Below are 57,671 nucleotides of genomic sequence, written 5' to 3' on the forward strand. Positions count from 1 at the left end.
TTTGCGTACATGGGCTAGCGTCCGGTTTTGGCCCACTCGTTTCCTGGGCCGTTCTCTGGGGCTTGGCCCCGCTATCTGGCTATTTTAGGGCGGTTTTCGTAAAAACAGGCCAAAAACGCTTACATTTAATTCAGGTTTACAATTCATAGAACCAATGCCTTCTACTCCCCGCCCCTGGCGATTACTACGCTCTAACATTGCCTTCAAACACAAATGGTACACCCTTCGGCGCGACGAGGTGGAACTCTCCAACGGCCATGTGGTAGATGACTTCTTTGTGAGCGAGCGGCCAGACGGGGCCATGGTGTTTCCGGTAACGGAACAGAACGAGGTGCTGTTTGTGCGCCAGTACAAGCACGCCGCCGGCAAGGTGTTTTTAGAGGTACCGGCCGGCTCTTTCTTCCCGGACCAGGAAGACGCCAAAGAGGCCGCCACCCGCGAGCTGCTGGAGGAAACCGGCGCCGTACTCACCCAGGAGCTTATCCCCTTGGGCGTGCTGCATGACAACCCCGCCAAAGACACCAACCGCCTGCATCTGTTCCTGGCCAGGAACGTACGCATAGAACAGGCCCAGGTACTGGACACCACCGAAGACATTGAAGTGGTAAAGGTGCCCCTGGACCAGGTGCTTGGCAAAGTGCTGAACGGTGAGATCTGCGTGTCTGGCTCGGTGGCGCTGTGCTTTCTGGCCCTCAGGCACCTGCAGGTTTCTTAGTGCCGGTCATCATTCCCGCAGAAAGAAATCCGCGGACTGGCTTAACCCCAACGCCAAAACCAAGTATAGAACAGGTAACGCTTTCTGCTATCTTTGGTAAGCTGGTGGCCCTTATCATCTACTTCAAGCAATTACAGCGCAATGGCTGACATAAACGAGGGCCCAGGCCCCGAAGGAAAAAACAAGAAAGACAAGTCTGAGAAACCCCGCCGGGGCATAGACACCATGTTCCGGATTACGGCGGCCAACCAGATGCGCCTCAGTGACATGGCCGATAACAAGGCTCATATCCTGCTTACCATTAACTCCATCATTGTCTCCATTCTGCTTTCGGTCCTGTTCAGGAAACTGGACACGGAGCCTGAACTGATTGTGCCCGGCATCCTGTTTCTGCTTACCTCGCTCATCACCATGGTGCTGGCTATACTGGTGACCATGCCCAGAATCAAGAAAAGCTCCAAAAACCAGCCCTCCCCCAATGATGGCGACAAGATCAACCTCATGTTCTTTGGCGACTTCCACAGCATGAGCCTGCTGGAGTATGAGAATGGCATCCAGGACCTCATGGCTAAAAACAAGACCCTGTACGGTAGCATGATCAAAGACAACTATTTCCTGGGCAAGGTGCTGCAAAAGAAGTACACCAGCCTGCGGTTTGCCTACATGTTCTTTATGGTGGGCTTTATTACCGCGGTTTTCTCTTTTGTGCTCATGCAGATCATGTTCATGGACAGCGACAGCCCCTTCATGCGCTTCATAGGTCAATTCATAGGATAACCCTTTCCAGGCCGGCATTTCCCATAAACGGCTAAAGCCGATACTTTAACAAAGACCAGTAGCCATTCTCCGTTTCTGACCCTTACCTTTGCGTTTTAGGTTCTCCAGGTGGCTGGTCGCTTTGCGGTCATGGCTATCTGTTTTTACCAGAGCCTTCGCGTGGTTATGCTTTCCCCTTTCTCTTCTGCTTCACTTCCCTGGGTACAAGTGGCCCCAGACGCACCCTATTTCATCACCGAAGACGGCCTGCCCTGGACGCCGGTAGGCCAGAATGACGCCATTACCTGGCCAGAGCTGGAAGGCCTATTCCGGCGCAAGAACCTGGCGGCGGTAGAAGAGTACCTGGTGTACCTTACCCAGCACGGTGTTACCTGCCTGCGGCTCATGCTGGAGTACGCACAGGGCGAAAACCGCTATTTTGAGAAGCCCGTGGGCCGGTTCCAACCCAACATGGTCCGCCTCTGGGATGACCTCTTCGCCCTCTGTGCCAAACACGGCCTGCGTATTCTGCTTACCCCCTTTGACACCTTCTGGATGTGGCTGCGCTGGAAATACCACCCCTACAACAAGCACCTGGGCGGCCCCTGCGCCGGGCGCCGAAAACTGCTGCTCTGCCCCCAGACCATTGCCGCCATTAAAACCCGGCTTACGTTTGTGGTGGAGCGCTGGGGCGGCAGTGGCGTCCTCTTTGCCTGGGACCTCTGGAACGAGATGCACCCCGCCCACATGGGCAACAGCGCCGACCGCTTTGCAGCAGTGGCCACAGAGTTGAGCCAGCACGTGCGGGACCTGGAACTGCGGCTGTACGGCCGGTCCCACCCCCAGACCATCTCCCTCTTCGGGCCGGCGCTGCACACGCACCCTACCCTCGCCGACACTATTTTCCGGCACCCGCTGCTAGACTTTTCCAGCACCCATTTCTATGACCCCGCCACCCTGGACCACCCCAGAAACACCATTGACCCCGCCATAAAAGTGGGTGAGTTGGTGCGCGAAGCCCTGGAACACACCTCAGTAAACCGGCCTTTCTTTGACAGCGAGCACGGCCCCATTCACCTGTTCAAGAACCGGCGCTACACCCTGGCCACGACTTTTGATGATGAGTATTTCCGGCACATGCAGTGGGCGCACCTGGCCTCCGGCGGGGCTGGCGGCGGGCTGCGCTGGCCGTACCGGCACCCGCATACGCTTACCCCCGGCATGCGCCAGGCCCAGAAGAACATGGTGGGTTTCCTGCATCTGATTGATTGGAGCACGTTCCGGCGTAAAAACCTGAACCATGAGATCACTATCTCAGAGCCGGCCTTCGCGGTGTTCGGCTGCGCCGATGACACGCAGGCAATAGTATGGCTGCTGCGCCAGAACGCCCGCTACCAGCGTAAACGCCTCGTAGACCCGGCCGCCCCGCCCCTGGCGGTGCAAGTGCAGGTGCCTTTTCTGAAAGATGGCACCTACCTGGTTCAGGTCTGGGATACCCAGGAGGGCACCATGCAAAACCAACTGAGGGCAGAATCTAGGGACGGGAGTTGCACATTTACCGTTCCTGCGGTACGTACAGACATGGCCCTGGCCCTTACCAGAACCGCCTAAGCCTTGCAATTGCGTATTCCCGTTTTAGGGCCGATTTCCGAAAAACGGCCCAAAACAAAGAGCCGGCCCAGAATCTCTTCTAGGCCGGCTCTTTGTTACTTGATTTTGGTAGTGTCTGGCGGCAGGTCCAGGGAGTCCAGGCCTCCATCTGCGCCTTCCACCATATCTTCTGAAGCTGTATTACCGGTAGTTTCAGCGGGTCCTTCGCCGCAGGCGGTAAAGGCCAGGGAGGCAACCGCAAACGCGGCCAGCGTCATCTTTGCTATATTCTTGCTGATCGTTTTCATAGGGGGTAGGGATTAGGTACAAGTTAAGCCTCAGGAAAAGAAGCCGTTCTCCCTATACGCAGCTACCGCTGGCACTGTTAAGCAAGACAGTCCTTCGGCCACACAATTACCGCGATCGCCCTTCCTGTTTTAAGCCTGTTTTCCAAAAAACGCGCTTAAAACAGCAACTGAGGCTCTGTTCTGCAAGGGAGGGTTAAGCGTTATTTTAAACCAGTTCCGGTTGACGCTGCCCCTTCGTTCCCGTCCTGAAACCAGCTGGCGTACATCACATAGTTGTCGGCGGTTTTGGCCATGCCGGCAATCTGGTCCTGGCTCAGGGCTTTTACCTTTTTGGCGGGCACCCCGGCATAGATATGGCCGCTCTCACAGATGGTATTCTCCAGCACCACGGCGCCGGCCGCCACAATGCAGTGCTCCTCCACCACAGCGTTGTCCATGACAATGGCGCCCATGCCAATGAGCACATTGTCCTGCACCGTGCAGCCGTGCACCAGGGCGTTATGGCCAATGCTCACGTTGTTGCCAATGGTGGTGGGCGCTTTCTGGTAGGTGCAATGGATCACGGCCCCGTCCTGGATGTTGGTCTTGTTGCCTATTCTTATGCGGTGCACGTCTCCCCTGATCACGGCGTTAAACCACACCGTACACTGGTCGCCCAGCACCACATCCCCTACAATAGTGGCATTGGGGGCAATGAAACAATTTTCCCCTATGGTGGGGTGAATACCTTTCACGGGAAGTAGCAACGGCATGGCTTTATAATTAAGAATTAGGAATAGCAGTACCAAAGGTAACTATTGGCCCGCACCCGTCAGTAATACGAACGCCGTTTTGTGGCCGTTTTCCAAAAAACGGCTACAAAACGGCGACATACCTTCTTTCTGCTATTTTTCGGCCTCCGGGAAGCCCCTTCTTAAAAGGTGGGCACAATAGTAAATAGCTGGCGCTGAGAGCCAACCAGCCCTTTAGGGTGATAGGCTTCTACCTCTACCTCAAAATCACCTATGTCATCTGAGGTATAGAAAACCACCGTGGCTGTACCGTTGGCGTTGCTTTGGACAGTTGGCGCCCAATGCAGCAGGCTCCTGAAATCTGGCGCCGGCCGGGGAACCGTGTACTCATAAGAAGGTGTCTTGAACGCGAAAGGCTTGGCCAGCCCGGCCCAGGTAAAGGAGTTTTTGTCCTGCATCTCACGGGGCGAAGGATGCGGCGGATTGGTGGTGATGGACAATACCCCATATCTGCCTATCAGCCCAATGTTGCTCAGCTTGCGCTCCGCATAGAAGAGGTCTATTTGCTTGATGGCAGCGCCGGGCATATTCAGAAGCCATTCATTATTGGAGACGGGGGTACCGTTCACCAGATACAGCGGACGTTCCGGGAACCGGGCCCCGGCTTTTTCAGGGGAGAAAATGCGCACCTCTTTGTCTGGCCCTGTACCCACCACGCTGGCCAACGGAACGGTTTCCCGTAACACATCTTCCAGGTTTTTGAAGGGATTGTACTTGCTCAGATCATAGGACTGGTTCGGCTTGCCAAGTTCGCCCAATAAAACAGCTTCTGACGTGTCTGTGGCCTCCGCCACCGCCATGGGTTTCTTTCCATTGAAAAGCGTTTGGGTCTGCGCCCGAACGGCGGCTTGCCGCAGGTACTGCGCCTCCTGCTCTGTTACCCGTAGCGGCAGCGCCGCTGTTGGAGAAAAGGCCGGCCCATCGGCCCATTCGATAGTGGCATTCTTCACCCGGCTGCCGCCGCTCAGCACCTCGGTCACGTAATGGCCTGGGTTATTGAAATCCAAAGACAGAAACGAAAAACGTCCCTCAGGGTCTGTTACCTGAACCATGGGTTCTGAACTGGCGCGGCTGAACAAAAGCACCATGGCAGAAGGCAGCGCATTTCCTTTGGCATCCAAAAGCCTTCCGGCTAATCGCAGGCCCTCGGCAGATTGGGAGGTTGTTGCCGCCAGGGGTTCAGGGGTTTTCACCGTTGGAAGTAAAGACGGGGCGCCTTCTACCAGCAGAGACCATTCCAGGGCAGACTGCGGCGCCAGACCGGCAGCGGATGCAGACAGCAAATAGGCAGGCACTACTCCTTTGATGAATTCCTCTTCCAGAGACTTGCCCTGGGTGCTTTGCGCTTGCGCGCGGGACCGTACCACAAAAGACAAGGACGCCTCTACGGGTACTCCGGAGGCATCGGTTACCTGGGCCGTCACGCGTACCGGTTCGCGGCGGCCGTAGCTCATCCGGTCGGTTTTGACCTTAAGCCGTAATTGCTGGGGGTGCCGCACAAACATATATCGTTCGGCCTCTACCTGGCCGTTGGCATTGGTCACCGTTAGCTTCAAGGGGCCATCTGGCAGGGTCTGCTGGTTTATTCTCATAACAGACTCTTCGCCCTTGGCCAGGGTGGTTTCCCCAGTAAAGAAAGGCTTCCCGCCGGCGGCGAAGGTTACCTGCACTTTTTTACCGGCGGCATTTTTCAACCAGGCCGGGCTGGGCAATAACCTGATCTGAAGGAGGCTGTCAGAAGAAGAAGTTACCCGCAAGGCTACTCCCTGGGCCTGCACCGGAGGAAGCTTTAACAGCCCCTGGGCTTTCTGGTTTTCCAGCGCAAGCTGGTAAGACACCCCTTCGCGCGGGGTGAACAGCATAAACCCCTGCCCGTGGTGATCAGTTTGAAACTTGGTGGCGGTCCCGTCTGGGGCGGTGATCTTTCCTGTGGCGGCCGTTCCGGTGCCATTCTGGTCCGTGGTTTTGAGCGCCAGTTTATTCTCTACGCCGGCAATGAGTTTCCCGCCCTCGGGGAACGCGTCCAGCGTGACAGAGGTAACCGCCAGGGGCTGGTCTGCCCTGGCTCTCTCGTTGGCCGGGCCCAGCACCCGTATCCGTTGCCTGAAAACACCTTCTTTCTCACCAGCCTGCGAGGAAGTGGACGCGGTAACCTCATACAAGCCGCGGGCAAGCGAATCTGCCAGCACAATATTCCCGATGGCCATGCCCTGGACAATGGGGAACCGCAGGTGCTGGGTGGTGGCCGCAGAAGACGTTTTAAAGGCCACTTCCAAGACGCTACTGCCGGCAGAGGCTTGCAGTGACCCGGTTTTCACCACAAAGGCCTTGAACTTTATTGTATCGCCGCTGGCGTAAAAGGGCTGCGAGAACCGCACATGCACTTGCTCCCCGGTGGCCGTCTGCGACATGCCTTTCTCTGGCCTTGGCATTGCCTGCCCGGCGGCGGCCAGAAAAGGAGATAACAGTAAAAGGAACAGGATCTGGGGGAAGTTCTTCTTCATTCGGGTATTTAATGCTTCAAAAGGGCTCATGCGCTTACCAGAAAGAAGGACGTATCTCTGAACTGAATTTGATGGTGCGGCAATCATCTGGGTACTTGAGCAGACCAGGCACCTGGGGCACTTCCTCGCGCTTCACGAACACTGCCTTTCTGGTGACCGCCGAGGCCCCAAAATAGCCGAACACCGGCTCCTCTGGGTTGGCAAGGTTTCTGACGTTGCCTTTGGCATTGGCTGGGGGCGGGTCCAGCACCGAACCTACGCTGCGGGACTGGGCAATAAAATCTTCCCAGAAGTCATACCCCGTTTCTGAAAGCGAGTATTGCACCGCCTCTACCCGTAAGCGCACATTAATGGTTTCACCGGTAAGCGGCACAATGCCTACTGGTTTTCTAAAGGTGTTGCCGTTGAAAAGCCGGTCCTCCCCCACTACCATCAGGTTGGTGGTGTCATAGACCCAGCAGGTTTGACAGCACTTCTTGGGTTTGGGGATGGGGAAACTTCCCCGGGGCGGTACCTCTTCATAGTCCCAGGGCTGGGTGGACACCTCATAGATGGCCTTCCATTCCCACCGGTAGAAGTTTTTGGCGTTGCCAGGGTCTTTGGTGCGCACAAAGGCCTCAAAACGCTGGTTGGCAATAGGCTCAGGGCCCTGGTCAAAGACAGGCTTCCTCTGGAAATCCAGCTCCAGTTCTTCAATGGGGGCCACGGGGGCCAGCACCTCGGCCGTAGACTGGTAATTACGGCCATCTTTTAATGTTACGGAAAGGGTATACACCCCGCCCACGCGGCCACGCATGCCAGTAGGGCTGGTTTTGAAAATACCCAGGCCGTGTTCTCTCAAGACCTCGTGCGCGCCCCGTTCATCTGTGATCACTACCTGCGCGCCTCTCAGGCCTTCTTCCTTTATGCCGGTGGGCCTGCCGTAGGGCACGGTCATTCTCACGTTCACGGTGTAAGGCCCGGGTTCATCTGTAATGAGGCCCTGCACCGCCAGGTATTTCACGGTCTGGGTGGGTTTGAGGTCTACGGGGTCTACACACCCCCAAAGCAGAAAGCACAGGAGCCCCAAAAAGAAATTTACCGGACCAATGGATTGCTGATACATAGGGGGTTAAAATTTAAAGTCATAGGTGATGGAAGGCAGCGGCACCCCTACCACAGAAAGCCGGTATGCTTGCGGCACGGCGTAGGCATCATCTCTGAAGAAAACCGAGTACGCGTTGCGCCGGGCATACACATTATAGATGGATATGTTCCAGCGGCCTTCCCACTTCTTGTCTTTCTTGTGGTTGGTTTCAATGGTCATGGAAAGGTCTAAGCGGTGGTAAGCCGGAATGCGGGCCTGGTTTCTATCCCCGTAAACAGGCACGGTATTGCCCTCCATTTCATATAACCCAATAGGCATAGTGGTAGGCCGGCCAGAGCTGAACGTGAAATTAGAGGCAAAGCCCAGCCTTCTGGTCAATTGGTAATTTGCAACCAGGGCCAGGTTGTGCGGCTTGTCATAATTGGTGGGGTAAAAGGCGCCGTTATTGATCTTCTCCTGCTTGAAAAACCCGTTCACCTGTATCTCTGACCGGGAATAGGTATAGCTTATCCATCCGGTCAGGTTGCCTTCTCTTTTGGAGAGCTGCATTTCCAGACCGTAGCCACGCCCTTTGCCAGGCAACAGTTCCGCCTCTACGGCAGGGTTCAGCCACAACTCGGCGCCTTCTTTGTAGTCCAGTTGGTTCTGTATTTTCTTGTAATAGGTCTCAACGGAGAATTCTATTTTGTTGCCGCCAAAGTTATGGAAGTAGCCTATGGACCATTGGTCAGCGAGCTGGGGCTTGAGGTAGGTATTGCTGGACTGCCAGAAGTCTAGGGGGGCCACCGCCATAGCCCCGGAGATGAGATGGGTATATTGCCGCATACGCTGGTACCCCGCTTTCACCGAGTTGGCTTCTGTGAAACTGTATTTAAGCGAGGCGCGGGGCTCCAGCCCATGGTACGTGGCGATGGCGCTGCCCGCCCCATAACGCAAGGTGTCTGTGATGGTGCGCTGCTGCCGGTGCTGGGTGGGGTCATACACGTACACCTCGCCCGCCCCCCGGTTCTGGTACAGGGAATACCGCATGCCCAGCATGACCGTCCACTGCTGGGTAATGGTGAATTCATCGCTCAGGTAGGCGGCTGCTTCTATGGCCTGGTCATTGGGCAGGATCAGTTCATTAATGGCAGATCCCGCTTCGGTAGGCTTAAATTGACCAGGTTTAAAGCCAAAACGGGTGGCTTCGGCCCCGAAGTTAAACTGATGTCTTTTAGCATCATAGACAAACGCCGCCTTCAGACTCCCCGACCAGATGCCGTTGCTGAACTCAGAGGCATTGCCCAGGCTTTTGTCTGTGATGGCAAACCGGTACTTGCTGAACACCCCGCTCAGGGAACCCTGCAGGTTGTCACTGAACGTGTGCGTGTGCTTAAGCGCGACCCCGGTATTCTCCCAGGAGTAAATGCTGTCTTGGGTAAACCCGAAGGCGTCATGGCTGAAATAGCCGTTTAACGTAAGGTTATCTTTGGGGCTGAAGGTGTGCTTGACACTGGCGTTGCCGTCATAAAAAGTGGCATGGCCTTCCTTTAGCCGCTTGTCTTTTAGGGCGTGAAGTAACCAGTTAGGATACGCGGCCCGACCGGCCACCAGAAAAGTAGTTTTCTCAGAAAGCAGCGGACCTTCCAGGGCCAGGCGGCTGGTGATAGGGCCTATGCCTCCGGTTCCCGTAAGTTTGCCTCCCTTTCCTTCGCGCTGCTGCACCTCCAGCACCGAGGACAACCTACCGCCGTACCGCGCCGGAATACCGCCCCGGTAAAAGGTAAGGTCCTTGACCACATCTGGATTAAAGACCGAAAAGAAGCCAAACAAGTGGGAAGGATTATAGATAGGGATCTGGCCCATTAGCACCAGGTTCTGGTCGGCGCCCCCGCCCCGCACGTTAAAGCCCGAAGAGCCTTCGCCCACAGAACTCACGCCCGGCAGCAGCAGCACGCTTTTCACCACGTCCACCTCCCCCAGAAAAGCGGGCATTTTCCGGATCACGCCAATGTTGAGTTTGTTGGCCCCTACCTGCACGCTGTTCACGTTGCTGTCGCCGGGCCGGTCTCCCCTGATCTCTACTTCATTCAAGACAACCACACTCTGGTGCAAGGGTAGGTTCAGGGTGCCGGCGGCGTACAGGCCAATCTGTCTTTCCTCGGGCAGCAGCCCTACATATTTAAAGGTTACCAGGTGCTCGCCTGTAGGCAGGAGCAGGCGGTAATTGCCGTTGGCATCGGTTTGGTCACCCACCGCCAGGGCGGGCACAGAGACCGTGGCGCCTACCAGAGGTTCATTGGTTTTGGCGTTGGTAAGTCTTCCGCGTAGCTCTACCTTTTTAGTGTCACTTACGTTTTTAGGCAACCCGAAGAGCAGGCGGGGCAAGGCTTTGCCCTGTTTGTCTTTGTACACCACGGCCGGGTGCGAGGCCCTGGAAGGAAAGATCACTACCGCGTAGGTATGGTACCAGGCCGCCTCCAGCTCTGTTTCTGATAGCAGCACCGCCACCACCTGGGCTACGTTTTCTTGCGCAAACTCCCCGCTCACCGTAATGTCTTTCAACCAGTCTGGCTCAAAATAGAAACGCACCGGGGTCTTGGTCTGAATTTCCTGGAGCGCCTGCTGAAGCGGCGTCTTGTCAAATTTTCCGCTGAAAAAAGAGCTGTCTGAGACCTGCGAAAACCCGGCCAGCGAAACCAAAAGAAAAAAAGCACACAACCAGAAACGGAGTGAGAAACAAAGCATACCTTATTGAATGAGGGAACCTAAAAAGCCTGCTTACAGACAACCCAAAGCAAATAAAAATATATAGAATATACCATTCCGGAGGACGGTATATTTTAATAATATTTATAAATGATTGGTTTTAACCGGAATTCAGGAAAGATCTCTTTTAAGAAAGCATCTTCCTCCAGGTGCCTTTTCTAAGGTTATATTTGAGGGTGCTGGGCAGCGCTTTCCACCAGTAGCTGTTCAGCTCCACCGCAAAGCTGGGTTGCATGTAACAGTTGATGGTGCAGCCCTCGCAGGCCGGCAGGCGGCCTTCTAAAGCGATCAGTTCTTTTACCTCTTTGGACTTGTAAAGGTCATAGAGTTTACCCTTAATGGGAAACGTCTGCGCGCCCAAATGGTAGCACGGCAAGACCAATTCATTCTCCGGGGAGATGACCAGCGTGGTGCTGGCAGCCTTGCACACCGGCTTATCTACATGGTTACCCCCATCCTTACGCAGCTTCACGAAGGCCTCGTTCATGTATACCCACTTTTGCTTACTAAAGGTGACCAGGTAATCCAGTTCGGCTTCAGACAATTGCGCGCCGGTCTCTACCTGGTTGTACTCAAAGGCCGGATTCAAAAGCAGCATGAGGTTATTGGGCAGGCAGATCTCGTTATACACCCGTTCTATCTGGTCCAGATTGTGCTTGAACACGGTGAACAGGATATCGGGGCGCTCGCCCAGGCTTTTGGCTACTTCAATGGATTGCAATACAAAGTCAAAGCAGGCCACACCGCGGCCGGTGTCATGCTCCGTTTTATCTGCGGAGTCCAGCGAGAAGTGAAGCATGTCCACCTTTCCTTTCAGGCGCTCGGCCCACTTGGGGTAGAGCAGTCCGTTTGTGGTAAGAGTGGTTATGAACCCCAGTTCCTGGGCTACTTCCAGAAACTGGTCAATCTGCCGGTGCAGCAAAGGCTCGCCCCCCGTAAAATCAATGACGTTCACCCCCAGTTTGCGCAAATCGGTGAGGTTCTGCCGCACGTCTTCCAGCTGAATGTACGGCGACGGCTTCTCCCAAATGTCACAGAAGGAGCACTTGGCATTGCACCGGTACGTCACGTAGTAATTGGCCAGAACTGGGTGGTGGATTAAGCGCATGTGGGTTTGGTCATCGGAATGGCAAGGTACGCATTGCATACGGAATTTAGGTCAATGGCGGTGATTCCGCGGATTTCCTCTGTTTATTGTTTTGGGGGTGTTTTGAGGAAAATGGGCTTGAAACGGTTTTTCTTTATTGCTGATTGTTTATAGCAGATAGCTTTAATAGTTAATCTCGCCGTTGTTGGTGTTCTCACCAGCGACTGAAACTGCCTTTCCATTTACCAATAAGCCGTTGCTTTCTATCTCTTCCTACTAAGCCTCCAGGCTGTAGTTGCGCCCTGCCGGCGTCTGTCACTTTTCTCCTTGATGAGAAAAGTAACCAAAAGAATCAAGAAGCCCCGAACTCGCTGCCGCTCAGACAGGCGGGGCTTCAAGAAGGTACCACCGGGCAAAGGCTATCTGTTCCATAGTGAGCTTACGTCCTTGCGGCTGGAATTGCCGCTGCTTGCCCCTGCCCATGCTTCGGGCTACGCGTGGCGGCCCTCCGCCAGGTGCGGGGCAGGATATGGGTTGCTGCTTTGTCCGCTGCAATGCCTGCATCGCCCGGCGGGCGGAGGGAAAGGTCGGGACAGGGCTTGACCTGTCCGCTGCGGTTCAAATGGTAACCCTGTTTCTTGGTGGTTGCCCGTTTCCAACCTTGAGTGTTTTGGGCCTGTTTTCTGGAAAACGGGCCCAAAATACTTTCCTTAAAACTCGAACACAAACCCGAAGCTGGGCAGGAAGGTCACGTCATCCTCGTCCAGGATAAGCGGGATGGCGTTGGAGCCATTGGGTTGCAGGGGTTGGCCGTCTGTGGTGGCGAAGCCGGTGTTGTCTGCGTTGCGCTGGAAGGTGTACTGGGGCAGGGATGGGCCTTTGAACCGGAAGAGGTTCTGAATGTCCAGGTACACGTCCAGGGTGGTGCGTTTGTAGTTCCACTTCTTGTCCAGGCGCACGTCCAGTTGCTGGAACGAGCGCAGGCGTTGGGTGTTCAGGCGGTCATAGTCCAGCAGGCCCGTGCCCAGCGAGGCATAGTTCTGTTGCGAGGCTTCCAGGTCAAACGGGGTGTAGGGAGAGCCGCCGGCGAACCGGTATTTGCCGCCCAACTCCCAGTTCTTGCCAAACTGCCAGCCCACCAACGCAGAAACTAAATGCCGGTTATCCCACGCTGAGGCGATATACTTGTCCTGGTTCAGGCCCGTAAATTCGCTGCGCACCAGGGTGTAGGAGAACAGCCCGTACAAACCGCGGGTGAGTTTCTGCTGGAAAAAGAATTCGGCACCGTACGCCCGGCCTTTGCCCACGGGGGCCACGGCCTCATTGCCTATCGCCCCGAACTCAATGCCCTGGTTAGCCAGGGAAACGCCGTCGCGCACTGAGACCGGGTAGTTGGCGTAGCGCTTGTAGAAACCTTCCACGGTGAGGCGGTTGGCAATGGTGGGCAGAAACTCCACGCCCGCCACGTAATGGGTGGCTTTCAGGTAGTCGCTGTTCTGATTGGCGTAATTTCCCGCGGCGTCTTTGTAGCCTAATACCGTGTAAATGGGCAGGCGGTAATACGTACCAATGGAGCCGTTCAGTTTCCAGCGTTCGGCCAGAGAATAAGAAGCAGATAGTCTGGGCGACAGCGTCTCCAGCGGGTTGTTGCCGTTAGTGGTGAACGAGTTCATATCCGTGCGCACGCCTAAAGAAAGGCTTAGTTTGTCTTGCCAGAAGCTTCTGGAGGTTTGCCCGTACAGGCCATATCGGAAGAAAGTGAGATCGGTATCAAAATCCAGCACCACGCGGGGCTGCACCACATTGCCGTTTTGGTCGCGCACCTCCTGCCGTATCTGGCTGAAGAAGTTGTTGCTGTAGCCCACGTACTGGCCAATGGCCCCGTAAGAGAACTTCCAGCCGCCTACAAACTTGTTCACGTCCAGGCGCAGCTTGTTTTCCTTTTCCTGCGACCGCGCCTTGAGCACCCGCCGGGTTTCATCGACGTACTGCGCGTCTTCAAAGCGGTCCAGGCGGTTCTCAAACACGTTTCTACTCAAAGACACCTGCACAAACCCGTTCTCCAGAGAGCGTTTCAGGCTGGCCCCTACCGTGTAGTTCCACTGGTTAATGAGCGGGTTAGACCGCAGCGCGTATTCTTTCTCCGGCGAGGTTTCCTTGGGCACGGCAAAACTGAATTCATCAATGGCGCCAATGCCCAGCGCGGTGATAGTGGTTTTAGCGTCCAGCTGGTGCGTGACCTTGTATTGGAAATCCCAGTAGTTGGGCCTGATGGGCAAGTCAATGGCTTTGAAGAGCAACTGCAGATAAGACCTTCTAGCCGAGGCCAGGAAAGTAGTCTTGGGCGCGAGCGGACCTTCCAGGGTACCTGCCAGTTCGGTGGCGCTCAGGCGCACGTTGCCCTGCAGGCGGTCGGGGTTGCCGTCGCGCTGCTTGAACTGGAACACGCTGGAGAGGGCGTTGTCATAGCGGGCATCAAAGGCGCTGGTGCTCAGGGTCACGTCCTCAATAAAAGACACGTTCAAGATGCCCTGCGGACCGCCACTGCTGCCCTGCGTGGAAAAGTGGTTGATGACGGGTATCTCTATGCCATCCAGGAAAAAGACGTTCTCGCCGGGCCCGCCGCCCCTGATCACAATATCGTTCCGGAAGCCAGCGCCAGTGCTTCCCGCCCCGGCCACACCGGGCAGCGTCTGGATCACCCTGGAAATATCAAAGTTGCCCCCTGGGTTGCTCTTGATCTCCTCACTGCTCAAACTCTGGATAGACAAGGGGGTTTCAATGGAGGCCGCCCTGATCGAGCGGTCCAGGGTAATGTTCACTTCCTGCAGGCGGGTTTGGCTGGGGGTAAGCTCCAGGTTAAGCGTGAGGGCGTTGCCTGAGGTCACCGGCACATTGTACCGGAGCACGGGTTCAAACCCCAGGTAGGTGGCCTTGATATTATAACTGCCCGTGGGCACGTTTTCCAGGCGGTAGCGGCCCTGCACGTCGGTGGCCACGGCAATGGTGGTTTCCTCCAGGCTCACGGTGGCGCCAATAATAGGTTCCTGGGTATTTTTATCTCGCACCAGGCCTGTGATCCGGCCGGTGCTCTGGGCGGTGGCTACTAGGCAAGAAAGGGCGAAAAGAAAGCCTAAAAGAAAGAAGATGCGGTTCATGTGAGGCAAAAGGAGGAAGTTCATACTAGGCAGATAACCTGCCAGCGAGGGCATTGTTTCGCATAGTTCGGACTTTTCCCTGACAAGACAGCTACCCCGCCGGCGGCCAAGCGTTTTAGGGCTGTTTTCCGGAAAACGGGCCTAAAACGGAAACCGCTATTGGTCAATCCCTTTCAGGCGCACGTCTGCGTAGTAATTGCAGAGGTTCTGCAGCACGCACACCTCGCATTTGGGTTGGCTCCAGGTACAGATCTTCTGGCCGTGCTTGAGCATGTGGCGGTGCAGGTTGTACAGGACCAGCGCGTCTTTGGGCAGCATGTCTAAGATGATCTGGTGGGCCTTGTCATGGGTCACGGTGGCCCCAATAATGCCTACCCGCTGACTGATGCGGTGCACGTGCGTGTCTACCGGGAACACCGGCTTATGGAAGTTGAAGAGCAATACCAGCGTGGCGGTTTTAAGGCCCACACCGGGCAGCGCTATCAGCCAGGCCATGGCCTCGGGCACGTCCAGGTCCTGCAGAAAGTCCAGGGAAAAATCGGGGTGGCCCTGCTGAATGATCCGGAGCGCTTTCTGGATATTGGCCGCCTTGGCCCCGGGAAACTTGGCCGGCGATAAGGCATCTGCCAGCTCTTCTACGGGGGCCTCTATGACCTCTTGCCAGGTAGGGAACCGCTCCAGCATCTGAAAATACGCCATCTCCTCCTTGGCGTGGGTGGTGCGGTGCGAAAGCATGGTGGAGATAAGCTCGCGCATGGGGTCGCGGCGCGGATGCCCCGAAAGGTGGCCAAACACATCGTTCAGCCTGAGATGAATCTGCCAGAGCTTTTCAGCGGGGGTAAGTTCCTTGCTTTCGGAGTGCATAGAATTTTTTTTACTCTAAACGAGCCGCCGGGTCCAAAGTTTACGTACTACTATTTTTGATTTAAATCAGAAAATATAGAACATATACTACACCAATATGAAACTTACGTTCTTAGGAACAGGTGGGGCTTTTGATGTGGCTTACGGAAACTCGGCTGCCCTGGTAGAACTCAGGGGCCATACCATTCTGTTGGATTGTGGTTTTACCGTCTACCCCACCTTGCGGCAATATAGCCTTACAGATCAGATTGAATATATCCTGCTCACGCACCTGCACAATGACCACATTGGCAGCCTGGCCACGCTGCTGCTGCACCGCCGTTATTTCAACCCGGACAATCGGCCCACTATCCTATACCCAGATGACGACTTCCGGGATGAGGTGTATGAGTTTTTGCGGTTCCAGCTCCAGAAGCCAGATAAGTACGTAGACTTCACGCCCGTGTCTGAGTTCCCGGGCATTACCGCCCTGGACACTTTTGGGCTGCACGCCGACCAGCTGCAAACCTATGCCTACCTGTTTGAGGACACCACCCAGCGCCTGGTTTTTTCGGGGGATCTGGCCAAGCCCGAAACCCTCTTCGCCCTGCTGCGGGGCATGCCGCCCAAGGCCACCACGGTGTTCCATGACATTAGTTTCTCAGAGGAGAACGTGACCCATACCTATTACAAGCGTTTAATTCCCCTGTCAAGGGACTACAAGATTTACGGCTACCACTGCAACCCCGAGGAGGCCCCCCAGGACAATCCCTTCCCGCTGGCCTATCACCAGCCGGAGCTTATGCTGGCGGCCCACATGCAGGTGAGTGCCCCATGAGGCTGGCCCCTTAGCATTAATTCTTTTTCTCCCGAACAAAGGCCCATAGGCAGACTTTGCCCACCTTCTGCTATCTTGCGTAGCATTCAACCCTAGACTTTGCATGGCCTTTACCTTTGCTACAGACCCTGAGCACACCCATTTCCGTAAAAACCGTTTACTTATTGCCTACGCCATCATCTTTGGACTGTTCTGGGCCTATACTGGTTTTCATACCCCAGACCTGAAAAACTGGTGGCTGGAAAACACGCTTACCTTCACGGCCATTATCTTATTGGTGGTCTTCTATAAATATTTCAGGTTCTCAGATTTCAGCTATACCTGCATTTTCCTGTTCATGATGCTGCACGTGTATGGCAGCCAGTACACCTACGCCGAAAACCCCTTCGGTTTCTGGGTGAAGGAACAGCTTAGCCTGGAAAGAAACCACTATGACCGCCTGGTCCACTTCTCGTTTGGTTTTCTGCTGGCCTACCCCATGCATGAACTCTTCTGGCGGAAATCCAGGATGCGCCCCTTGTACACTTACCTGCTGCCCATAGATTTAACCATTAGCCTAGGGGCCTTTTATGAACTCATAGAATGGATGGTGGCCGATATCTTCTTCCCGGCCCAGGGCATGGCCTACCTGGGCACGCAAGGCGATATCTGGGATGCCCAGAAAGACATTGCCATTGCCATGGTGGGGGCCATCATCACCATGGGCGTGGTGGCCACGGCCTTTCATGAAAAACGGAAATAGCCATCCCGTTTCAGGCCCGTTTTTAGGAAAACAGGCTTAAAACAGGAAGGCTATCCTATAAATGGGTTAGGCTTCGCCTAGATTACTCTGGCTTGACTTTTATGTCATTGCCTTCAATTTTCACTTTCCCCTGGGCAGTCTCAATCTTGGTCTCTTCCGGCGAGATCTTTATTTTGGTAGGGCCTGACACGAATTTCACTTCTTTAGAGGCCCTGCGGTAATAGTGCTGGCGGGTCATCCAATAGTTTTTCAACCGCGTCAATGGCATTCTGGAAGACAGGCGCGCGTCTCTGGCCAAGGCTTTCTGCAGCTGTATGGCAGTAGGGCGCACGTACTTTTTCCGGACAGGGGTGGCCTTGGTGGTAGTGGAGCCTTTGCTAGCAGAAGCTTTCTCTGTGGTAGTAGTGGTAGTGGTGGTTACCCTTGAAGCAGCGGATGAACCGTCATTTTGGTTACTGATGCTTACCCCTGCGTTACTGGCCGTCCCGTTTCTTGCGGTGCCATCCTCTCCGTCAACAGCGCCTTCAACGGGCTCCCAGGAGTTGTCTTCATATTCGCCGTAGGGCGAGGTTTCGCCTTCTGCAAAGGTGGTGTCAATCTCCACGGAGTCTGGCTCCAGCACCAGCGTATCCCCAACCGAAGTCTCCGGCAAGGCGGCAATCTGTTTGTCTTTCACTTTCTCGCAGGCGCCCAGGGCCACCAGCACCAGCAGCAAGGATAACGTTCTATGTAATTTCTTCATCTTCCATTTTGTTGGTATCCGGTTGTAAACGGGAGATAAGGCAGGAAGTTGGACAAGGCAAAGATGGCCCCTTGGGTTTGCCCTGGAAAAAGGGCACAAAAAAAAGGCTAACCTTTCGGTTAGCCTTTCCTGTGAAGCACTAAAACTAGTATTTGATCTCACCGCGCTCAGCGGCTTTTTTCAGTTCTTCGCTGGCGAAGATGGCCACCTCTACGCGGCGGTTCTGCTGACGACCAGCGGCAGTAGTGTTATCAGCCACCGGCTGGGTTGAACCATAACCGCGGGTCTGGAAACGGCTACGCTCTACGCCTAAAGATGCGGCATAATCGGCTACTGCTTGCGCTCTGCGCTCAGACAATGGTTGGTTGATGGCGTCTGTACCGGTGTTATCGGCGTGGCCTTCTACCAGCACGTTAGTACCTGGGTATTTCTTCAGGGTCTCGGCCAGTTTGGCGATGTCGGTTTTAGAGGAAGCCTGAAGGGTTGAAGAGTTGGTTGGGAAAAGCAGACCGGCATCAAAGGTTACTTTAATACCTTCTCCTACACGCTCAACCTGGGCATTTTTCATTTCACGCTCCAGTTCCTCGGCTTGCTTGTCCATTCTACGTCCGATCACGGCCCCGGTGGCACCCCCAACGGCGGCTCCAATGATGGCTCCACGGGCAGTGTTACCAGTGGCTTTACCAATGATACCACCTAGTACGGCTCCAGAACCGGCACCAATGATACCACCCTTGGCAGTTTTGCTCATGCCTTTCTTCTCTTGGGTAGTGGTAGTGCTGGCTTGTTCACTTGATTTACATGAAGAGAAAAACAAGCTGCCCACTAATAACGCTGTAAATGATCCTTTTAATAATCTCATAGTCTTGGTTTTAGGTTTAAAAAAGTAGAATACTAGGGTTTAGTTTCAGGGTTACATACTCATTTCCGGCTGAAATGGTTAGATATAACCCTTAATCTATATTCACTATGTATAATAATCATGCCAAAAAAATAGCCTGTCACCTTTTACTGGACAGGCTATTCACATGCTTTAACGGGGATGATGGTTCTTTATTTTGCCGCTGTTTTTCTGGCAGATGCTTTAGGCTGATTCTCAGCCTGTAACATGGTAATTAAATTTGTGAGGCGCTCTTTAAGCTCTTTGCGATGCACTATAAAGTCAAGGAAACCGTGCTCTAACACAAATTCTGCGCTCTGGAAGCCTTTAGGAAGGTCTTTGCCAATGGTTTCTTTGATCACCCTCGGGCCGGCAAAGCCGATGAGGGCACCCGGCTCAGAAATATTAAAGTCGCCTAGCATGGCAAACGAGGCCGTCACGCCACCGGTGGTAGGGTCTGTAAGCAAGGAAATGTACGGGATAGCTTCTTCTGACAAAAGGGCCAGTTTGGCAGAGGTCTTGGCCATCTGCATAAGAGAATAGCCGGCTTCCATCATACGCGCCCCGCCAGACTTAGAGATCATCAGAAACGGAATTCTGTGGGTACGGGCATAATCTATGGCCCGGGAAATCTTCTCCCCTACCACAGAGCCCATGGAACCGCCTATGAAATTGAAGTCCATACAGGCCACCACCAGGTCTAACCCGTTGATCTTGCCATGGGCCGTGCGTACCGCGTCTTTCAGGTGGGTCTTGCGCTGAGTGGCCACGATACGGTCTGGGTACGCTTTGGTATCTACGAAGTTAAGCGGGTCTGACGAGCTCAGGTTTTCATCCAGCTCTTCAAATTCATTCCCGTCAAACAGCACCTCAAAGTACTCCTGGGAGTTGATGCGGTCATGATGGTTGCACTTGGCGCAGGTGAAAAGCTGCTGCCGGTGCTCGGCAGTGCTGATCACAGTCTTGCACTCCGGGCACTTGTGCCAAAGGCCGTCCGGGGTTTCTTTTTTATGCTCCGTAGGGGTGACAATCCCTTTTTCTACTCTTTTAAACCAAGCCATATATTGCTTTTAAGGTCTTTTTCAACAATGAAGCCTCCAGTTTGAAACCGCAAGCGGCGTTACTGATAAACATGCAAAGATAAAAAAGAAACGTAAGCTCCCTACTCTCCCTTTTCAGAAAGCCAGAACTGCCCGGAGAATACCTTTCCAAGAGCAAAGGTACCGGCTAAACCTGCCCCGCTTGCCCTGTTTACGAAACCCTGCGGCTCCTTTTCTATCTTACGCCCAATGCCTGCCTCTCTTTTAGACTTTCTGAGATTTGCAAAAAGGAAGGATTCCTCCCTCTTTGCCGGCAAGAGATTTTCCTGCTTACCATCCGGCTTAACCTAGCACTGGCGGCCTTCTTTAAACGCTTTCTCAGCTCTTTAAATAAACCTGGTTTAGGCAGGTAATTACCTATATATCTGGCCTAATCATGGTTTATAATCAAAGAAATTAAGGCACCCAAAACCACATGACCTACAGACAGTTAGCCTTGCGCAGAAAGATATCCTAAAGAAATTGGGCAATTATTCCTTATTTGCAGCCGTTTCAAGCACAGGGCTTCTATGCCAGTAGCCTATTGTCTAAAACGAATTTATCACCCATTTCATTGCCACTTTTATTACTATATAATTTCTTATCACTATGAAGAAAACACGTTTCGCCTCTTCCGCCTCTGCCTTGATCTTAGGAGTAGCTTTACTTGGTTCTTGTGTCTCATCTAAGAAATACAAAGAGCTGGAAGCAAGCAAAAACGCGCTGGAGCAAGACAAAGCCGCCGCTCAGCGTAGCCTGGAACAAGCCAACGCTGATCTGCGTGACCGTGACGCCAAACTGGCCCAGTACCAGCAGCAGATTGCCCAAAAAGAAAGAATCCTGAACGAGCTGAGAACCTCCGTGAACGAGGCCCTGGCCGGCTTCAAGGAGCAAGGCCTTACGGTTTCCATTAGAGACGGGAAAGTGTACGTGACCATGCCAGAGAAGCTTCTGTTTGCCACCGGTAGCACCAAAGTAAACCCTAACGGACAATCGGCTTTAGGCAAACTGGCCAGCGCCATTAAAACACAGCGTGACACCGAGATCATCATTGAAGGCCACACCGATGACGTAGCCGTGGCTGCCGACAACGTGACCTACAAAGACAACTGGGACCTGAGCGTGCTTCGTGCCACTGAGATTACCCGTCTGCTCATCAACAACGGGGTACCGCCGCAAATGGTGATGCCAGCCGGCCGTGGCCAGTTCAGCCCTGCCGCCATGACCCGTACCCCCGAGGCCCGCCAAAGCAACCGCCGCACCGAGATCATTCTGGCGCCAAACTTTGAGAAAATCCTGAAACTGATCCAGACCAACTAAGATTGCCTTTTGCCGGTATCCGGCGAGGGAATACACTATAAAGAAGCCGGGCCATTGGTCCGGCTTCTGGCGTTTTAGGCCTGTTTTGTGAAAAACTGCCTTAAAATGGCCCGGCAGGTTTGGGTAGGAAAGCAAGGCGTATATCTTTGTAGGAACACCACCTGTTTTATAGGACTATCTCCCGTTACACCTAACCGCTTTCTTCACCATACCACATTCCAAACCTCTACCCTTTCTTCTGTCATGTTCAAAAAATCCATTTACCGCTTCACGGGCGTAGCCTTGCTGGGTACCTGCCTGCTGGGCTCCTGCACCACCGCCAAGAAATACAATGACCTGCTGGCTCAGAAAGTAAAGCTTGAGCGTGAGAAAGCAGACTGCCAGAGCACCCTGGCCCGCACCACCAAAGAACGCAGCGACCTATCCAAGCAAGTAACCGAACTCACCGAGTTCCGCACCAAACTGGCCACCGATACCACCCTGCTGGGCAGCACCCTCCGTAAAACCCAGGGCGTTTACGCCGATCTGAGCGATACCTATGACAAGCTCATCCGGAACCATGACCGTCTGTTGGCCAACAGTGCCCTGGAGTCTTCCAAACTCTCTAAAGACCTGGCCCGGCGCGAAGACGAATTAAAGGCCCTGAACGAGACCCTCATGCGCAACCGCTCCCAACTGGACCAACTCAGCACCGACCTCAAATCAAGGGAAGAGCGCCTTAATGAACTGGAGCGAATTCTAGCTGAGAAAGACAAGGCCGTGAATGCCCTTAAAAACAAGGTGAGCAATGCCCTGCTGGGCTTCAACTCAAAGGACCTGTCGGTAGACGTGCGCAACGGCAAGGTCTACGTGTCTTTGTCTGAGCAACTGCTGTTCAAGTCTGGCTCCACCAAGGTAGACGCCAAAGGCCAGGATGCCCTGCGTAAACTAGCCGCGGCCCTCAAAGACCAGCAAGACGTGAACGTGGTAGTAGAAGGCCACACCGATGACGTGCCCGTTTCCAAAGGCACTGTGGGCATGCAGGACAACTGGGACCTGAGCGTGTTGCGCGCCACCGAGATCACCCGCATTCTGACGGGCGCTGGCCTGGCCGGCACCAAAATCACGCCATCGGGCCGCGCCCAGAACGTACCGGTAGACGCGGCTAAAACCGCCGAGGCCCGCCAGAAAAACCGCCGCACCGAGATCATCCTTACCCCAAAACTAGACGAGTTGTTCCAGATTCTGGAGGGCAACTAATTTAGACAGAAAGAAGTAAGACGGCGGCCCATATAAGCTTTTGCTGTTTTAGCGCTACTTTTGAAAAACCAGACCTAAAACGCCGGCCCCGGTAGTCGGCGTTTACAACCGACAAACCTTCTCACATGAGCAAAGTAAACATCAAAAGCTACGCAGACTTACTACAGTATGAAGGCCAGGAAATGGGCGTTTCAGACTACCACACCATTACCCAGGAGCAGATCAACCTGTTCGCAGACGCCACCCTGGACCACCAATGGATTCACATAGACGCCCAGCGCGCCCAAACCGAGTCACCCTTCAAAAGCACCATCGCGCATGGGTACCTCACCGTTTCGCTGCTGCCGTACCTCTGGGGCCAGATCATCAACATAGAAAACCTGAAGATGCAGGTAAACTATGAGATTGAGAACCTGAGGTTTAACCAGGCCGTGCTGGTGAACAGTGACTTGCGCCTGCGCGTGAAACTGCTGTCGGCCAAAGACCTGCGTGGTGTGATCAAAGCGCGTCTGGAAGTGACCATGGAAATAAAAGACAGCAAGAAGCCCGCCTTCACTGGGGTGATCACCTTCCTGTACCACTTCAACGACTAAGCCGCCCGGCCTCTGTCTGCTAAAACCCGTTTTGGGGCTGTTTTTCAGAAAACAGCCCCAAAACGGGTTTCGTTTTTTAGCTTCTCCAAACAACCTTGCGGCAAACAGGTTAGTAAAGAAATCCAGACGTTAACTTCCATCTACTATGAGCACGCTCTTCCGCCCGCTACAACTCAAAAGCATTGAATTCAGGAACCGCATTGTGGTTTCGCCCATGTGCCAATACTCATCAAAAGACGGTTTTGCCAATGACTGGCACCTGGTACACCTGGGCAGCCGAGCCGTGGGCGGGGCGGGGCTTATTCTTGTAGAGGCCACAGGGGTGTCACCGGAAGGCAGGATCACGCCGCATGACCTGGGCATCTGGAAAGACGAGCATATCCCAGAACTTCGGCGCATTGTCTCTTTTATGGAAGCACACGGCACCGTGCCGGGCATTCAGTTGGCGCATGCCGGCCGTAAGGCCAGCCACCACGCCCCCTGGGAAGGCGGCAAAGCGCTTTCAGACCAAGAAGGTGCCTGGCCCACGGTAGCGCCCAGCGCCCTGGCCTTCCATGAGGCCGAACCTACCCCGGTGGCCCTGGACCAGGAGGGCATCCAGAAGGTGATCTCTGATTTCAAGGCCGCCGCCGTGCGAGCCCTGTCAGCGGGTTTTAAAGTAGTAGAGATTCATGCCGCCCATGGCTACCTGCTCCATTCCTTCTACTCGCCGCTCAGCAACCAGCGTCAGGATGCCTACGGCGGCTCCTTTGACAACCGCATCAGGCTGCTCCTGGAGGTCACCGCTGCTGTGCAGGAAGTCTGGCCCCAGAACTACCCGCTGTTCGTGCGCATCTCGGCCTCAGACTGGACCGAAGGCGGCTGGACCGCCGAGGACTCTGTGTCCCTGGCCAAGGTCTTAATGGGAAAAGGCGTGGATTTGATAGACTGCTCCAGCGGCGGCAACGTTCCCCGGGCCAAGATTCCGGTGGGGCCCGGCTACCAGGTGCAATTCGCCCAGAAAGTGAAGGCTGAGGCGGGTATTCTAACCGGCGCCGTGGGCATGATCACCACCCCCCAAGAGGCAGAGGACATTATTGCCAACGGCCAAGCCGATATGGTCTTCCTGGCCCGTGAATTCCTGCGTGACCCTTACTTCCCGCTGCGAGCCGCCAAAAAACTGGGAGCCGAGATTGAGTGGCCGGTGCAGTACCAGCGCGCGCAGGATTAAGACAGAGCCGGCATTTATTGTTTCTTAGGCTATAAGGGAGATTCGTGCCTTAGAAGTACCGTGCACTTCAGACGAAGTGTATTGTGTCTCTACAAAGGGGCTTTTCGCGCTTCGGTTAATTTCTTACCAACAACGGCGAGTGATATTGATTCGGTTGTTCAACGCAGACTCTCCCCTTGAGGGGAGAGTCTGCGCTTAGTTGAAGGGATTACATTTTGAGCCTGGTTTCAGAATTTCAGCATAAAATCTGAGAGATTCTCGCTGCGGTCCAGGTTCAGGCGTTTGCGGAGGCGGTAGCGGCTTATCTCCACGCCCCGCACCGAGATATTGAGCAGCTGGGCAATGTCTTTGGTGGTGAGGTTGAGGCGCAGGTAGGTACTCAATTTTATTTCCTGGGGGGTCAGGCTGGGGAATTTCTCCTGTAGCCTATGGATGAAGTCCCCGTGCACATGGTTGAAATGGAACTCAAACTGCTTCCAGTCTACCTCGCTGGTAATGTTGTGGTCAATGTTCCGGATGATCTTCTTCATCTCATCTTGCTGCGCCGTCGGGGAGCCGTTCTTGAGCATGTCCTGCAGCTCCAGTTTCACGCTGTTGAGCAATTCATTCTTGTTGATGAGGTGAATGGTGGAATATGTGAGTTCGCGGTTTTTATGGTCCAGCTCCGCCTGAAACTTCTCGTTGCGCAGGCGGTCTATTTCCTGCTCGCTCTGGTTGGTGATCTCCCGTATCTCCAGTTCTTTCTGGCCCAGCTTTCTTTCCTTGTCTAAAATAAGACGGCGTTTTTCTTTGGTGAAACGCTTGTTGATCTCATAAAACCCGGCCCCTAGTAGCAACAGGCCGCAGACGGCATAAAACAAGTAGGCCCAGCGGCTACGATAGAAAGGCGGGTTTACCAAAAAGGTCAGGCTTTTGGCCTGGCTCACGGTGCCGTAAATGTTGCGGGCCCGCACCTGAAACGTGTATTGCCCTTCGGGAAGGTTGGTATATTCCTTCTCGGTACGGGTTGTCCACTCAGACCAGCCGGTGTCAAAATTCTCCAGAAAGTACTGGTACTGCGTTTTCTCGGGCTTCTCATAAAAGGAAGAGGCGTACACAAACCGGAGCGAATTCAGCGCATACGGCAGCTCAGGCCCCTGGCCGCCATGCAGGCCACTACCCGACAGAAGCAAGGAATCTGCTTCGCCAGAGATGTTCACCACTTTGGTGACGTGGGTATGGAACGGCACCATCTTCTTGGTTTTGGCGGCATTGTAATGAATGAAGCCTTCCTTGGCGCCAAACAGCACGTTGTTAATGTCCAACACATGAATGTAGCTCAGGTCATCATTGAGCTGCTCGCGCAGGTGCTTGAAGAGCTTGTCTTCCAGGGTGGGTTTGCCAAACTTGTCATAGGTGATCCTTCCCACCCGCTGGTTAGAGATGAAATAGATGTTACCCTGCACGTCTTCCTCCATCTCAATAATGTGCTCTGTGGGCTCAAACAGGTCTGAGAAGGTCTTGTCCAGCACAAACCGGTCTTTGGCCTTGTCAAACCGGTACACGCCGTACAGGGCCGGGAAAATGATCTCGTTCCGGATCTTCTCCATGTTAATGAGCTGGTCTGAAGGCAGGCCGTGCCGGGAATTATAAAACCGCACAGAGGCTATTTTGTCAAGGGTCTGGTCAAACGTGATCCTGAACAGCCCTTTGTATCCGTGGGCCATCCAGAGTTCGCCATCCTTGTCAAACTCCAGCACCCTGGAAGACTCGTCCAGTCCCTCCAGCTTCTTCACAAAGCCCAGATCTGTTTCTGAAATGGACAGTAGGCTGATGCCTGAATACCCGCCCAGAATGAGACGATTGGGGTGCTTGGGTACCGGCACGAAGTCCCAGGCTCCACCCATAGAATGGATGAGGTTGGCCTTGCCGTCTTTCACCACAAAGGGACCATTGTGGTGCGCCATTAAAAGGTGGTTCTGCAGGTAGTTCAGGTGGTAGACCTGGCCCCGGCTGTTAGGCACCAGGGCAAACTGCTTCCGCTGCGAGGAGATACTGCCCACAAAAAGCCCACTGTTGGTGCCCAGATACAGGTCATTGCCTTTCAGTAGCGCCGCATATCCCGTCCCCGACAGCCCCATGGTCCCGTCCAGGCGGCTGAAGGGCGAGCTGAGCTCCACCATAGAAAGGCCGTTGTTCAGCCCCAGCCAAAGATTTTCCTGATTGTCCTGGTAAAGCGTATGAATGGTATTGTCCAGAAGCCCGTTCTGCACCGACGTGTTCAAAAGCAGGTTGCCCTGGCTGTCCATGAGGAGAAGGCCCTTGTTCTGGGTACCCATGGCAAAGGCGCCGTCTTTTAATAGAATAGCTTGGTTGATCAAAATGTTGCTGAACTCGTTTTCACTGGCCAGCGGGAACGGGGTCACGCGTTGCCCGTCATACAGGTAAATACCGTGCTGGATGGTGAAGATGATGAGCCGGTTCCTGTCAAAAGGCAACACTGAGGCAATCTGCTTATCTGCGAAGAACTCGCCGGCCGGCAATAACTTTAACTGGTGGTGCTCTAAAATTGAAAGGCCCTTGCCCCAGACCAGGGTGTAGATGTCTTTGTTTACCTGAAAAGAAAACTCCAGTGGGTTGGCTGGTGCTACTACCTTTACCGCCTTACCAGGTTCATAGCTGTAGATGTTCTTAAAGGTGAGGAAATAGATACGCCCCCCCTGCTCATAGATGCGCCAGACTTCATCAAAGTTTCGGTACTTGGCCGGCAGGCTATCGGCTAAAGAGAAATACTGGAGTACCCCGCGGACGTCAGGCTTGAAGTATCCGAAATCTGCCTGACTACCCACGTAGATTCTGCCGTCTTTGCCTGCAAACACAGAGCGCACCTTGGTGCCGCCCTTTACCGGATATAGATTCCAGGTGGCCCCGTCAAACTCTAGCAGCCCAAAGTTGTTAGCTATATAAAGAACCTCCTCGGGGTCCTGTACCATGCCCCAACTTTGGATACCACCCTTGAATTCTTCCGGCTTAAAATTCCGGATGACGGGGTTGCCAAAGAAGTAGTGCTGAGTGGTACCTTGTATAGGCGCAAGCAGGCCGGCCAGCAAAAGCAGGAGCACAAAAAAGACACCTTTCAGACGCACTATCATTTCCATTTTATTATTTAAGGCCTTTCAACCCCAGATGTAGTTGCAAATTATTGATTTTACAGTTCACTTTTTTAGAAAAATGGCTTATAAAGCCAAAATCAATGATTTTACCCCTGTTGATGTAGTACTGATGTAGTTAAATATGAGGACTGATGTAGTATTGATGTAGTCGTTTTTTGGGATGCCCGTTCCCGAATCGCTTATTTCGGAAACTCATTTGCAACTCTAAACCCGCCTTACCTTTATGAAGAAAAATGTACTTGTTTTCCTGCTGTGCTTCGTCTGTAGCATAGCCTTCGCCCAGACCACCCTTACGGGTCGTGTCACTTCCGCCAGCAGCGGGGAGGCACTTCCAGGCGTAAGTGTGGTGGTGAAAGGAACCACGGTGGGTGCCGCCACTGACGTTAATGGCAACTACCAGATTCAGGTTCCGGCCAGCGGCACCACTCTCCTTTTCTCTTATATAGGATTCGTTTCCAAAGAAGAGCCTATCAACGGCAGAACCACCATTAACCTGACCTTGCAGGATGACCTGCGGGCGCTGGAAGAAGTAGTGGTGGTGGGCTATGGCACTCAGCTTAAAAGGGAAGTCTCTACGGCTATCTCCTCGGTAACGCCAGAGCAAATCACCCAGACCCCAGTCACCCGCGTAGAGCAGGCCCTGCAGGGACGGGTAGCGGGCGTGCAGGTGACCAACATCTCCGGCCAACCCGGTGATGCTCCCACCGTGCGTATCAGGGGCATAGGCTCCACCGGTAACTCCAGTCCTATATATATAGTAGACGGTTTTCCGGTGGGCGGCATAGATTACCTGAACCCCGGCGACATTGAATCCATTGATATCTTGAAAGATGCGGCCTCCGCAGCCATTTACGGTGCCCGGGGCGGTAACGGGGTAGTGATCATCACTACCAAGCAAGGCAAACGCGACGGCACCATGAACGTGTCTTATGAAGGATACGTGGGTATTCAGAACCCTTGGCGCAAAGTAGAGCTTCTGAATGGCCGTGAATACGCGGTTATGATGAATGAAGGAGCCGCCAATGCCGGCGTTACGCCTCCGTTTGCAGACCCTACCCAATTTGGCGAAGGGACCAACTGGCAAGATGCTTTGTTTGAGAAGAATGCCCGCATCCAGAACCACCAAGTGAACATTACCGGCGGTTCAGAGAAATCAGGCTATTCAGCGGCCCTTTCCTATTTTGACCAGGACGGTATTGTGGGTGGTGACAAATCAAATTTCCAGCGCTACACCGCCCGGGTGAATGCAGACAACCAAGTAAAAAGCTTCCTGAAGTTTGGCACCAACCTGGCCTACACCCACTTAAAGAGAAGAGCCTTTGACCCGAACCAGGAGTTTGGCGGCATTCTGAGCAACGCCCTTAACATGGACCCGCTTACCCCAGTGTACGAAACCGACCCAGCCAGACTAGGCCAAAGCCTGTACACCCTTAACCCAGTGGTGCGTGATGCCAACGGCCGCGTGTTCGGGATTTCTTCTTATGCCTCACAGGAAGTTGTGAACCCCTTGGCCCGTTTGCAGGTCATGAACGGCCTCACCAACGTAGATAAACTGGTTGGTAACCTCTACGGGGAGGTCAAACTGCTGGAAGGCCTTACGTTCCGGTCTACCTTGGGCATTGACCTGGCCTACGTGGTGAACACCAATTACAACCCAGTGTATTACTTGAATGCTGCGCAGCAGAATGGCACTGCCCTTACCTCCAGAGGCACAGACCGGTACTACACCTGGCAAACCGAGAACTACTTCAACTACAACAAAACCATCGGTGATCATAGTGTGGGTGTGACCGTGGGTACCTCGGCGCTCAAATCACGTAATGAAGGCCTTTTTGGCTCCAATACCGGCTTGGTTACGGCAGACCCTAGCATGGCCTACCTGAATCTGGCAGTAGGCGCCGGAACAGCCGTAGCCCTGGGTGGAGCCAGTGAGCGCTCCATTCTTTCCTTCTTTGGTAGAACCAACTACGCCTACAAAGGCAAGTACCTGTTGTCTGCCACGGTGAGAAGAGACGGATCTTCGCGCTTTGGTAGTGAAAACAAATACGCCACTTTCCCTTCCTTCTCGGCGGGTTGGGTATTGTCTGAAGAAAGCTTCTTCCCAGAGGGCAACGTGGTGAGCCTGGCTAAGATTAGAGCGTCCTGGGGCCAGAATGGAAACGAGGAGATTGGCGGGTTTTACCCTTGGGCCGCGCGCATTGGCGTAGGCAGAGGCTATACCTTCTATACCCCGTCAGGTAAAGGCTACACCAGCGGCGCGGCGCCTGAGGCTGCGGCCAACCCAGAACTACAATGGGAAACCTCTGAGCAGACCAACTTGGGGATTGACCTTTCCTTCTTCAACAACGCCCTGACCCTGACCACCGACTATTACATTAAATCTACCAAAGGCCTGCTGGTAACGCCTCCTATTCTGGGCAGCACCGGCTACAACGCGCCTCCGGTAAACGGCGGTGAGGTAAGAAACACAGGTCTTGAAGTGGCCTTGAACTACCAGGGCTCTATCAGTCAGTTGGGTTACAACATTGGCTTGAACGGAAGCATCAACAAAAACAAGGTCATCAGCATTAACAACGCCGAGGGCATCTTACAAGGCGCCAATTTCACCACCTATGGCGTGGCCTCTAGGAGCCAGGAAGGCTTGCCGGTTGGCTATTTCTACGGTTATAAAACCGCAGGTATCTTCCAGAACCAGAATGAGGTAGAAGCGCAGACCCTGCAGCCCAATGCCGTGCCCGGCGATGTTCGGTTCCTGGACCTGAACAAAGACGGCGCGCTGACCGGCGATGACCGCACCATGATTGGTAACCCAACGCCCAAAGCGGTGGTTGGTCTGAACCTGGGATTAGACTTCAAGAACTTTGATGTAAGCGCCTTCTTCAATGGGGCGTTCGGGCACCAGATCTTTAACGGTACCCGCCGTTATGACCTGGTACGCTCTAACATGCAGTCTACCTTCCTCAACCGCTGGACCGGCCAAGGAAGCTCCAATGAAATGCCACGCTTCACCTGGAACGACACCAACGGAAACTACTCTAAGCTGTCTGACCTCTACGTAGAAGACGGAGATTTCGTGCGGCTGAAAACCCTGCAGTTGGGCTACAACCTGCCTGCCAGCCTGTTAACCAAAATCCATCTGCAGAAACTGCGCCTGTACGTGTCTGCTGACAACCTGCTCACTTTCACAGATTACACGGGCTTTGACCCTGAGATTGGTGCCAGAGGCAGCCTGGACATTGGCATTGACCGCGGCGTGTACCCGCAGGCTAAAACCTTCAGACTTGGATTTAACGCCACTTTCTAATGACTTCACCCATGAAAAATATAGCTAAAAAGACCTCAACCCTATTTCTCTCAGCTTTGCTGCTGGGCGCCTCTGCCGGTTGTGAAGACTTTCTGGACCGGTCTCCGCTGGACACCAGAACCGAAGATAACTTTTACCGCACGCAGGCAGACGCCACCGAGGCCCTTATTGGGGTCTATGATGTGCTGCAGTGGAACACCGTGATCGGCTTCCACCCTACCCCTCTGGTGTTGGACATTCTCTCAGATGATGCGTATTCGGCCGGGCAGGCCAGTTCTGAGCCTAACCTGCTGCAGATGGACCGCCACCAGATCCTGACCACCAACGGGGAGGTGCAGGGGCTCTGGAAGAAGCATTACATTGGTATCTCCCGCGCCAACACGTTGCTGCAGCGCATTCAGGGCATCAACGCCCCAGAGGATTTCAAGAAGCGCACCATTGCCGAGGCAAAATTCCTGCGCGCTCACTTCTACCTGGACCTGGTACGGTTCTTTGAGAACGTGCCGCTTATTTTGGCGCCTCAGGCCCCTAGTGAGTACAACCAGCCCCAGGCCACCCCTAAAGCAGTGTATGACCAGATTGCCCTGGACCTAACCGAGGCCATGGCCGATTTACCTGCTTCCAACCTGCGCCAGAGCACCGGCCGGGCTACCAAATGGGCTGCCAAGGCCTTGCTGGCCAAGACATACCTGTTCTACAAAGGCGTGTACAACCAGGACCTGCAAGCCGGCTCTACGGCGGTAACCGCCCAGGTAGCCTTGCAACACTTGAATGATATCATTACCACCAGCGGCCATGACCTGCTCCCTAATTATGCAGACAACTTCACCCGGGCCAATGAGTTCAGTGTAGAGGCCGTGTGGGAGATTTCCTACTCAGATGAAAACCCCTGGTATGACTGGGGTTACATTCAGGGGGGTGAAGGCAATATGCAGCCGCAGCAGCAAGGGCCCCGCATCAAGAACCCAGCCACCGAGAATTACCTGGCTGGCTGGAGCACTGCCACTCCTACCCAGGAACTGTATGATGCCTTTGAAGCCAATGACCCCAGACGTGATGCCACCATCCTAGCCGAGACCGAATTGGCCGGGGGCAAAGCTAACCTGAACATAGGCTACCAGCACACCGGCTATTTCAGCCAGAAATACACTACCTCTAAAGAGTATGCTCCGGCTGCCGGGCAGCTGGAATTGAACTGGGGTAATAACTACCGCGCCATTAGGTTCTCAGATGTGCTGTTGATGGCCGCTGAGCTACGGCTTTCCACTGGCGGAGATGCGCAGACGCTCCTGAACCGGGTACGTTCCCGTGTGGGCTTACCTGAGAAACCCGCCACCCTGGCCAATATCTTCCAGGAGCGCCGTGTAGAGTTGGCCCTGGAGGGTCACCGTTACTGGGACCTATTGCGCCGCGGTACAGCCGTTGCCAATGCCGCTATCACGGTCAACAGAACCACGCTGCCAGCTAACTATGAAGGAGCGGTCTCTGATTTCAAGATTCAGTTCAACAGTGCCCGGAAAGGCTTCCTGCCTATTCCGCAGAGCGAGTTAGACTTGTCAGCCGGAACGCTTAAGCCTAACGCCGGTTATTAATTCCTTCCATTCAAAAAGACTGTACTCATGAGAAAACAAATAAAAGTAGTGACCCTTCTCCTGCTGGGCGCTTTAGTCTGGACAGGCTGCGAAGTGGAGGACCCGGAGCTGGCTCCGGCCCCTACATCAGAACAGGTGGCATTCTCGGTGCAACCCACCGCCTCTAACCCCAATATCCTGTCCTTCACCTCTACCTCACCGGGCTTCAAGGCTCTCTGGGACTTTGGTGACGGCGCCACTGGTGACGGCACCACCGTGACCCACGCCTATCCGCTGAAAGGCGAATATACCGTCATGCTCACCATCTATACTGCCGGGGGCTCTACCTCCAGCACCAAGAAGGTGACCATTGCCAACACCAACCCCACCATGCTTAACCGCGAGGATTACAACTTTTTGACCGGCGGAGCCAATCAACTGGAGGGAAAAACCTGGGTGATTGACAAGGAAGCCTCGGGCCACCTGGGCATTGGGCCTATCACAGGCACTACGCCAGAATGGTACACCGCCGCGCCCAACGAAAAGGCCAGCGAAGGGTATTATGATGACGAGATGATCTTTAAACTGGGCAACACCTTGTCTTATACCTACAAAAATAACGGTACTACCTTTGCCAACGGAGACAATGCGGCAGGCATTGGCGGCACCAACGGCGGCGGAGACAAAACCGTGAACTATACCCCGCCCACCAACCTTACCTGGAGCATTCTGGACGAGAATGGCAAAAAGTACCTGATTCTCTCCAACGGTGGTTTCATTGGCTACTACACCGGAGTTTCCAGGTATGAGATCCTGAAACTCACCGCCGATGAGATGTACATCCGGAGCGGAAGCGCCGCCGTGGCCGAGCATGCCTGGTACCAGAAACTGGTGCGCAAAGGTTATAGCGTGCCCAAGCCGCCCAAAGAGTACAAGGCCGTGGACATCAATGACAATTTTGACACCCCGGGCAACTTTACCTGGAAGTTTGAGAACATTCTGTTCAATGACAGCTATGACAACCCAGCGCAGGTAGCCGCTAATAACTCAGAGAAAGTGGCCCGTTATACCCGCCAGGCCGGGCAGGCCAATGAGTTCGGCAATGCCTTCATTCAATTCAAACACAACCTGGACCTTACCCAGCGCCACGTGTTCAAGGTGAAAGTGTTCTTGCCCAGCTACAATGACTACACCACCCAGGGCGGTGCCGAAGACTGGTCACCGGTGAAAACCCTGCAGCGGCAACTGTCTGTGAAACTGCAGAACTCAGAACTGGGCGGCAACGCCTGGACCACCCAGGCCGAGGTAGTGCAGCAGGTCACCCAGATGGACCAATGGGTGGAGTTGACGTTTGATTTCGGGGCGCACGCCTCCAGAAAAGACTTTGACAAGATCATTGTGCAGTTTGGCGGCGAGGCCCACTGGAACCCCGGCATTTTCTACCTGGATGATTTCCGGTTGATGCCTTAAATTTTCTACAGGCCAGAGACTTCCGTTTCTGGCCTGTTTTTCCAAAAACAGACACAAAATGAAAAAAATATCTTACCTGGCGCTGTGCCTGGCGGTCTTCTGCTGCCTGACGGTCAGGGGGCAGAGCGGCAACTTCAATGAACTCGTCTGGAGCGATGAGTTTAACGGAGACGGCGTCCTTGACCCCACCTGGTGGAGCTATGACCTGGGCACCGGCAACAATGGCTGGGGCAACAGCGAACTGCAATCCTATACCAACCAACTGGCCAACGTGCGTCAATCCAGCGGAAAGCTGGTGATTGAGGCGCTTAAGCAGAACGGCAACTGGACTTCTGGGCGGGTGAAAACCCAGGGCAAGTTCAAATTCACCCATGGCCGCGTAGAATGGCGGGCCAAACTGGCGCCCGGCGTGGGTACCTGGCCAGCCCTCTGGATGCTGGGCGAAAGCATTACCACCAAAGGCTGGCCCGCTTGCGGCGAGATTGACGTGATGGAATACGTGGACAAGACACCGGGCAGGGTACAAGCTGCCATGCACACCCCTTCCAGCTACGGCAATACCCAGAACGTGGGCGCTACCCAGGTTCCGGATGCCACCAGCGCGTTCCACGTGTACGCCGCCGAGTGGACCGCCAATGAGATCAAGTTCTTCGTGGACAACACCCTGTTCTACACCTACGCCCCGCCCGTGAAAGATGCCCGCACCTGGCCCCTGAACGAAGATTTTTTCCTGATCATGAACATCGCCGTAGGCGGAAACCTGGGCAGCGAGCCTACCCTGGAAACCAACGGCCAGAAAAACGGGATTGACCCCAACCTGACCAGCACGCGCATGGAGATTGACTATGTCCGGGTGTACCAGCCGTTCAGTTCTTTAAGCCTCACGGGTCCGGCCCTGGTAAAACCGCAGGCGCAGAATCTTACGTTTACTGCCAGCCGCCTGGCTAATGCCACTTATAACTGGACCGTTCCGGCGGGCGCTACCATTGTGAGCGGACAAAACACCTCAGAGATAGTAGTGAACTGGGGCAAGAAATCTGGGCAGATAAGCGTACAGATGCAGCACAACGGCCAGACCTACAGCAAAACCCTGGAGGTAAAAGCCAAGCTAGCGCCCAGCGGTACGTCTTTCCAGATTGAAGGCTTTGCGCCGGTCCCCACCGCGCAGTTGACCGGCTCGGGCGGCACCTTTAGTTTCAGCCAGGCCCGCGAGGCCATGCAGATCAAGTACAACGTCACCAGCCCCTCTAACCTGCCAACGGTGCTCTATGAACTGGAAACGCCCCTGGACATGACCGGCTACCCCGTACTGGCGGCGGCCATTAAAACCAAGAACCTGAGCAGAACCGTTACCCTACGGGTAGACTTACAAGATGCCGCCGGTACCATTACCGGCGGCAATCAGGTTTTTTCGCTCTCGCCACTGATAGATGACGGCGAGTTCTACACCTATCACTTCAATTACCAGAACCAACTGGGCACCGGCGCCAGCCAGGTAAACCCCGAAAACATTATCAAGGTCAGGCTGCTGGTCAACTACGGGCTCTTCGGGGAGCCGGGCCAGGACTCGCTCTGGATTGACCATTTCAGTGTGCTTCCGGCTTTGCCAGCTACTCCATCCCGGGCCTCCCACGTAGCCGCCACCATGGCGGCTTCTGGCGTACAGCTCACCTGGCAAGACAATGCCGCCAATGAGCAGGGCTTTACCGTACACCGCTCCAGCCAAAGCCATGACGGGTACACCCAAATAGCATCTTTAGGGGCAGGCGTCAGAACCTTTACAGACCCCACCGGAACCCGCGACACCTTTTACAAAGTACAGGCCTACAATGCCATCGGCGCAGCCGATTTCTCCAACATAGCCACTGTGGCGGGGGTGCTAGCCAGTGCCGAAGAGGCCTGGACGAAGAGCCAATTCGTGCTTTATCCCAACCCGGCCCAACACACATTTTTCGTTTCTTTCCCGGCGCAGACCAAAATAAAATCCGTTAGGCTGTTCACCATGGCCAGCCAGGAAGTGCCCTTGCTGCTTTCTTTTCAACCAGTGCAGAAGCATACGCTTGAAGTGAAACCAGCCACCGCCCTTCCCGCCGGACTTTACCTCTGCCAGATTGAAACCCAGAACGCCGTGCTGGTCAAACGCCTGCTTATTCAGAACCCAACCCCTTAACGCATTCCCTTTTTTCGGCCTTTCCCTTACCGCCCCAGCTGGGGTGCCAGGACGGCACATGCTTACCAACGCTTAACTTATTGCATCCTTATGAAAAGATTTACCGCTACTTTTCTGGCCCTAGGCTTCTCTGCTTTCTCTTTCTCCTCCTTTACCCCACCTGCGCCTGCACCTAAAGTGCCCATTGAAAAACGAGTGGAGGACCTGCTGGCCAAAATGACCCTGGAGGAAAAAGTGGGCCAGCTCAATTTTGTGGTAGGCGACCTGTTCAACACCGGCCCTACCGTGCGCACCACCCAGTCAGACAAGTTCAATGAGGCCATCAAGAAAGGCGAGATCACGGGCATCTTCAACATCCACGGGGCCGAGTACGTGGGCAAGCTGCAGAAACTGGCGGTCAAAGAATCACGGCTGGGCATTCCGCTGTTGATTGGCGCAGATATCATTCATGGGTTCAAGACGGTCTTCCCTATTCCGCTGGGCGAATCTGCTAGCTGGGACCTGGCAGCCATTGAGAACGGCGCCCGGGTAGCAGCCCTGGAGTCTAGCGCTGGGGGCATCAATCTCACCTTCGCGCCTATGGTAGACATTACCCGTGATTCGCGGTGGGGCCGCACCGCCGAGGGTGCCGGCGAAGACACGTACCTGGGCTCCCTGATCGCGGCTGCCCGCGTGAAAGGCTTCCAGGGCAAAGACCTCGCTGACCCCAGAACCATTGCCGCCTGCGTGAAACACTTTGTGGCCTATGGCGCTGCCGAAGCCGGCCGTGACTACAATACCACCGATATGTCTGAGTACCTGCTGCGCGATGTGTACCTACCGCCGTTCAAGGCCGCCCTGGACGCGGGTTCGGCCACGCTCATGTCGGCGTTCAATGAGTTGAACGGGGTGCCGGCCACCGGCAATATGTTCACCATGGACCAGATTCTGCGCAAAGAATGGGGCTTTAAAGGAGCCGTTATCTCAGACTGGCAGAACATCACCGAAATGGTGAACCACGGCTATTCCAAAGACCACGCCCAAGCCGCCGAACAGGCGATTAAAGCCGGCACCGATGTGGACATGATGGGCGAGGCGTACCTGAAATATGTGCCCGGGTTGGTAAAAAGTGGCAAGCTGGACCAGAAGATCCTGGACGAATCGGTGCGGCGGGTGCTGTGGCTGAAGTTCCAGTTAGGGCTGTTTGACAAACCATACCAGTACTCAGATACAAAACGCGAGAAAAAGGAAATCAGATCTAAGGAAAACCTGGCGGCTGCTTTTGACATGGCCCGCAAATCTATTGTACTCCTTAAAAACCAGGGCAACGTGCTGCCGCTTTCCCCACAGGTGAAAAAGATCGCCATCATCGGCCCGCTGGGCCATAACAAAGCCGACATGAACGGTACCTGGTCTTTCTTCGGTGAAGAGCAACACGCGGTGAGCTTCCTGGAAGGCATCAAGAAATACGCCAAGGGCGCCGAGGTGACCTATGCCCAGGGCTGCAACCTGTATGACAACTCCACGGCCCTGTTTGCCGAGGCCGTAGCCGCCGCCAAAAACGCCGATGTGGTGATTATGGCCATAGGGGAAAGCGCGGTCATGAACGGCGAAGGCGGTTCCCGTGCCGATATTGGCCTGCCGGGCGTGCAACTGGACCTGGTAAAGGAAATCCATAAAACCGGCAAACCCATGGTCGCGCTGGTGAGCAGCGGCCGCGCGCTGGAACTGACCTGGCTGGAGCAGAACGTATCCGCCATTCTGGCTACCTGGTCGCTGGGTTCTGAGGCCGGCAACGCCGTGGCCAGCGTGCTGTACGGCGAGTATAACCCGGCCGGTAAGCTTCCGCTTTCTTTCCCGCGCCACGTGGGCCAGATGCCCTTGTATTACAACATCAAGAACACCGGCCGCATGTATGACGGCGACCACTCAGAGCCGGGCAGCGAGCGGGTGTACAAATCACGGTACCGCGATGTGCCAAATACCGCCCTGTTTCCGTTTGGCTATGGCTTAAGCTACACCACCTTTGCCTACGGTACACCCCGCCTGAGCAAGAACAGCATCACCGGCCAAGAGACCCTCACCGTAACCGTTGACGTGACCAATACCGGCAAGCTGGCCGGCGAGGAAGTGGTGCAGCTCTACATTCAGGATCTGGTAGGCAGCACCGCCCGTCCCATGAAACAACTCAAGAAGTTCCAGAAACTGGCCTTCGCCCCCGGCGAAAAGAAGACCATTTCTTTTACGCTAAACACGCAGGACCTTTCATTCTGGCGCCAGGACATGACCTTCGGGGCCGAGCCCGGTGACTTTAAGGTAATGGTAGGCGGTAACTCCCGTGACGTGCAGACCCTGCCTTTCACGCTGACCGCTTTGTAGCATTTCATGTAAGGAAGGATGTTTTGGGGCTGTTTTCCTGAAACTAACCAAAAAACGCCAGCTAGATTAGCTGGCGTTTTTTCTTTGATGGGTGCCTGTTTTGAAACGGTTCTACAGTTTGTACGCCTGCCGGGCCAGCAGTTTCCATTGACCGTGCTGTTTCTGCCACACCAGCAGCACGCCCAGTTTAACCGTGCCCGGGTTGCCGCTGTCATTGGTGCTACCCGCCAGTTGGTGCCGAACCAGGGCGGTTTTGCCGTTCACCTGTATGGTCTGGTTGCTAAGGTCCATGGTCACGAAATCAGATTTTCCGCTGGCCAGGGCTTCCACGAAGGCGGCTTTGTCTTCTATCTTCCCGCTGGAGTGGCCGTAGCTCAGGGCATCAGTCGTGATGGCCTCCAGCGCCTTCCGGTCCCCGGAAATCATAGCCTGTTTGAGTTGCTCCACGGCGGCGGCTACTTTGGTTTCTTCTTTAGATTGGGCCTGGGCGGTGGTAAAGCCGATTAGTAGCAAGAGCGCCAGTACGGAGAAAAGGTGTTTCATGATGGGTAGATGATGACGTGTTATTACGTTTAGAGAGCGTCTTTCTGCTTCGGAGCCCAATATAGCAATAGGTTACAGGAGAGATTCTGTTTTAAGCCTGATTTCTGAAAAATAGGCTTAAAACAGGTTTTGATCTGCAAAACTGTGTCATCCCGGGCCTTCAAAGGGGGACGAGGAAGAGGGCAATGTAGGACGGCAAAAGAGAGCCAATGGGGGATAGCAGAAGAGGGCAATGCGTGCGGACAGGTCAAGCCCTGTCCTTACAGGGAATGCGGGGGATTTGTTTTGCCCCTCCAACGCAGGAGACAAGGCAATGCCTTGTCTCTACAGAGGGAATGCATTGGGAATGGTAGAGACAATGGCACCGCCTTGGCTCCAACGGTATCACACTGTAACTGGCGCCCGCTCCTATGACCTCGTAGTGTCCGCAGGTCCTACGAGCGTCTGTGCCAAAGGCTTCTCCCTGTGTGCATTAGCAGGGATATACCCTACCCCATATAAAGCAGGACAGAAAACGTGAGCTGCGGCGGGGCGGCTGGGAAGTTGCAAACTTCCGGCATGGTAGGTCCAAGTTGGAAACTTGAACCAGGTAGAGAACTTTAACCAGGTATAAAAAGGAAAACGCTCCACCACCCGTTGTGCGGAGAGTTAGCGCCAGCGCTCTCCGCAGGTACCGGACAGCCAATCTCCTGATTGGCGTAAAGGCATACAACACCAAACAAAAGCATTCCTAAACAAAAGGCGGGGCCTCCTCTGGTTTCCAGACAGTTTGGGCAAGCTCGTTCAGGGCCAGACGGGCATCCCGGAAGCCATCGGCAAGTTGGTGGTAGACTTGCGCCAGTTCCAGTTGGTAGGCCAGCTTGTGGGTAGCTACGGTCTTAAAACTGGAGCGGCCTATTTCTTCATAGAACGAGGGGTCTGGGGCTCCCCGCTGCTGCCGGCGCGTAATCCAGGCCCGGAACATACCCGACAGGAACAGCGCGTAGTTACCCATGTGTACTCGTATCACAAAGGCCTCGGCGGCCGAGGCTGTAGACAGGGCTTCCAGCATTTCTACCAGGTAATGAAACCGGTGCGGCAGTTTCTCATGGGGCATGTGCAGGCGCTGGGTGGAAGAGAACTGCCAGAGCAAGGCGGCAATGTAGTCGGCCAGCTCGCGGTCTTCTATGCCTTGCCTCCTGAGCACCGTACGCACCAGCACATAGAAATACAACTGCTGCGACACTCCTACCTGCCCTTCACGGGAGAGCAGGGCCTTGGGCAGGGCCTGGTGGTCCAGCATCTCATCGCGGCACTCGGGGTCGCTGAGCAGTTCCACCAGACTAATATGCCGGGTGCCCTGTGTAGACAAGGCCTTCGCTATGAAATCAAAATCCGAGGCGGTGAATTGCGCCCGACAATTGGCTAACACCATGGGTCACGCTCCTTTCCAGTGGGTACTACATTAGGTGAGGCTACAGATTGAATTATTAAAAGGCGTCCAAGCCTCCTTTTCTTCTTTCCTAAAAACGAACTAGCATTTTAGAATGTTGCTTTGCCTTTGCGCTAACCTACGCCACAGCTGTTTTTATCCTGTTTTTCAGAAAACGGCTTCAAAACGGAAACAGCGGTATTCCCTCTCCCCGGGGGAGAGGGCTAGGGTGAGGGGACAGCGGCGGTTCCTGGCACAGACGCTCGCAGGTCCTCCGGACGCTACGAGGTCTTGGGAGCGGGCGGCAAAGGTGGGTGTGTGGCATATTTCATCTGAAGGAGTGGTCATCCTGGGCCTTCTAAGGGGGATGCAAAAGAGGGCAATGCGTGCGGACAGGTCAAGCCCTGTACCTACGAACGTGATTTTGTAGGGGCAATCCCTTGTGGTTGCCCTTTGCCGGGGAGCACCGTTAAGGGCAACCACAAGGGATTGCCCCTATACCAGTAACACCGCTCTTCCGGATTTGCAATCCGGAAGCACCGAAAGGGGGATTTACAATCCCCTTGCGGGTTTTCCTGACAATGCCCCTACGGTGGAAACGCAAACCCTCCCTCCCCCGACAGGACGGAAGATAGACTTCCTCATGGGCAACAAGTGCCGTTTGGCCTGTCAGGGGACAGGCCAAGGAAAAAGGATTGATAAATCCGGAGGAGCAGATAGTTAATTGTTGGTTACCGTAGGGGCGTATCGCATACGCCCTAACCCAGAGGAGGGAACGTGGTTGGTGCGCCATCTGCCGAAAGGGCGTATGCGATACGCCCCTACGTTTGGAAATGAAATCTACCGCCGCTTTAGGGAATTGGCCGTTACAACTAACACCTGCTTCCCCTTCATCCTACCCTTCTCCCTTAAGGGAGAAGGAACTGCGCTATTCCGTTTTGAGGCAGTTTTCCGGAAACCAGGCCCAAAACGAAAACTCCCTGCTGGTGCAATACCAGCAGGGAGTTTGATAAATATGAAAAGTCTGGGTTTAGCCAATGGCCTGCTCCAGATCCGAAATCAGGTCTTCTACGTCTTCAATACCCACACTCAATCTAATGAGCGAGTCTGACAAGCCACCTTTCAGGCGCTTTGCCTGCGGGATGCTGGCGTGGGTCATGGTGGCCGGGTGTCCGCAGAGGGACTCCACGCCGCCCAAAGACTCGGCTAAGGCGAAGTAGTGCAGTTTCTCCAGTACCTGGATGGCGTCTTCCTGTTTGTCGCCTTTGAGTACGAAGGAAATCATGCCCCCGAAATCGCGCATCTGGTCTTTGGCAATCTGATGATTGGGATGGCTCTCAAAGCCGGGCCAGAACACTTTCTCTACTTTGGGGTGCTGGCGCAGGTACTCGGCAATGGCCTTTCCGTTCTCGCAGTGGCGTTGCATACGTATGTGCAGGGTCTTAATGCCACGCAGCACCAGGAAGCAATCCTGCGGGCCCGGGGTTCCGCCGCAGGCGTTCTGCAGGAAGGCCAGTTGCTCAGCCAGGGCATCGTCTTTCACCACTATGGCGCCCATCACCACATCTGAGTGACCGGCCATATATTTGGTGAGCGAGTGCATGACAATATCGGCGCCCAGGTCTAAAGGCGTCTGCAGGTACGGCGTGGAGAAGGTGTTGTCCACCACCAGCAGCAGGTTGTGCTTTTTACAGATGTCGGCGGCGCCTTTAATGTCAATGATGTTGAGCAAGGGGTTGGTGGGCGTTTCTACCCAGACCATTTTGGTGTTCTCGGTAACATACTGCTCAATGCTGCTGATATCGGCCATAGAAACGAACCGGAACTTGATGCCGTAATTCTGGAACACCTTGGTGAAGATGCGGTAGGTGCCGCCGTACAGGTCGTTGGTGGCAATGACCTCGTCGCCGGGCTTCAGCATTTTAATGATGCAGTCGGTAGCGGCCATGCCCGAGGCGAAGCACAGGCCGTGTTTGCCGTTTTCCAGCGCCGCCAGGGAATTCTGCAGCGCGGTGCGGGTGGGGTTGTGGGTACGGGAATATTCATAGCCTTTGTGGTCGCCGGGCGAGCGCTGCACATAGGTGGAGGTCTGGTAAATAGGCGTCATGATGGCGCCCGTGGTAGGGTCTGGCTCTACCCCTGCGTGTATGGTTTTGGTTCCGAATTTCATAGTGTCCTTATACGGTTGTAGCCGCGCAAGTTAGCCAAATTGACCCCAAGTTCCCAAAGGCCCTATTCCAGACCCTTGCCCCGTTTTTCACGTACTTTTCAAAATTTAGCCGATATTGGCAAAACTCTTATGTGGAAAAAACTCCTGCAACAGAACACGGGCACCCTGGTCTACTCCGCTTTGCTGGTGGTGGTACCGGTGCTGGTCAGTTCTGCCCTGGCGCTCTGGCTCTATAACAACCAGGCCATGATGCAAGCCCTCACCGGCTGGCAGATGCTGCTGTATTTTGTGGTGGTGTCTCTGACGATGGCCTTCGCGCTTACGCCTACCACCTTTGTGGCGCTGGCCACCGGCTTCTTTCTGGGCTGGACCGGGTTTCCGGGCGTGGTGGTCTCGTATGGCATTGCGGCCCTCATTGGCTATGGCATGGCCCGGCTGGTGGACCAGGGCAAGCTGGAGAAGCTATTGCACCAGTTCCCCAAGGCCGAGGGCGTGATGGAAGAACTGCGCGACCAGAGCTGGAGCCTGATTATCCTGACCCGTATCTCGCCGGTACTGCCCTTCGCGTTTATGACCTTCGTGCTGTCTTTGGTGCAGGTGCCGCGCCTGCGCTTTCTGCTGGCCAGCATGGTGGGCATGCTGCCCCGCACGCTGTTCTTCTTCTGGGTGGGCACCCAGGCCCAGGACCTGCTGTCTTTGCTGCAAGACCCCAACGCCGGCACCGGCGGCAAGCTTTTAATGGGTGCCTTGGTGATCATTTCCCTGGGCGGGCTATATGTGCTGCTGAACCGGGCGTTTAAAAAAGCCTTATCCCGGAAAAAATCAGGAGGGGTCGCGTAGGGAGTCAAACCTCAAACCGGTTGATTTTCAGTCAGAATGGGATACGCCACATATTTTTCTTGAAAATCTTTAGCCAGAACTTGCGTATAAGGGGTTCACCTGCTACCTTTGCATCACTAAATAACTGGTCACGTAGCTCAACTGGATAGAGCATCTGACTACGAATCAGAAGGTTTGGGGTTCGACTCCCTACGCGACCACTTCATAATCAGCCACTTACGAGATAAAACTTGTAAGTGGCTTTTTTGTTTGCACACAATTTGCACACAACCTTCTTTGATTCTTACACTTAGGAACTTGATTCTATTCTCTATTTCTACTAACAGAATATTAGTTAATCTCAACTTGTCCAGCATACACACCATTATATATTTTTTGCAATTATGGATTAGTTTATATATATTTATTAGTATATATGAAACTTGTTTACCTCTTCTTCCTGTCAGTAATTATCCTGACTAGTTGTATCAAAAAGAAAGACGCTATAGTCCCAAACGGTCAAACTTTGCATGACCGTTTTCCTGTGCCTGACGGTTTTACTGAAGATAAGGCACCGCTAAAAAGCTATGCTAAGTACCTTAAAGAATACCCACTAAAACTACATACACACAAAGCAAGATATTGGAACGGGAGAGAAAATACTAACTATGCCTATGCGGCCGTATTGGATTTAAAGATTTTTGCAGGCCGTGACCTGGAACAGTGCGCAGATGTGATCATGCATGTAAAGAGTGATTACCACAAATCACGAAAAGAGTATACATCACTCACCTTTTCCACCTTCGGCAACCAAAAGGTGGTCTACAAGGGAAACTACCAAAAATTCCTATTAGAAGCATTTGACCGGTGCAACACACAATCACTGAACCAAGACCTAGTTCAAGTGACTGATGCAATAAAGGCTGGAGACGTATTTAACCGCTGGAAACGAGGAAAGACAGGGCACATCCTTTTGGTGCTCCGTGTGGCGAGAGACTCAGATGGGAATGAAATATTTCAATTGGCACAGGGAGGCACACCGGCACATGAGATGCAAGTCATTTATAATGAGAGATTATTCTCGTCCTTCAATTACTGGTTTACTTTAGATGGACTGCCCCAAAGGTTTAAAGCGAAGAACCTCTACAGGTTCAAGCAAACAAAGAGAAGACCAGAAATCGCAACTAAAAGCATTAAGCGGGGGTTGAACTAATAATTCAACCTTTGTCTCCTATAGGAATAAAATCCCCAAGGAATTTTGCCTCGGTACCAAATATGAAGTCAGCGATAGCTAGTACCCTGGCAAACTTCTCCCTTATCTTGGTTTTCAACCCTCCCCTACTGCGCACGTCATTTGCATTGAAAGCGATGGCTTCCAACCCCAGTCTTTGAGCAATGTACAGTGCCCTCTCATTATGGAACAGCTGGGACACGATGGTAATTTTTGACTGCCCAAAGACTTCTTTCTCCCGGATGACTGAGTCAAATGTTCGGAGACCGGCAAAGTCTAGGTACAGCCTAGAAGAGTCAATTCCCTCCTTAATCAAGGCGTCCTTCATATCCTGGGGCTCATTATAACCCCTACGACTATTGTCCCCGCTGATGATCAGGTACTTCACCTTATTTCCGTTCAACAACGCTTTCGCAGCAGTTATGCGGTTCTTGAAATACCAGTTTGTGGCCCCTCTCCTAGTTGATTTTGATGTACCTAGCAGTAAACCCACCCTGTTGTAGGGAAGATCATCCATGTTTGAGTAAACAAATTTTTCCGTTGCCCCTTCTATGTGGGAATCAGCTAAAGCCAAAAGGAAAACAATCAATATAAATACCCCACTAAGCAAAATCACTAACTTTTTTAGCATTTAATTCGAAAACACATTTTGGCAAACAGAGTAGATTGCAACTCAAAAGCTAGCAATTAGGGAGATTATAAACCCCCTTGTACAGTTAACTGAAGCAGGTGGTAGCGATGTCTAGCTAATTCTTTCTTTTAGAACTAAATCTCTTTTTAAAAGAAAGTCCAGTACCTGGCAGTGAAGCATTGATACTTTTGTCCCCATTGATATTCCCACCTACTCTTACACCTCCAGCCCCAATGCTTACACCTATTCCGGTTTTGCTCAAGGTAATATTTAAAGGTCCGATCTTGATTGTTTTTCTGAAGGATAAGCCCATATCTTTAATTAATTCACTGCACTCATTTCTAAGCGTTTTATGCCATTAGTGTGCACAAGGCTTAGATTATTTTCCGTTAGCGATGTTATTTTGTACTTATCTGCCTTGCCGCTTAAGTCAATGGTGATGAAATTTTTGTCCAGTGCATCAAATAGCCATTCACCTTTCTCTTTAAGTTTTCCCTCAACTATTTTATGCAAATTGTTAGGTTCATTAGGGTTATAAAAAATATACATCTCATTTTGCTTAGCATCTAGATGCCGCCACTGCTTTCTCAATAGGACACTGGGCTCAATCTGAGTTACAATAGGCATGTTGGGGATTGTATGAGACGTTGAAGGAATTCCCGTATCAAATGAAGGGCTAACTGGTACATTTGGCACAACAGGAAGTATAACATCAGGCTTGGCTGTTATTGGAGTTTGAGCAATGCTTACCTTAGGAGCTAATTTCGCTTTCTCATTTTTGTGCCATTCTTTGAGTGTGCGTTTTGCAATGTCTTGTTGTTTAGTAGCGATTTCCTGCAGGATATCCTTATTCAAGCTTATTTCTTGATCATAACGTTCTTTTTCAACCTGCTTTGCTATTGCAATTTCATTGTCAAATCGAATTTTCTCTTTCTGCCGGAGAACTTCAAGATTATTTGCTAGTGACAGAGCAAAGGATTTTTCATGGTAAAAGAGTTTCCTATCATAGTCTCCAAGAGGAGTTTTTAGCTTTACAATTGTAGGTAGGATCTCAATAGTAAAAAACAGTATCCGGATTACCCATAAGAAGAACCACACACCTGCATCACTCTTTGCAGCATTTTCCATAGCTACATACTGCCGGACAAATCCTCGATCCTTTTGTTTTTTTTCATATTCAGCCTTTTCTTTTTTTATGACATCCTGCAAGCTATCTTTTCGAGCAGTCTCCCTCTTTTTTCTTTCCTCTGCTGATTCACCGAGCTTTTTCTGATTTGCACGGTAATCTTCTGCAAGGGCATCTGCCTCAGCAGCTTTTTTATTTTTCTTAGCTCCCCAATCTCTTGCCTCACGTTTAAATTGGGCTTCCTCATTCCTTTTTGCTAAATATGTGTTCCAATTTCTACCTCTCCTTTCTTGGTGGATATATGTTTGATTTGTTTCAGGATTATATTTTTGAACATAAGTTTTGGCTAAAGCTCGTTCCTTCTCTATCCTCGCCTGAGATGCATATTTCAAGGCATCAATTTCAGATTTACCAAAAATCAGTGCTTCATCATGCAGGCTACGCCACCCAGGGATACTACTATTTGCTGCATTAGCCTTTTCTGAGGCTTCTTTCGCAATTATTTCTTGCTTCTCTTCCTCTTTCGCTACTCCTTCTATCCCTGTATTGTCTTTAAGTTTAGAACCATAGTTGGAAATCGAATTTTGAATATCCTCATCTAATTGGATATTTATAACTTTCTCAAATATTTTAATCTCCAGAGGGATAGAAATCATGAATGCTAAAAGGGCAGCCAGTACAAGACGTGTGAGAAACGGCTCCCAAAAGCTTTGTTTTTCTTTTGTCGGATCTTTTTTAAGAGTAACAACCATGCTGCGGTCTATGCTAAATATGAGCAGGCCCCAAACAAATCCGAAAACTATGGTAGCAATCCAATTTCCATCACTAAACCTAAAGGCGGCAAAGCCTCCTGCCAGAGCTGCAAAGAGACAAGTCATAAAAATGGTAAAGCCAATACCGGCTTGTCTATTGTAATCACCTGGACATTGTTTCAAAAGAGATATTTCAACTCCTGAAAACAACCAAAAAAAATATTGAATGCTTGTATACGGCATATATTAAAATGAAATTCTGAATAGTGGATTTACTTTGTTGTCATTATTATTTCTAGATCTGCCCTGGAATTCTTTAAGTAGGCATATGTTCCTTTGCGGACACTCCAAGCCATATAAAACGGAAGGCCTAATATGATAAAACTACATACCCTTAATGCACCCCTTAATACTATTAGAGCATACTCGCCATTCTTTAATAAAACCCAGTGTATCAACTGTTCTAAGATTGGGGTTACTTCCAATCTATATTCAGGATCTGCTACAGTTAAAAGAATAGCTTCCATTGGAGCAGAGATAACAAAGGACAGAGTAATTAAGAAAAAGATTAAGCCTGTATAAAATATTGGTTTATTTAAATTTGGAACAAGAAATCGCAAACCTAACCTCCAAAGAACCATGATGGAGAACATCGTTATAAGGCCTAACCAAAGCCATAAGAGTAAGTATTTAAAGCCTAAGAGAACAATAAGTGATGCCATTGATGCTCCAGCCATAACGCCTGCTATTAAAACATTTAAACCAATACTGTCCCAAGATTTTCTACCCGCCTCCGCATGTTTAAAAGTTTCTCCATCTACTCCAGCAATCACAGCTAGAAAATTTTTTATGTAAAATATAGTCTTATAAAGGAGGGTTGATTTTGCCTTTTCCAGATGTGGGAAAAGCTGAGTCAAAAACCGACTAATTGAACCAGAATAAGGAAAACGGCCAGGCAGAACCTGGTTAACAAAAATTTCATCTTGTTCATTTACTGGAATTTCCCCTGAAAGTAACTCAGGTAACAGGGGCCAAACCTTATTGGGAGGATTCAGTTTTAATTGTGGAGCATGAGGCAGACGTAAATTTTCTATCCTTGGCAAGGGAGTTACATCAATTCTTAATGTCCTTCTACTCTCATGAAGTTCATGCCGCACAATAAGTTCATAAGTAGAGGAGGTGCTTGGGCACACCTCTAAATTAGAAGTTCCTGTAATATCTATTTCACCAGGATTTAAAATCAATTGAGCACCATTCCTTACCTTCCACCGCAAAATGGTTGGAACAGTTTGAATAGTTATTAGCTTGCTTGCAGTGAACTCATCAATTTTAGTATCAGGCAGTACTTGTACATTTAGCACAGCTTCTTTAACCTGCAAAGATGCATATCCGGTAACCCTTAACTTGTAAAGTTGGGTTATAGTAGGGTTTACATCTAGACTCGTTTTATTGGTAACATCATAGGAATATGTTCCATCATAAAGTTCTATTCGTTCACAATTACTGCAACTCCACCGTAAGGTGGTCACCTTACCAGGCTTTATTTTGGAAAAGCTAGAAGAAAAGTCTCTAATCTCTGGAGTTGGGAATACTTTTATTTTTATTTTCTGTTCCTGAGATTCAAAAAAACCAACCGCTTTTAAGCAATACTCTTCAGAACTCTTTGGTTTAAGCAAATAATGCCCTGAGCTTGTAAAGCTGGCCTGCACATTGCTAATTCTTACTTCTAGTGTGTTTTCTGTTTCCCAAGCTAAAACTACCTCCCCACCCTGAAGTATAACTTCCTTATCGGCTAAAAATTCGTTAATCTTTGGAGGCAAAAGATAAGAAGTAAATGTACTGAGATTAGTATAGTCTTTTGTCTTGATAAAGTTAATAAGTATGGCTAAGAGCTTATCAATCTTGGTGGATAATCCTTTTAAATCATTAAAGATTGCAGAGGCCTTTAGATTTTCGAAATCTGTTTCACTAAATAACAGATAGCAGGAGTCTTTTACCTGATATTTGCCCCACAGGGCCGGATTTTCGGAAATGGCAAGAATAGATAAATAAATGACTAGTTCAGAGAAGTAATCTGCTTTTAGAGAGGCACGACTTTGTTTAAATCTTGATGGGTGTTGGTATCCTTTTAATCCGGTCACCAAATCCTTTTCACCTTCTATAGCAGGGACGCAAACTGAATCATAATCTATTAATCTAATGTCACCATTTGCGTTAATAAGAATATTTCCTTCTTGTAGATCACCGTGGGAAATCTGATTTATGTGTAGATCATGAAATAGAAGAATAAAGTTCGCAGCAAGAGTTTCCAGAGCTGCTCTATTATGCAAATTCTGCTCCAGGTATTCTTTCAGAAGAACTCCTTCTAGCCATTCCATGCGGACTGTATCCAGTAGATCCCCGTTAACAAGGATGCCTTTTTCTTCAAATATAAAGTCTGCAAAATAACGCAGCTTTTTCTCTGCTAAATACTTGGAAATCGCTTGGTACCTTTCCTTCGTTTCGCCCATTGACACATGCCATACCCTGAAGGCCCACTTCTTAGAGTTATGTGTAAGTTGAAACACCATGTTGAACCCTCCTGTTATAGCAAAAGGTCTCCCGTTAGGATTAAGTCTTACCTCAGCTCCTTTCAGTTCAGGGATTTTAAGAAAGACATCAAGATTCTTAATAGCTGTGAGTATTTCCTGCTTATTCGCCATACCTAGAACTTATCAATGATGCTACTTAAGCTGGGTACTATTGGAGCTTTTATTGTAGGAGGGTTGGGCTGCATATCCCACTTATCAAAAATACTATCTTTGGCTACATCCAACTTATTGATCATTAATTCCTCTAATGGTCTAAGTTCAGAGATATCTTTAACTAGCAACTCTTCTTTAAGCTTAGCAGATAGATTAGCTATTGCAGCATTAGGCGAATTGCAGAATTTAGTGATTAATAAAGACTTATCAGGATTCTCGAAGTCTTCTTTAGAAAACAAAAGATCTTCTGTTTCATAATATTCACCCCATAAATGGGGCTCTTCTGCATAAATCAAAAGTGATAAATAAATTACTAGTTCTGAAAAGTAATCTAACTTAGGATTAAGCAATTGATTCTTACCTCGTGCAGGATGCTGGTATCCTGGCAGACCTTTGATTACATCAGGCATTCCTGTAAGTGGGCTGATATACATCGAGTCATAATCAATAGCAACAAGGCTTCCATCATCTTTCACTAGAATGTTGCCGTGCTGCAAATCACCATGCGCAATATTCTGCTTATGGAAGTACTCCACCATTTCCTTGAACTTATTGGCAATGGCAATAATGGTGTGGGGAGCACTAACATTATCATCTATATAAGCTTTCAAGGTTTTACCCTTTACCCAATCCATGACAACAACTGCATGCATGTTACCATTTACCAACAAAGCATTTTCAATGTATTTAAATCCAGCGAAATAAGGGTGGCACAGATTATCCAGATAGGCAGATATTTCCTGAGATCTCCTTTTAGCATCTCCAATATCTGCAATCCAACACCTGACAGCCACCTTTTTTAAATTCTTGGTATTGAAAGGGAATACAGTTGTATAGCCCCCTGAGTACTGTACTACACGGGATCCTTTTTGAATAACGTTACCACCTATAAGTTCGCTTGACTTGAAGCTTGTTTGTGGGTTCCGCATGGCAGTGACAATGTCAGTCCTAGAAGGGAAATTTGCCATTTGTTAAAATTTTTCTGTTATGCTTTTCACCGGCTGCATTTCAGTCATTGTTCCCTCGTTACTAAGCCCAAAGATTTCTTTAACCCCCTTTTTAACCCGTGGGAATAAGCCCTTTTTCTCAGGCTCTTTCTCCGCTGCACTTAAATTGGCATTTATACTTTGAGGGTCATTCGATATTAATATTTGCCCTTCCTCAGCACTATCTTCATTGAGGATGGACTCTTCTGTACTACTTCTTTCATTTTCGTCTGCAGACTCCTCTTGAACCAAACTCTGTTGATCTTCATTATTTGTAATCTCAATACTTGCTATTAAAGCTTGTTCCATATCTTTGCCCTGCTTAGCAATAAGCTCTGCCAGGACTGAAACATTGGTAGGAGTATAGACAATATCACGTTCACCATCATCAATAACATTAATGATCAGAATTGCGGAATCATCATTAGATAGTTTTCCTCCCTCCCTAGTTATATCAACAAAACGCTCAAAATCAGCTTGATTACGCCAAATATTTATATTGTGTAGTGCGATTTCTTTCGAATTTAAAAACCATTCAGCAAGGGCATCTGTCATAAGGTAAAAAGTGCCGCTTTCAAGTTTTCCTTTTAGTCTCTGCCTTTTTCCTTTATGTTTATCACCTATACTTGACAAGTAGTCAGGATAATTATCAAATTCGATAGGAGTAGATTTAGAAGATAGTTTTACACAGTCTTTTTCAAAGTCATTCCAACCTTTAGGTAAAAAAAAGAGAAAACTATCTCCTAGTGCGTATGCTGTCCATTTCTTCTCCTTTTCAAAAAACTGTAGACCTACAAAAGTGGCTAAACCAGGAGAATTTCGGTTAAATGCATTCTTGGTATACCAACGTGCATCAGGCTTTAGAACGATTTCTTTAACTTGATTAAGCCATTCTTCCTGGCATTTTAGTATATAATCTGTCTCTATAACTTCTTTAACATTTACAAAGTTGTTCACCAAGGTTTGGGACCATATACCTGGGAAAAACGATTTTGACACACCATCTGAAATAGCAAACTTGTGGCAGCTTTTATCCCAGGCATAACTATCTCTACAATCAGAATACAACTCCCCTTTTTTATGGGTTATATATCCATTTATGCTGATTTGCATTCTTTTTCAAAACTTTAAGTGAACCTATTATGCAATTCTATCTGAACCACCAGAAGAGCCAAAATTGATAAATTGAATAAGGGTTTCAGGTTTAGCGTTGGACACGAAGCCTCTGGAATTTTCTTTAACACTTAACCCATGTTTGCCAGCCGCTGCTTTATAAGCTGCAGGTATACTGCTAGAAATACTAAATAGAAATTTAGCATGATCATCATATAGCGCAGCTTCACTATCTTCAAACATGGATTCAGGCACACCATTACCGATATGTGCATTGAAAATCAATGGATTACCATCAGTTGTCTGAAAAGCCATAATTTCTTTTGCTACAGTCAAAGCTTTATTAAGCTCATTTCCATTATTTCCACTATAAGGCATTCCGTCAGAAACATTGATAATGACAGGAGCTGGATTTTCTGGTTTCTTTTGTAACCAACCTTCAATCAGTTGCTTAGCAAAGGATAGCGCATCTCCCATAGGTGTTAATCCATTTGCAAGCGGCTCAATAAATATTGGCATTTCTTCATCTATTTCAATCAAACCTCCTGCCCCATCTGAAACCTTCTTCTTAAGCTTTTCTATCCTTAGTGGGTTGTCTGCGAATGAACTTAAATAATCGGATCTTACATCATCTACAGAATTACCACCTTTGCCCCCATATCCTATTATTGAAACAAATACTCTGTCCTTGACCTTCTCACCATCTGAGTTAGTATTTACAAGCTCGTTTATAGTCCTGTTTATGACTAATGAGGTAAATTCTGCCTTGTTCTTATTTTCAGCATATTTTTCAGCCATAGAACCTGACTGGTCAACTAAAAAGATTATATAACCTGGAGTAGCTGAACTCCACTGTTTAGAATTGCTGTTGCTCATATTATTATTTGAAATTTATTGAGACGAACTATTTATTTAAAACTAATAATCAATTGATAACATCTTGAAAAAAGACCCAAGAATCAGTAAAATCCTTATATTTAAATACATAGATATTTTTAAATATATAAACTAAATATTATATATTGCTTATATTTCATTCTTTATAGTCATCTTGTTGATTATTAACCAGGTACTCAAATAGAACTTCTTATTATTCTCAGCGAAGGCTGCTGCTATAGATTCGAACAGATCTAAGTAGTATAAAGCAAATAGGCCCTTCCTTAAGGCTAAAAAACTACTTGGAGAAAACTAAAACTTAAGGTATAGAAATATTAGCCGCTAACCATAAGATATGAATACTTGGGGATGAAAATACCCAAAAGTAGGTAGCGCACTTTAAGAGAAAACTATAAATTTTTATAAATCACAGCAGAATGCGCCCTGTACACTTTCTTTGGGGATTCCTTAATTTGAAAATTGAAACACTACACTGCCTTTGTAACCTTATTCTACTCCATTGAAAAAAATATTAATCTTTGTTATTACCCTTTTTATTCTAAATGCCTGTTCCAATCCTGTAGATCAACAAATAAGATTTCAGGTGAACAAGAAACCGTTCTCGCTTCAACTTAGAGAAGAGAATTTCCTGAATGCAGATGGCATAATAAACAGAATCATCTCCATTAACTATCCAGACAACACCTCAAAGGAATTTACTGCTCATACGGCTCATTATAGTGACAACCTTGTCTTTAAGAAAATAGAAACTCAGGTAAATTCTTATTTAATAGCAGAAGATAAAACGGGCTATACTGTGTGGGACCTGAAAAAGAAGAAAATTGCAGCCCAACATTATGGCTTAGATGTAAACAAAACAGTAGATTCACTCTCAAACAATGCTTCTGATTTTATGACCCGTACAGCATTAAGCAACAAGGAATGGGCAAAGATTTTAAAGTTGAAAAAGCTCACCAAAACCCAAATAACCAACCTGGAGTGAGAGCTAGTTGAATAGTTAGGATGTTTCTCTATTGCTCCTTTCCTATCAGTTATTCATTTTAATGAATCGTTCTCTTAATAAAGGGAATGCCTTTTCAAGCCAAAAATCTGAATCCACATGGCCGCTTGACATCCCGCCAGTGTCATATCTTTTAATGAAGATTTTTTGCCCTGGCTTCAGGTCATGGCCTGTTTTTTCTTTAAAAGCGTCTTTGAGCATTGAATCCAGCTCTTCCACATCTAATAGCTGCTTGGTAGATAACATGTAGTCACGCAAATCTACCCAAAGGTGTGGGTCTCCCCTTAATCCCCATCCATTCGGTTCTTTTTCAAAAATCTGCTTGATTATTTGCATCTCCTTACGTTAAAATAACTTATCATTATTTGGTTAATTCAAGTGGGGCAAACCGTCTTCATCGTCAATCAGCCCGATCATTCTGAGGTAAATAAGCTCCTTCTCCAAAATCTCTTCCAATTCATCTTCCCGGATAACTATCCCTATCTCTTTGCACCTGTGAAGAATAAAGATTTTCATTTCTTCCTCATCTACCGGCAAAGGGTAATCGCAAATAGGCTTGGTCTCGCTGGTCAGGCCCGTCAATTCTTGATACTCGAATTCTAAATCCAAAATCTGGATAATGTCTTCCTCTGGAAACTTGATCTGCATTAGGCGGCTGATATGCTCATGCACGACCTGCGCAGCATCCTCTACGATGTATTCTATTTCTCCGTCCATTTCCTTTTGCTATCTGATTTCTAATTCCTTTAACTCTGGATACCCGAGTTCTTTCTGTACAAAAGACACCAAAGCCTCTTTGTGTGCATTCAACCACTCAGGGTTATTTCCCTCATATAGTTCTACAATCCAGTGATACCTGTGTTTACTTCTTGGTCTAACGTCACAGATGATATCCGAAACTGCCTGGCAGTGATAGAAGGTATTTAGGGTTCGTCTCAGCACCTCATCTATCATTTCCGCACTTGACGTTGTTGGTTTCAATAGCGGTTTCAAGTCTTTAGGGGCTTTTAACGGTGTCCTGTAGACCTTGAAGTTAATTTCATTCACCCCTTTCAGGCCGTTGCAGATGGAACAGAGGGTTTGGGAGTTAGAGATGGAGGTTTCACCCCCAAACTTAAAGGGAACAATGTGGTCAACCTGGAACTTAACTTTCCTACCCTTGTCTTTCTGCTTCCCGCAAGCCTGACAGGTATGGTTGTCCCTTAGGAACACCTGCTTTTTCTCCGCCTCAGAGAGTTCACGATAGCCGTTGTTTTCTTCGCCATGAGATACAGGTGCGGCGGCGGGTTCACTCCCGAAGCGATGGATGTGGTAGATCCTGTTACGTTCGGCATCAAAGGCTGTCTTGAAGCGGTCATAGCTCCGATAGAAGGTGCCCCACATAAAGGCACTGTCATGATAGATGCTGAACAACTTGTCCTGAACATCAAACTCGTTGAATTGCAGGAGCTCCCTTGCGATTCGGCTTAGATCGTGGCTATCCCGTTCAGCAAAGGAGAAGAAGGCTGGAATCGCCTTTGCCTGGGCCAAATGGCGGGCAATCTTTATTAAATCAAGGTCTAAGGTATTGGTGGAGTTATCTTCTTCACTGAAGAACTTAGTAACCCATTCCTCAGCCTGATGCTGCGCGTAATCTTCATCTAGGTTGTCCTTCTCCCATTCTACCGAAAGGTTTTCTTTGGCATAGGAAATAAACTGCTCAAACTTAGGTCTGGTGCTTTCAAATACGATGACATACTCCCTGAAATACTCAGTAGAGTCTTCCACGGTCACCAGGATCTCTGTTTCATACCAGCCAACGGGAATACTTTCCAGGAAGGGCTTATTGGAGAACACAAGGCCACTCTCTATTTTCCGGGACAGTTCCTCTATGAGCTTGATGGAGATGAATTCAATTGGGTAAGAACCTCTTACTTTAGGCTCTGACGACTCCGTTCCCCCGTTTTCTGGGATGGCGAAGTTTATAACCCTTTTCCAATTATCCACGAAGAAAACAATGTTGGCCACCTCTTTGCTCATACCACCGCCTGCACCTTTCCCGCGCAAACCCCTACCCACCATCTGGGTCAATAAGATATTGCTCGTGGTCTGGCGGGTGATGAACACAGAGATTACATCAGGCACATCTGTTCCCTCGGTCAGCATCTTGACATTCAGCAACACATCCAATTCATTTCCCTTGAACTGCTTCAGAATCCTGGTGTTTTCCTCGGAGGTTCTCCGGTTCCGCTCTTCCACACTACCGCCTGAGTGACTGGTGGAGAAAACCGCATCCACCCGAAGATTCAGCCCCCGCTCCTTTGCTTTCTGCATGAGCTTCTCCTTGATGTAGACGCACTGAAACCAGCGGTCAGCGAAGATGATGGTCTTGCCATACTCCCCTGACAGATATTCCTCTACGATATAGTCATTCCTGACGCTGTCCCTGGCCAGTTTTTCGATGATATCCTCGGGAAGCTCCTTGTGCTCGCGAACCAAGGCATTATACTGCTGGTCACTGACCTCAAATTCTTCCCCCGTGTTCCGTTGGATATAGTTAGGGACGGCCAGGATGTTCTGTTTGATTAGCTCGCCCTTCTTGGCCTCGAATATGATTTTGTCTTTAAATATTTCCCATAGCCAGCCCCTGCGCCTTGCATCAGAATAGCTTGGGGTGGCGGTAAGCCCTAAGAAGTAGCTGTTCGGGACCAACTGTCTAAGCCCTTCCTTTGCCTCATTTCCTCCAATCAATAAGTTTCTGCAACCATAAGCAGGTGCGTGGTGCGCCTCGTCCAGTACCACAAAAAGCCTTTCACCCTTAGAGCTTTCGATGAACTTCTCAAAAGCAGTCTTCCTTTTCTCTCCGTTTCCGTCCAGAGCATCTACGTTGGTATTGGAAATGGCAGTCTGGGTGGTGATGATTAGCACATCATCTGTCTCTTTGATATTAGCTGCTTTTGAGTGCTCAGAGGCGCTGGAGACGACACGGATATTTACCGTGTTCCTGGTAGGGGGAATCTCCAGGAGGTTCTCTTTGAAAGTCTCAAAAGCCTGGTCAAGCAGGTGGCCGGTGTGTGCCAGCCAGAGAACCTTGGCGTTTTTGGGCAGTACGTTTTTGCAGATCCACCTTACGGCGGTGAAGGTCTTCCCGGCTCCTGTGGGGAGCACCAGAATACCGGCCTTATGTTCCCCGTTTTTGAAGGTAAACAACTCTGACATCTTCTGGAAAGCGTCTTTCTGATGTTCCCGGGGATTTTTACCTGATGTGTAATGGGGGGTTTCTTTCCTTAATTTTTCAAGGTCTATTCTTAAATTCATATAGGGATAATAATTAGAAGTATATTTTAGTAATAATATGGAGTGTTAATTTTAAATATATAATAAATAGGCACTAACTAAAACCCGTTAAGCAGAAAAAATAGATCAGGTTTTAATAATATAAAAATCATGTATCCTCGCCTATCGGATGATGGCTTGATAAAAATTAAGTTGCTCTTAAAGCAAAGAGTTCATCAAACTCATTAGTTGTAGCTTTCATCATCACTATTTTCTTCTTCCTCCTCCTCAATATAGTTGGTGGTAGAGCAACCTCCGCCCTCTCCTATTATCTTTACTGTATACTCATAGCCTCTGTCACTGGTGAAACTGGCATCACCCTCACTGATGTCTGTTGAGGAAAAGTGCGAATCATCCAGCCAGCCTCCGCTTGGCCAATGAATGGTAGTCAACTCATTACTTTCCACTTCAACCTCTAAGGTATATGTTGAGCTTGTACCGGTATTAGGATTGTAGTAGTCTACCTCTGCGCAATAGGTACCATCAGGGTATGCATCTTCTTTAATACTCTCCTCAACATCTGAAGATTCGCTTTGAAAACTGTTATGATTGACATCTTCTTCATTGCCACAACCAGATATAAATAGTAGCAGAAAGGAATAAAGTAAAAGTTTTCTCATGTGTTCTGCCTCTTTTTATATTCAGATAAGTATAGTAATGGTTTTCATTTTATGGAAC

Annotated in this window: 44 protein-coding genes and 1 tRNA gene (1 of these 45 running past the window's edge); 18 read left to right on the forward strand and 27 right to left on the reverse strand. The window is 50.8% G+C overall.

From position 1 onward, the window contains the following. The first annotated feature begins 154 nt into the window (after positions 1–154). From TH63_RS13280 to TH63_RS13290, 3 genes are all read left to right on the forward strand, one after another. Positions 155–715, forward strand: a complete 561-nt coding sequence (locus TH63_RS13280; protein WP_048921368.1) for an NUDIX hydrolase — start codon at positions 155–157, stop codon at positions 713–715. A 141-nt stretch (positions 716–856) separates the two neighbouring features. After that, entirely contained in the window at positions 857–1,492 is a 636-nt protein-coding gene (locus TH63_RS13285) for a Pycsar system effector family protein (RefSeq protein ID WP_053093809.1), read from the forward strand. Between the two features lie 129 nt (positions 1,493–1,621). After that, positions 1,622–3,082: a glycoside hydrolase 5 family protein gene (locus tag TH63_RS13290; RefSeq protein ID WP_156180607.1), complete on the forward strand. Its 1,461-nt coding sequence runs from the start codon at positions 1,622–1,624 to the stop codon at positions 3,080–3,082. 95 nt (positions 3,083–3,177) lie between these two features. Here TH63_RS13290 and TH63_RS20355 read toward each other — a convergent pair whose 3' ends face one another. The 8 genes from TH63_RS20355 to TH63_RS13330 all read right to left on the reverse strand — a co-directional run bounded on the left by TH63_RS20355 (position 3,178) and on the right by TH63_RS13330 (position 15,608). Next, positions 3,178–3,369, reverse strand: coding sequence for a hypothetical protein (locus tag TH63_RS20355; protein WP_156180609.1), 192 nt, complete (start codon positions 3,367–3,369; stop codon positions 3,178–3,180). A gap of 200 nt (positions 3,370–3,569) precedes the next feature. Then, positions 3,570–4,121 (reverse strand): gamma carbonic anhydrase family protein, encoded by a 552-nt coding sequence (locus TH63_RS13295; protein WP_048921369.1) that lies wholly within the window; start codon positions 4,119–4,121, stop codon positions 3,570–3,572. Between the two features lie 161 nt (positions 4,122–4,282). Next, positions 4,283–6,664, reverse strand: coding sequence for a carboxypeptidase-like regulatory domain-containing protein (locus TH63_RS13300; protein ID WP_048921370.1), 2,382 nt, complete (start codon positions 6,662–6,664; stop codon positions 4,283–4,285). A gap of 34 nt (positions 6,665–6,698) precedes the next feature. Then, positions 6,699–7,769, reverse strand: coding sequence for a DUF4249 domain-containing protein (locus TH63_RS13305; RefSeq protein WP_048921371.1), 1,071 nt, complete (start codon positions 7,767–7,769; stop codon positions 6,699–6,701). Between the two features lie 6 nt (positions 7,770–7,775). Further along, positions 7,776–10,433, reverse strand: a complete 2,658-nt coding sequence (locus TH63_RS13310; RefSeq protein ID WP_048921372.1) for a TonB-dependent receptor — start codon at positions 10,431–10,433, stop codon at positions 7,776–7,778. A gap of 193 nt (positions 10,434–10,626) precedes the next feature. Next, the gene (locus TH63_RS13315) at positions 10,627–11,607 is read right to left on the reverse strand and encodes a radical SAM protein (RefSeq protein ID WP_048921373.1); all 981 of its coding nucleotides are present in this window, start codon (positions 11,605–11,607) and stop codon (positions 10,627–10,629) included. A 689-nt stretch (positions 11,608–12,296) separates the two neighbouring features. Then, the gene (locus TH63_RS13325) at positions 12,297–14,768 is read right to left on the reverse strand and encodes a TonB-dependent receptor (RefSeq protein WP_231583475.1); all 2,472 of its coding nucleotides are present in this window, start codon (positions 14,766–14,768) and stop codon (positions 12,297–12,299) included. Between the two features lie 132 nt (positions 14,769–14,900). Then, positions 14,901–15,608, reverse strand: coding sequence for an endonuclease III domain-containing protein (locus TH63_RS13330; protein ID WP_048921376.1), 708 nt, complete (start codon positions 15,606–15,608; stop codon positions 14,901–14,903). Between the two features lie 97 nt (positions 15,609–15,705). Between TH63_RS13330 and TH63_RS13335 the strand changes: the two genes are divergently transcribed. After that, positions 15,706–16,425: an MBL fold metallo-hydrolase gene (locus TH63_RS13335; protein ID WP_048921377.1), complete on the forward strand. Its 720-nt coding sequence runs from the start codon at positions 15,706–15,708 to the stop codon at positions 16,423–16,425. Between the two features lie 103 nt (positions 16,426–16,528). Then, the gene (locus TH63_RS13340; protein ID WP_048921378.1) at positions 16,529–17,167 is read left to right on the forward strand and encodes a DUF2238 domain-containing protein; all 639 of its coding nucleotides are present in this window, start codon (positions 16,529–16,531) and stop codon (positions 17,165–17,167) included. A gap of 82 nt (positions 17,168–17,249) precedes the next feature. Here the strand turns inward: TH63_RS13340 and TH63_RS13345 are convergent, their stop codons facing one another. The 3 genes from TH63_RS13345 to accD all read right to left on the reverse strand — a co-directional run bounded on the left by TH63_RS13345 (position 17,250) and on the right by accD (position 19,850). Beyond that, a complete protein-coding gene (locus tag TH63_RS13345; RefSeq protein WP_156180611.1) occupies positions 17,250–17,909 on the reverse strand; it encodes a hypothetical protein in 660 nt (219 codons plus the stop codon). A 145-nt stretch (positions 17,910–18,054) separates the two neighbouring features. Next, positions 18,055–18,771 (reverse strand): OmpA family protein, encoded by a 717-nt coding sequence (locus TH63_RS13350; protein ID WP_053093810.1) that lies wholly within the window; start codon positions 18,769–18,771, stop codon positions 18,055–18,057. Positions 18,772–18,962: 191 nt separating this feature from the next. After that, positions 18,963–19,850 (reverse strand): acetyl-CoA carboxylase, carboxyltransferase subunit beta, encoded by an 888-nt coding sequence (gene accD / locus TH63_RS13355; protein WP_048921380.1) that lies wholly within the window; start codon positions 19,848–19,850, stop codon positions 18,963–18,965. Between the two features lie 627 nt (positions 19,851–20,477). Here accD and TH63_RS13365 point away from each other — a divergent pair. The 4 genes from TH63_RS13365 to namA all read left to right on the forward strand — a co-directional run bounded on the left by TH63_RS13365 (position 20,478) and on the right by namA (position 24,230). Continuing rightward, the gene (locus TH63_RS13365; RefSeq protein ID WP_048921382.1) at positions 20,478–21,188 is read left to right on the forward strand and encodes an OmpA/MotB family protein; all 711 of its coding nucleotides are present in this window, start codon (positions 20,478–20,480) and stop codon (positions 21,186–21,188) included. Positions 21,189–21,431: 243 nt separating this feature from the next. Then, on the forward strand, positions 21,432–22,427 hold the full coding sequence (locus TH63_RS13370; protein WP_053093811.1) for an OmpA family protein: 996 nt from the start codon (positions 21,432–21,434) through the stop codon (positions 22,425–22,427). Between the two features lie 125 nt (positions 22,428–22,552). Further along, positions 22,553–23,020 carry a MaoC family dehydratase gene (locus TH63_RS13375; RefSeq protein ID WP_048921383.1) on the forward strand — a complete coding sequence of 156 codons (468 nt, stop codon included), beginning with the start codon at positions 22,553–22,555 and terminating at the stop codon, positions 23,018–23,020. Between the two features lie 145 nt (positions 23,021–23,165). Then, positions 23,166–24,230 (forward strand): NADPH dehydrogenase NamA, encoded by a 1,065-nt coding sequence (gene namA / locus TH63_RS13380; RefSeq protein WP_048921384.1) that lies wholly within the window; start codon positions 23,166–23,168, stop codon positions 24,228–24,230. 227 nt (positions 24,231–24,457) lie between these two features. Here namA and TH63_RS13385 read toward each other — a convergent pair whose 3' ends face one another. After that, complete coding sequence (locus TH63_RS13385; protein ID WP_048921385.1) at positions 24,458–27,367, reverse strand: ligand-binding sensor domain-containing protein; 2,910 nt, start codon at positions 27,365–27,367, stop codon at positions 24,458–24,460. Positions 27,368–27,605: 238 nt separating this feature from the next. Between TH63_RS13385 and TH63_RS13390 the strand changes: the two genes are divergently transcribed. The 5 genes from TH63_RS13390 to bglX all read left to right on the forward strand — a co-directional run bounded on the left by TH63_RS13390 (position 27,606) and on the right by bglX (position 38,255). After that, positions 27,606–30,686, forward strand: a complete 3,081-nt coding sequence (locus TH63_RS13390) for a SusC/RagA family TonB-linked outer membrane protein (RefSeq protein ID WP_048921386.1) — start codon at positions 27,606–27,608, stop codon at positions 30,684–30,686. Positions 30,687–30,697: 11 nt separating this feature from the next. Next, a complete protein-coding gene (locus tag TH63_RS13395; RefSeq protein ID WP_197088555.1) occupies positions 30,698–32,278 on the forward strand; it encodes a RagB/SusD family nutrient uptake outer membrane protein in 1,581 nt (526 codons plus the stop codon). Positions 32,279–32,305: 27 nt separating this feature from the next. Continuing rightward, entirely contained in the window at positions 32,306–33,727 is a 1,422-nt protein-coding gene (locus tag TH63_RS13400) for a PKD domain-containing protein (RefSeq protein WP_048921388.1), read from the forward strand. 58 nt (positions 33,728–33,785) lie between these two features. Continuing rightward, positions 33,786–35,897, forward strand: coding sequence for a family 16 glycosylhydrolase (locus tag TH63_RS19840; protein WP_053093812.1), 2,112 nt, complete (start codon positions 33,786–33,788; stop codon positions 35,895–35,897). A 90-nt stretch (positions 35,898–35,987) separates the two neighbouring features. Continuing rightward, positions 35,988–38,255 (forward strand): beta-glucosidase BglX, encoded by a 2,268-nt coding sequence (bglX, locus tag TH63_RS13410; protein ID WP_076606487.1) that lies wholly within the window; start codon positions 35,988–35,990, stop codon positions 38,253–38,255. Positions 38,256–38,366: 111 nt separating this feature from the next. Here the strand turns inward: bglX and TH63_RS13415 are convergent, their stop codons facing one another. The 3 genes from TH63_RS13415 to TH63_RS13430 form a co-directional block, all read right to left on the reverse strand. Beyond that, positions 38,367–38,798, reverse strand: a complete 432-nt coding sequence (locus TH63_RS13415) for a nuclear transport factor 2 family protein (RefSeq protein WP_048921389.1) — start codon at positions 38,796–38,798, stop codon at positions 38,367–38,369. A gap of 730 nt (positions 38,799–39,528) precedes the next feature. After that, on the reverse strand, positions 39,529–40,212 hold the full coding sequence (locus tag TH63_RS13420; RefSeq protein WP_048921390.1) for a hypothetical protein: 684 nt from the start codon (positions 40,210–40,212) through the stop codon (positions 39,529–39,531). A 1,027-nt stretch (positions 40,213–41,239) separates the two neighbouring features. Continuing rightward, positions 41,240–42,379: a cystathionine gamma-synthase gene (locus tag TH63_RS13430; RefSeq protein ID WP_048921392.1), complete on the reverse strand. Its 1,140-nt coding sequence runs from the start codon at positions 42,377–42,379 to the stop codon at positions 41,240–41,242. A 129-nt stretch (positions 42,380–42,508) separates the two neighbouring features. On the opposite strand from TH63_RS13430, the gene TH63_RS13435 reads away from it, so the two are divergent. The 3 genes from TH63_RS13435 to TH63_RS13445 all read left to right on the forward strand — a co-directional run bounded on the left by TH63_RS13435 (position 42,509) and on the right by TH63_RS13445 (position 44,411). After that, on the forward strand, positions 42,509–43,219 hold the full coding sequence (locus TH63_RS13435) for a TVP38/TMEM64 family protein (protein ID WP_082161688.1): 711 nt from the start codon (positions 42,509–42,511) through the stop codon (positions 43,217–43,219). Positions 43,220–43,345: 126 nt separating this feature from the next. Beyond that, positions 43,346–43,419: transfer RNA gene (locus tag TH63_RS13440), tRNA-Arg, on the forward strand. Positions 43,420–43,634: 215 nt separating this feature from the next. Beyond that, entirely contained in the window at positions 43,635–44,411 is a 777-nt protein-coding gene (locus tag TH63_RS13445; protein ID WP_048921393.1) for a DUF4846 domain-containing protein, read from the forward strand. A 4-nt stretch (positions 44,412–44,415) separates the two neighbouring features. Here TH63_RS13445 and TH63_RS13450 read toward each other — a convergent pair whose 3' ends face one another. The 7 genes from TH63_RS13450 to TH63_RS13475 all read right to left on the reverse strand — a co-directional run bounded on the left by TH63_RS13450 (position 44,416) and on the right by TH63_RS13475 (position 52,657). Next, positions 44,416–45,060, reverse strand: a complete 645-nt coding sequence (locus TH63_RS13450; protein ID WP_048921394.1) for a SanA/YdcF family protein — start codon at positions 45,058–45,060, stop codon at positions 44,416–44,418. Between the two features lie 115 nt (positions 45,061–45,175). After that, on the reverse strand, positions 45,176–45,373 hold the full coding sequence (locus tag TH63_RS20925) for a DUF4236 domain-containing protein (protein ID WP_076606488.1): 198 nt from the start codon (positions 45,371–45,373) through the stop codon (positions 45,176–45,178). An 8-nt stretch (positions 45,374–45,381) separates the two neighbouring features. Further along, entirely contained in the window at positions 45,382–47,181 is a 1,800-nt protein-coding gene (locus TH63_RS13455) for a DUF4407 domain-containing protein (protein ID WP_076606489.1), read from the reverse strand. A 29-nt stretch (positions 47,182–47,210) separates the two neighbouring features. Further along, positions 47,211–49,640, reverse strand: coding sequence for a protein kinase domain-containing protein (locus tag TH63_RS13460; RefSeq protein WP_048921396.1), 2,430 nt, complete (start codon positions 49,638–49,640; stop codon positions 47,211–47,213). A gap of 2 nt (positions 49,641–49,642) precedes the next feature. Continuing rightward, a complete protein-coding gene (locus tag TH63_RS13465; RefSeq protein WP_082161689.1) occupies positions 49,643–50,650 on the reverse strand; it encodes a protein kinase domain-containing protein in 1,008 nt (335 codons plus the stop codon). A 3-nt stretch (positions 50,651–50,653) separates the two neighbouring features. Then, a complete protein-coding gene (locus TH63_RS13470) occupies positions 50,654–51,781 on the reverse strand; it encodes a hypothetical protein (RefSeq protein WP_048921398.1) in 1,128 nt (375 codons plus the stop codon). 27 nt (positions 51,782–51,808) lie between these two features. Next, positions 51,809–52,657 carry a vWA domain-containing protein gene (locus tag TH63_RS13475; RefSeq protein WP_076606490.1) on the reverse strand — a complete coding sequence of 283 codons (849 nt, stop codon included), beginning with the start codon at positions 52,655–52,657 and terminating at the stop codon, positions 51,809–51,811. A gap of 520 nt (positions 52,658–53,177) precedes the next feature. Between TH63_RS13475 and TH63_RS13480 the strand changes: the two genes are divergently transcribed. Next, positions 53,178–53,660, forward strand: coding sequence for a hypothetical protein (locus TH63_RS13480; protein WP_048921400.1), 483 nt, complete (start codon positions 53,178–53,180; stop codon positions 53,658–53,660). A gap of 45 nt (positions 53,661–53,705) precedes the next feature. Here TH63_RS13480 and TH63_RS13485 read toward each other — a convergent pair whose 3' ends face one another. The 5 genes from TH63_RS13485 to TH63_RS13505 form a co-directional block, all read right to left on the reverse strand. Next, positions 53,706–54,014 carry a hypothetical protein gene (locus tag TH63_RS13485; protein WP_048921401.1) on the reverse strand — a complete coding sequence of 103 codons (309 nt, stop codon included), beginning with the start codon at positions 54,012–54,014 and terminating at the stop codon, positions 53,706–53,708. A gap of 33 nt (positions 54,015–54,047) precedes the next feature. Next, a complete protein-coding gene (locus TH63_RS13490) occupies positions 54,048–54,395 on the reverse strand; it encodes a hypothetical protein (RefSeq protein WP_048921402.1) in 348 nt (115 codons plus the stop codon). Between the two features lie 9 nt (positions 54,396–54,404). Further along, entirely contained in the window at positions 54,405–56,975 is a 2,571-nt protein-coding gene (locus tag TH63_RS13495; RefSeq protein ID WP_048921403.1) for a DEAD/DEAH box helicase family protein, read from the reverse strand. A gap of 203 nt (positions 56,976–57,178) precedes the next feature. After that, the gene (locus TH63_RS13500; protein ID WP_076606491.1) at positions 57,179–57,613 is read right to left on the reverse strand and encodes a hypothetical protein; all 435 of its coding nucleotides are present in this window, start codon (positions 57,611–57,613) and stop codon (positions 57,179–57,181) included. A gap of 44 nt (positions 57,614–57,657) precedes the next feature. Then, on the reverse strand, positions 57,658–57,671 hold the end of the coding sequence (locus tag TH63_RS13505; RefSeq protein ID WP_048921404.1) for a toxin-antitoxin system YwqK family antitoxin. The gene runs 2,281 nt beyond the window's last position; only the last 14 of its 2,295 coding nucleotides appear in the window; its start codon lies off the right edge, out of view; its stop codon occupies positions 57,658–57,660.

The organism is Rufibacter radiotolerans (assembly GCF_001078055.1).
GTDB classification, from domain to species: Bacteria; Bacteroidota; Bacteroidia; order Cytophagales; family Hymenobacteraceae; genus Nibribacter; species Nibribacter radiotolerans.

What these genes read in the sequence shown, in the direction of transcription:
- TH63_RS13280 (WP_048921368.1), top strand. Translation starts at nt 155, where the DNA reads ATGCCTTCTACTCCCCGCCCCTGGCGATTACTACGCTCTAACATTGCC.
- TH63_RS13285 (WP_053093809.1), top strand. Translation starts at nt 857, where the DNA reads ATGGCTGACATAAACGAGGGCCCAGGCCCCGAAGGAAAAAACAAGAAA.
- TH63_RS13290 (WP_156180607.1), top strand. Translation starts at nt 1,622, where the DNA reads ATGGCTATCTGTTTTTACCAGAGCCTTCGCGTGGTTATGCTTTCCCCT.
- TH63_RS20355 (WP_156180609.1), bottom strand. Translation starts at nt 3,369, where the DNA reads ATGAAAACGATCAGCAAGAATATAGCAAAGATGACGCTGGCCGCGTTT.
- TH63_RS13295 (WP_048921369.1), bottom strand. Translation starts at nt 4,121, where the DNA reads ATGCCGTTGCTACTTCCCGTGAAAGGTATTCACCCCACCATAGGGGAA.
- TH63_RS13300 (WP_048921370.1), bottom strand. Translation starts at nt 6,664, where the DNA reads ATGAAGAAGAACTTCCCCCAGATCCTGTTCCTTTTACTGTTATCTCCT.
- TH63_RS13305 (WP_048921371.1), bottom strand. Translation starts at nt 7,769, where the DNA reads ATGTATCAGCAATCCATTGGTCCGGTAAATTTCTTTTTGGGGCTCCTG.
- TH63_RS13315 (WP_048921373.1), bottom strand. Translation starts at nt 11,607, where the DNA reads ATGCGCTTAATCCACCACCCAGTTCTGGCCAATTACTACGTGACGTAC.
- TH63_RS13325 (WP_231583475.1), bottom strand. Translation starts at nt 14,768, where the DNA reads ATGAACTTCCTCCTTTTGCCTCACATGAACCGCATCTTCTTTCTTTTA.
- TH63_RS13330 (WP_048921376.1), bottom strand. Translation starts at nt 15,608, where the DNA reads ATGCACTCCGAAAGCAAGGAACTTACCCCCGCTGAAAAGCTCTGGCAG.
- TH63_RS13335 (WP_048921377.1), top strand. Translation starts at nt 15,706, where the DNA reads ATGAAACTTACGTTCTTAGGAACAGGTGGGGCTTTTGATGTGGCTTAC.
- TH63_RS13340 (WP_048921378.1), top strand. Translation starts at nt 16,529, where the DNA reads ATGGCCTTTACCTTTGCTACAGACCCTGAGCACACCCATTTCCGTAAA.
- TH63_RS13345 (WP_156180611.1), bottom strand. Translation starts at nt 17,909, where the DNA reads ATGAAGAAATTACATAGAACGTTATCCTTGCTGCTGGTGCTGGTGGCC.
- TH63_RS13350 (WP_053093810.1), bottom strand. Translation starts at nt 18,771, where the DNA reads ATGAGATTATTAAAAGGATCATTTACAGCGTTATTAGTGGGCAGCTTG.
- accD (WP_048921380.1), bottom strand. Translation starts at nt 19,850, where the DNA reads ATGGCTTGGTTTAAAAGAGTAGAAAAAGGGATTGTCACCCCTACGGAG.
- TH63_RS13365 (WP_048921382.1), top strand. Translation starts at nt 20,478, where the DNA reads ATGAAGAAAACACGTTTCGCCTCTTCCGCCTCTGCCTTGATCTTAGGA.
- TH63_RS13370 (WP_053093811.1), top strand. Translation starts at nt 21,432, where the DNA reads ATGTTCAAAAAATCCATTTACCGCTTCACGGGCGTAGCCTTGCTGGGT.
- TH63_RS13375 (WP_048921383.1), top strand. Translation starts at nt 22,553, where the DNA reads ATGAGCAAAGTAAACATCAAAAGCTACGCAGACTTACTACAGTATGAA.
- namA (WP_048921384.1), top strand. Translation starts at nt 23,166, where the DNA reads ATGAGCACGCTCTTCCGCCCGCTACAACTCAAAAGCATTGAATTCAGG.
- TH63_RS13385 (WP_048921385.1), bottom strand. Translation starts at nt 27,367, where the DNA reads ATGGAAATGATAGTGCGTCTGAAAGGTGTCTTTTTTGTGCTCCTGCTT.
- TH63_RS13390 (WP_048921386.1), top strand. Translation starts at nt 27,606, where the DNA reads ATGAAGAAAAATGTACTTGTTTTCCTGCTGTGCTTCGTCTGTAGCATA.
- TH63_RS13395 (WP_197088555.1), top strand. Translation starts at nt 30,698, where the DNA reads ATGAAAAATATAGCTAAAAAGACCTCAACCCTATTTCTCTCAGCTTTG.
- TH63_RS13400 (WP_048921388.1), top strand. Translation starts at nt 32,306, where the DNA reads ATGAGAAAACAAATAAAAGTAGTGACCCTTCTCCTGCTGGGCGCTTTA.
- TH63_RS19840 (WP_053093812.1), top strand. Translation starts at nt 33,786, where the DNA reads ATGAAAAAAATATCTTACCTGGCGCTGTGCCTGGCGGTCTTCTGCTGC.
- bglX (WP_076606487.1), top strand. Translation starts at nt 35,988, where the DNA reads ATGAAAAGATTTACCGCTACTTTTCTGGCCCTAGGCTTCTCTGCTTTC.
- TH63_RS13415 (WP_048921389.1), bottom strand. Translation starts at nt 38,798, where the DNA reads ATGAAACACCTTTTCTCCGTACTGGCGCTCTTGCTACTAATCGGCTTT.
- TH63_RS13420 (WP_048921390.1), bottom strand. Translation starts at nt 40,212, where the DNA reads ATGGTGTTAGCCAATTGTCGGGCGCAATTCACCGCCTCGGATTTTGAT.
- TH63_RS13430 (WP_048921392.1), bottom strand. Translation starts at nt 42,379, where the DNA reads ATGAAATTCGGAACCAAAACCATACACGCAGGGGTAGAGCCAGACCCT.
- TH63_RS13435 (WP_082161688.1), top strand. Translation starts at nt 42,509, where the DNA reads ATGTGGAAAAAACTCCTGCAACAGAACACGGGCACCCTGGTCTACTCC.
- TH63_RS13445 (WP_048921393.1), top strand. Translation starts at nt 43,635, where the DNA reads ATGAAACTTGTTTACCTCTTCTTCCTGTCAGTAATTATCCTGACTAGT.
- TH63_RS13450 (WP_048921394.1), bottom strand. Translation starts at nt 45,060, where the DNA reads ATGCTAAAAAAGTTAGTGATTTTGCTTAGTGGGGTATTTATATTGATT.
- TH63_RS20925 (WP_076606488.1), bottom strand. Translation starts at nt 45,373, where the DNA reads ATGGGCTTATCCTTCAGAAAAACAATCAAGATCGGACCTTTAAATATT.
- TH63_RS13455 (WP_076606489.1), bottom strand. Translation starts at nt 47,181, where the DNA reads ATGCCGTATACAAGCATTCAATATTTTTTTTGGTTGTTTTCAGGAGTT.
- TH63_RS13460 (WP_048921396.1), bottom strand. Translation starts at nt 49,640, where the DNA reads ATGGCGAATAAGCAGGAAATACTCACAGCTATTAAGAATCTTGATGTC.
- TH63_RS13465 (WP_082161689.1), bottom strand. Translation starts at nt 50,650, where the DNA reads ATGGCAAATTTCCCTTCTAGGACTGACATTGTCACTGCCATGCGGAAC.
- TH63_RS13470 (WP_048921398.1), bottom strand. Translation starts at nt 51,781, where the DNA reads ATGCAAATCAGCATAAATGGATATATAACCCATAAAAAAGGGGAGTTG.
- TH63_RS13475 (WP_076606490.1), bottom strand. Translation starts at nt 52,657, where the DNA reads ATGAGCAACAGCAATTCTAAACAGTGGAGTTCAGCTACTCCAGGTTAT.
- TH63_RS13485 (WP_048921401.1), bottom strand. Translation starts at nt 54,014, where the DNA reads ATGCAAATAATCAAGCAGATTTTTGAAAAAGAACCGAATGGATGGGGA.
- TH63_RS13490 (WP_048921402.1), bottom strand. Translation starts at nt 54,395, where the DNA reads ATGGACGGAGAAATAGAATACATCGTAGAGGATGCTGCGCAGGTCGTG.
- TH63_RS13495 (WP_048921403.1), bottom strand. Translation starts at nt 56,975, where the DNA reads ATGAATTTAAGAATAGACCTTGAAAAATTAAGGAAAGAAACCCCCCAT.
- TH63_RS13500 (WP_076606491.1), bottom strand. Translation starts at nt 57,613, where the DNA reads ATGAGAAAACTTTTACTTTATTCCTTTCTGCTACTATTTATATCTGGT.